At 62.9% G+C, this 57,671-nt stretch carries 51 protein-coding genes and 2 pseudogenes (2 of these 53 cut by a window edge); 27 read left to right on the plus strand and 26 right to left on the minus strand.

The window, feature by feature from the left end:
- From bamA to lpxB, 6 genes are all read left to right on the plus strand, one after another.
- Positions 1-398: the 3' portion of an outer membrane protein assembly factor BamA gene (bamA, locus tag CK226_RS21495; RefSeq protein ID WP_095774340.1), read on the plus strand. Its footprint begins 1,984 nt before the window's first position; the window shows 398 of its 2,382 coding nt (coding positions 1,985-2,382); the start codon falls outside the window, past its left edge; its stop codon occupies positions 396-398.
- A gap of 76 nt (positions 399-474) precedes the next feature.
- A complete protein-coding gene (gene lpxD / locus CK226_RS21500) occupies positions 475-1,530 on the plus strand; it encodes a UDP-3-O-(3-hydroxymyristoyl)glucosamine N-acyltransferase (protein WP_095774341.1) in 1,056 nt (351 codons plus the stop codon).
- A complete protein-coding gene (gene fabZ / locus CK226_RS21505) occupies positions 1,523-1,990 on the plus strand; it encodes a 3-hydroxyacyl-ACP dehydratase FabZ (RefSeq protein ID WP_020628878.1) in 468 nt (155 codons plus the stop codon). The genes lpxD and fabZ overlap by 8 nt, the downstream gene beginning before the upstream one ends.
- A 13-nt stretch (positions 1,991-2,003) precedes the next feature.
- Positions 2,004-2,837 carry an acyl-ACP--UDP-N-acetylglucosamine O-acyltransferase gene (lpxA, locus tag CK226_RS21510; protein ID WP_095793021.1) on the plus strand — a complete coding sequence of 278 codons (834 nt, stop codon included), beginning with the start codon at positions 2,004-2,006 and terminating at the stop codon, positions 2,835-2,837.
- Positions 2,809-3,723 carry an LpxI family protein gene (locus CK226_RS21515; protein ID WP_095793022.1) on the plus strand — a complete coding sequence of 305 codons (915 nt, stop codon included), beginning with the start codon at positions 2,809-2,811 and terminating at the stop codon, positions 3,721-3,723. Before lpxA ends, CK226_RS21515 begins: the two co-directional genes overlap by 29 nt.
- Complete coding sequence (lpxB, locus tag CK226_RS21520; RefSeq protein ID WP_095793023.1) at positions 3,716-4,888, plus strand: lipid-A-disaccharide synthase; 1,173 nt, start codon at positions 3,716-3,718, stop codon at positions 4,886-4,888. The genes CK226_RS21515 and lpxB overlap by 8 nt, the downstream gene beginning before the upstream one ends.
- A gap of 33 nt (positions 4,889-4,921) precedes the next feature.
- Here the strand turns inward: lpxB and gltA are convergent, their stop codons facing one another.
- Together gltA and gltX are read right to left on the minus strand one after the other, a co-directional pair.
- Positions 4,922-6,250, minus strand: coding sequence for a citrate synthase (gene gltA / locus CK226_RS21525; RefSeq protein WP_095774346.1), 1,329 nt, complete (start codon positions 6,248-6,250; stop codon positions 4,922-4,924).
- Positions 6,251-6,433: 183 nt separating this feature from the next.
- Entirely contained in the window at positions 6,434-7,858 is a 1,425-nt protein-coding gene (gene gltX / locus CK226_RS21530; protein WP_095774471.1) for a glutamate--tRNA ligase, read from the minus strand.
- Positions 7,859-7,960: 102 nt separating this feature from the next.
- On the opposite strand from gltX, the gene CK226_RS21535 reads away from it, so the two are divergent.
- On the plus strand, positions 7,961-10,417 hold the full coding sequence (locus CK226_RS21535; RefSeq protein ID WP_095788811.1) for a ComEC/Rec2 family competence protein: 2,457 nt from the start codon (positions 7,961-7,963) through the stop codon (positions 10,415-10,417).
- Here the strand turns inward: CK226_RS21535 and lexA are convergent.
- Positions 10,411-11,148, minus strand: coding sequence for a transcriptional repressor LexA (gene lexA / locus CK226_RS21540; protein WP_095774348.1), 738 nt, complete (start codon positions 11,146-11,148; stop codon positions 10,411-10,413). The two genes, CK226_RS21535 and lexA, sit on opposite strands and share 7 nt — an antisense overlap.
- A gap of 376 nt (positions 11,149-11,524) precedes the next feature.
- Entirely contained in the window at positions 11,525-12,298 is a 774-nt protein-coding gene (locus CK226_RS21545) for a GntR family transcriptional regulator (protein WP_095793024.1), read from the minus strand.
- Positions 12,299-12,449: 151 nt separating this feature from the next.
- Between CK226_RS21545 and CK226_RS21550 the strand changes: the two genes are divergently transcribed.
- From CK226_RS21550 to kynU, 4 genes are read left to right on the plus strand one after another with little or no spacing between them, the layout of a single operon-like run.
- Complete coding sequence (locus CK226_RS21550) at positions 12,450-13,436, plus strand: ABC transporter substrate-binding protein (protein ID WP_095793119.1); 987 nt, start codon at positions 12,450-12,452, stop codon at positions 13,434-13,436.
- A gap of 58 nt (positions 13,437-13,494) precedes the next feature.
- Positions 13,495-14,274, plus strand: a complete 780-nt coding sequence (locus CK226_RS21555) for an ABC transporter ATP-binding protein (protein ID WP_095793025.1) — start codon at positions 13,495-13,497, stop codon at positions 14,272-14,274.
- A 5-nt stretch (positions 14,275-14,279) separates the two neighbouring features.
- Complete coding sequence (locus CK226_RS21560; protein WP_095774351.1) at positions 14,280-15,203, plus strand: ABC transporter permease; 924 nt, start codon at positions 14,280-14,282, stop codon at positions 15,201-15,203.
- A 34-nt stretch (positions 15,204-15,237) separates the two neighbouring features.
- Positions 15,238-16,485, plus strand: coding sequence for a kynureninase (gene kynU, locus CK226_RS21565; protein ID WP_095793120.1), 1,248 nt, complete (start codon positions 15,238-15,240; stop codon positions 16,483-16,485).
- Positions 16,486-16,536: 51 nt separating this feature from the next.
- Here kynU and kynA read toward each other — a convergent pair whose 3' ends face one another.
- Positions 16,537-17,373, minus strand: a complete 837-nt coding sequence (gene kynA, locus CK226_RS21570) for a tryptophan 2,3-dioxygenase (RefSeq protein WP_095774352.1) — start codon at positions 17,371-17,373, stop codon at positions 16,537-16,539.
- Complete coding sequence (locus tag CK226_RS21575; RefSeq protein WP_095793026.1) at positions 17,370-18,995, minus strand: AMP-binding protein; 1,626 nt, start codon at positions 18,993-18,995, stop codon at positions 17,370-17,372. Before CK226_RS21575 ends, kynA begins: the two co-directional genes overlap by 4 nt.
- Positions 18,996-19,308: 313 nt before the next feature.
- Between CK226_RS21575 and CK226_RS21580 the strand changes: the two genes are divergently transcribed.
- A complete protein-coding gene (locus tag CK226_RS21580) occupies positions 19,309-20,139 on the plus strand; it encodes an alpha/beta hydrolase (RefSeq protein WP_095793027.1) in 831 nt (276 codons plus the stop codon).
- A gap of 46 nt (positions 20,140-20,185) precedes the next feature.
- Here the strand turns inward: CK226_RS21580 and glp are convergent, their stop codons facing one another.
- The 5 genes from glp to CK226_RS21605 are packed head-to-tail and all read right to left on the minus strand — an operon-like array spanning position 20,186 to position 25,591.
- Positions 20,186-21,391 carry a gephyrin-like molybdotransferase Glp gene (gene glp, locus CK226_RS21585; protein ID WP_095793028.1) on the minus strand — a complete coding sequence of 402 codons (1,206 nt, stop codon included), beginning with the start codon at positions 21,389-21,391 and terminating at the stop codon, positions 20,186-20,188.
- Positions 21,391-21,873, minus strand: a complete 483-nt coding sequence (moaC, locus tag CK226_RS21590; RefSeq protein ID WP_095774356.1) for a cyclic pyranopterin monophosphate synthase MoaC — start codon at positions 21,871-21,873, stop codon at positions 21,391-21,393. The genes glp and moaC overlap by 1 nt, the downstream gene beginning before the upstream one ends.
- Before the next feature lie 2 nt (positions 21,874-21,875).
- Complete coding sequence (gene trpC, locus CK226_RS21595) at positions 21,876-22,688, minus strand: indole-3-glycerol phosphate synthase TrpC (RefSeq protein ID WP_095793029.1); 813 nt, start codon at positions 22,686-22,688, stop codon at positions 21,876-21,878.
- Positions 22,689-22,691: 3 nt separating this feature from the next.
- Positions 22,692-23,702: an anthranilate phosphoribosyltransferase gene (gene trpD, locus CK226_RS21600; RefSeq protein ID WP_095774358.1), complete on the minus strand. Its 1,011-nt coding sequence runs from the start codon at positions 23,700-23,702 to the stop codon at positions 22,692-22,694.
- Positions 23,699-25,591, minus strand: a complete 1,893-nt coding sequence (locus tag CK226_RS21605; protein WP_095793030.1) for a SurA N-terminal domain-containing protein — start codon at positions 25,589-25,591, stop codon at positions 23,699-23,701. Before CK226_RS21605 ends, trpD begins: the two co-directional genes overlap by 4 nt.
- 143 nt (positions 25,592-25,734) lie before the next feature.
- Between CK226_RS21605 and tpiA the strand changes: the two genes are divergently transcribed.
- The 5 genes from tpiA (at position 25,735) to CK226_RS21630 (ending at position 30,889) form a co-directional block, all read left to right on the plus strand.
- Positions 25,735-26,505 carry a triose-phosphate isomerase gene (gene tpiA / locus CK226_RS21610; protein WP_095774360.1) on the plus strand — a complete coding sequence of 257 codons (771 nt, stop codon included), beginning with the start codon at positions 25,735-25,737 and terminating at the stop codon, positions 26,503-26,505.
- A 167-nt stretch (positions 26,506-26,672) separates the two neighbouring features.
- Complete coding sequence (secG, locus tag CK226_RS21615) at positions 26,673-27,134, plus strand: preprotein translocase subunit SecG (protein ID WP_095793031.1); 462 nt, start codon at positions 26,673-26,675, stop codon at positions 27,132-27,134.
- A 212-nt stretch (positions 27,135-27,346) separates the two neighbouring features.
- Positions 27,347-28,471, plus strand: coding sequence for a L,D-transpeptidase (locus tag CK226_RS21620; RefSeq protein ID WP_095793121.1), 1,125 nt, complete (start codon positions 27,347-27,349; stop codon positions 28,469-28,471).
- A 216-nt stretch (positions 28,472-28,687) separates the two neighbouring features.
- Positions 28,688-30,325 (plus strand): CTP synthase, encoded by a 1,638-nt coding sequence (locus CK226_RS21625; protein ID WP_095774362.1) that lies wholly within the window; start codon positions 28,688-28,690, stop codon positions 30,323-30,325.
- A 24-nt stretch (positions 30,326-30,349) separates the two neighbouring features.
- Positions 30,350-30,889 carry a DUF1697 domain-containing protein gene (locus CK226_RS21630; RefSeq protein ID WP_095774363.1) on the plus strand — a complete coding sequence of 180 codons (540 nt, stop codon included), beginning with the start codon at positions 30,350-30,352 and terminating at the stop codon, positions 30,887-30,889.
- Positions 30,890-30,937: 48 nt separating this feature from the next.
- On the opposite strand, the gene CK226_RS21635 is transcribed toward CK226_RS21630, so the two are convergent.
- Positions 30,938-32,395, minus strand: coding sequence for an NCS1 family nucleobase:cation symporter-1 (locus CK226_RS21635; protein ID WP_020628874.1), 1,458 nt, complete (start codon positions 32,393-32,395; stop codon positions 30,938-30,940).
- Positions 32,396-32,604: 209 nt separating this feature from the next.
- Complete coding sequence (locus CK226_RS21640; RefSeq protein ID WP_095774364.1) at positions 32,605-33,507, minus strand: LysR substrate-binding domain-containing protein; 903 nt, start codon at positions 33,505-33,507, stop codon at positions 32,605-32,607.
- Positions 33,508-33,757: 250 nt separating this feature from the next.
- Between CK226_RS21640 and CK226_RS21645 the strand changes: the two genes are divergently transcribed.
- From CK226_RS21645 to CK226_RS21680, 8 genes are all read left to right on the plus strand, one after another.
- On the plus strand, positions 33,758-35,266 hold the full coding sequence (locus tag CK226_RS21645; RefSeq protein ID WP_095793032.1) for a leucyl aminopeptidase: 1,509 nt from the start codon (positions 33,758-33,760) through the stop codon (positions 35,264-35,266).
- Positions 35,267-35,320: 54 nt separating this feature from the next.
- Positions 35,321-36,226 carry a proline iminopeptidase-family hydrolase gene (locus tag CK226_RS21650; RefSeq protein WP_095793033.1) on the plus strand — a complete coding sequence of 302 codons (906 nt, stop codon included), beginning with the start codon at positions 35,321-35,323 and terminating at the stop codon, positions 36,224-36,226.
- Between the two features lie 18 nt (positions 36,227-36,244).
- Positions 36,245-37,906 (plus strand): ABC transporter substrate-binding protein, encoded by a 1,662-nt coding sequence (locus tag CK226_RS21655; RefSeq protein WP_095793034.1) that lies wholly within the window; start codon positions 36,245-36,247, stop codon positions 37,904-37,906.
- A gap of 22 nt (positions 37,907-37,928) precedes the next feature.
- Positions 37,929-38,945 carry an ABC transporter permease gene (locus CK226_RS21660; protein WP_095788800.1) on the plus strand — a complete coding sequence of 339 codons (1,017 nt, stop codon included), beginning with the start codon at positions 37,929-37,931 and terminating at the stop codon, positions 38,943-38,945.
- Positions 38,945-39,916, plus strand: coding sequence for an ABC transporter permease (locus CK226_RS21665; RefSeq protein WP_095788799.1), 972 nt, complete (start codon positions 38,945-38,947; stop codon positions 39,914-39,916). Before CK226_RS21660 ends, CK226_RS21665 begins: the two co-directional genes overlap by 1 nt.
- Positions 39,913-40,872 (plus strand): ABC transporter ATP-binding protein, encoded by a 960-nt coding sequence (locus CK226_RS21670; RefSeq protein ID WP_095793035.1) that lies wholly within the window; start codon positions 39,913-39,915, stop codon positions 40,870-40,872. Before CK226_RS21665 ends, CK226_RS21670 begins: the two co-directional genes overlap by 4 nt.
- Entirely contained in the window at positions 40,869-41,861 is a 993-nt protein-coding gene (locus CK226_RS21675; RefSeq protein WP_280951480.1) for a dipeptide ABC transporter ATP-binding protein, read from the plus strand. The genes CK226_RS21670 and CK226_RS21675 overlap by 4 nt, the downstream gene beginning before the upstream one ends.
- A 119-nt stretch (positions 41,862-41,980) precedes the next feature.
- Positions 41,981-42,283, plus strand: coding sequence for a DUF982 domain-containing protein (locus tag CK226_RS21680; RefSeq protein ID WP_095774370.1), 303 nt, complete (start codon positions 41,981-41,983; stop codon positions 42,281-42,283).
- Positions 42,284-42,379: 96 nt separating this feature from the next.
- On the opposite strand, the gene CK226_RS21685 is transcribed toward CK226_RS21680, so the two are convergent.
- The 7 genes from CK226_RS21685 to CK226_RS21715 form a co-directional block, all read right to left on the minus strand.
- Positions 42,380-42,817, minus strand: a complete 438-nt coding sequence (locus CK226_RS21685) for a hypothetical protein (RefSeq protein ID WP_245437807.1) — start codon at positions 42,815-42,817, stop codon at positions 42,380-42,382.
- A gap of 73 nt (positions 42,818-42,890) precedes the next feature.
- The gene (locus tag CK226_RS21690; RefSeq protein ID WP_095788796.1) at positions 42,891-43,856 is read right to left on the minus strand and encodes a quinone oxidoreductase; all 966 of its coding nucleotides are present in this window, start codon (positions 43,854-43,856) and stop codon (positions 42,891-42,893) included.
- Positions 43,853-44,629, minus strand: a complete 777-nt coding sequence (locus CK226_RS21695; RefSeq protein WP_095774372.1) for an alpha/beta hydrolase — start codon at positions 44,627-44,629, stop codon at positions 43,853-43,855. The genes CK226_RS21690 and CK226_RS21695 overlap by 4 nt, the downstream gene beginning before the upstream one ends.
- Positions 44,630-44,745: 116 nt before the next feature.
- Positions 44,746-45,261: a cytochrome P460 family protein gene (locus tag CK226_RS21700; protein WP_095774373.1), complete on the minus strand. Its 516-nt coding sequence runs from the start codon at positions 45,259-45,261 to the stop codon at positions 44,746-44,748.
- A 19-nt stretch (positions 45,262-45,280) separates the two neighbouring features.
- The gene (locus CK226_RS21705) at positions 45,281-46,324 is read right to left on the minus strand and encodes an alpha/beta hydrolase (RefSeq protein WP_095774476.1); all 1,044 of its coding nucleotides are present in this window, start codon (positions 46,322-46,324) and stop codon (positions 45,281-45,283) included.
- 74 nt (positions 46,325-46,398) lie between these two features.
- Entirely contained in the window at positions 46,399-46,815 is a 417-nt protein-coding gene (locus CK226_RS21710) for an organic hydroperoxide resistance protein (RefSeq protein WP_095774477.1), read from the minus strand.
- Between the two features lie 34 nt (positions 46,816-46,849).
- A complete protein-coding gene (locus CK226_RS21715; protein ID WP_095793037.1) occupies positions 46,850-48,124 on the minus strand; it encodes an epoxide hydrolase in 1,275 nt (424 codons plus the stop codon).
- Positions 48,125-48,322: 198 nt separating this feature from the next.
- Between CK226_RS21715 and CK226_RS21720 the strand changes: the two genes are divergently transcribed.
- On the plus strand, positions 48,323-51,172 hold the full coding sequence (locus CK226_RS21720; protein ID WP_095793038.1) for a winged helix-turn-helix domain-containing protein: 2,850 nt from the start codon (positions 48,323-48,325) through the stop codon (positions 51,170-51,172).
- Positions 51,173-51,245: 73 nt separating this feature from the next.
- Here the strand turns inward: CK226_RS21720 and CK226_RS21725 are convergent.
- The 3 genes and pseudogenes from CK226_RS21725 to CK226_RS21735 form a co-directional block, all read right to left on the minus strand.
- A pseudogene (locus tag CK226_RS21725) lies at positions 51,246-51,392 on the minus strand (LysR family transcriptional regulator); the annotation flags it as partial.
- Between the two features lie 5 nt (positions 51,393-51,397).
- Positions 51,398-51,660: pseudogene (locus CK226_RS21730) on the minus strand (pyocin activator PrtN family protein).
- Between the two features lie 690 nt (positions 51,661-52,350).
- Positions 52,351-53,391 (minus strand): EscU/YscU/HrcU family type III secretion system export apparatus switch protein, encoded by a 1,041-nt coding sequence (locus CK226_RS21735; protein ID WP_095793039.1) that lies wholly within the window; start codon positions 53,389-53,391, stop codon positions 52,351-52,353.
- A gap of 85 nt (positions 53,392-53,476) precedes the next feature.
- On the opposite strand from CK226_RS21735, the gene CK226_RS21740 reads away from it, so the two are divergent.
- Entirely contained in the window at positions 53,477-54,280 is an 804-nt protein-coding gene (locus CK226_RS21740) for a tetratricopeptide repeat protein (RefSeq protein WP_095793040.1), read from the plus strand.
- 185 nt (positions 54,281-54,465) lie between these two features.
- Here the strand turns inward: CK226_RS21740 and CK226_RS21745 are convergent, their stop codons facing one another.
- From CK226_RS21745 to sctV, 3 genes are all read right to left on the minus strand, one after another.
- Positions 54,466-54,861, minus strand: coding sequence for a hypothetical protein (locus tag CK226_RS21745; protein WP_245318210.1), 396 nt, complete (start codon positions 54,859-54,861; stop codon positions 54,466-54,468).
- Positions 54,862-54,930: 69 nt separating this feature from the next.
- Positions 54,931-56,232, minus strand: coding sequence for a type II and III secretion system protein family protein (locus CK226_RS21750; protein WP_245437808.1), 1,302 nt, complete (start codon positions 56,230-56,232; stop codon positions 54,931-54,933).
- A gap of 102 nt (positions 56,233-56,334) precedes the next feature.
- On the minus strand, positions 56,335-57,671 hold the 3' portion of the coding sequence (gene sctV, locus CK226_RS21755) for a type III secretion system export apparatus subunit SctV (RefSeq protein ID WP_245437809.1). 1,099 nt of this gene lie beyond the right edge of the window; only the last 1,337 of its 2,436 coding nucleotides appear in the window; its start codon lies off the right edge, out of view; its stop codon occupies positions 56,335-56,337.

Raw genomic sequence — 57,671 nt, forward strand, 5'->3', positions numbered from 1 at the left:
TCTTCGATCAGTTCCAGAGTACCGACCGCATGATCCGCGGCTTTGCCTATGGCGGCATCGGTCCGGTCGACTCCTCCGGTGTTGGCGACCATCTGGGCGGCACGACCTATTTCAACGCCTCTGCCGAGGCCCAGTTCCCGCTGCCGGTCGTTCCCGAGAGCTTCGGCCTGCGTGGCGCGGTCTTCGCCGACGCTGCAACGCTCTACGGCAACAAGATTGCTGATCAGACACTGGTCGATCAGGACTCGACCGGCATGAAATTGCGCGCTTCGGTCGGCGTCGGCCTAATGTGGGCCTCGCCGTTCGGTCCGATCCGTATCGACTATGCGATCCCGGTCAAGAAGGAAGCGAGCGACGACGTGCAGGAATTCAACTTCGGCATATCGACCCGCTTCTGATCGGCGGCCAACGATGCTCCCGGATTTTTTTGGATCCGGGAGAAATGTTCCGACCTAGCTGGATATAGCTTCTGGAATGACCGATCCGGTGTTCTTCGCGCCATCACGCCGGTATACGGCGGCCGAAGTCGCGAATCTGACCGGCTCGGTGCTTGTCGATTCCGGCCAATCCGACGTTTCGATCGAGGCGCTGGCGCCGGCCCACGAAGGCGGCGCAAATGCGCTCGTCTTCGTCGACGGCAGGCGCAATTCCGCGCTGATGTCGTCATTGCGGGCGGCTGCGGTGCTGTGTCCGGCGGAATTCGCCAACAAGGCGCCGTCCGGCGTCGCCGTATTGATCCATCCGCGTCCGCAACAGGCATTCGCGCTGGTCGGCCGGCTGCTGTTTCCGACAGCCGCCACGCCGGGCCCAATGACCGGTGAAACCGGTGTTTCAGCGCATGCCCATATCGATCCGACCGCCCATGTCGAAGCTGGCGCCATAATCGAGGCCGGTGTGGTCATCGGGCCAGGCGTCTCGATCGGCAGCGGCACCGTCATCGCGCCAAACGCGGTCATTGGACAATCCTGCCAGATCGGCCGTGACGGCTATGTCGGCCCGGGCGCCAGCATCCAGTATGCGCTGATCGGCAATCGGGTCATCATCCATGGCGGCGCCAGGATCGGCCAGGACGGCTTCGGCTTTGTCGGCGGTGCCAAGGGCCCGGAACGCGTTCCCCAGATCGGACGGGTCGTCATCCAGGATGATGTCGAGATCGGCTCCAATTCCACCGTCGACCGCGGCGCCATGTCCGATACGATCATCGGTCAGGGCACCAAGATCGACAATCTCGTGCAGATCGCCCATAACGTCCGCATCGGCCGCAATTGCATAGTGGCGGGGCTTTCAGGTATTTCCGGTTCCGTGGTCGTGGGTGACAACGTTACGATGGGCGGTGGCGTCGGGCTCGCGGATCACTTGACCATCGGCTCAGGGGCCAAGCTTGCCGCCAGAAGTGGATTTATGAGCAATGTTCCCGCCGGCGAGATCTGGGGCGGTTATCCGGCACAGCCGATGGCGGAAGCCATGCGGGAGATAGCCATGTTGCGCACGATGGCCAGGGCACGCAAGCAGGGCAAGGACAATGGCTGATATGGTGGCGGCGACGACGCTGGAAGCGGTCGACATACTGGGGCTGATGAAGCTCCTGCCGCACCGCTATCCTTTCCTGATGATCGACCGCATCGTCGACATCGATGGCGACGATTCCGCCGTCGGCATCAAGAACGTCACCATCAACGAGCCGCATTTTCAGGGGCATTTCCCGGAGCAGCCGGTGATGCCGGGCGTGCTGATCGTCGAGGCCATGGCGCAGACGGCAGGCGCCATCTGCATCCGCAGCCTTGGGGCGTCGAAGCCGTCGCTGGTCTATTTCCTGACCATCGACAACGCCAAATTCCGCAAACCGGTCGTTCCCGGCGACCAGTTGAAGATTCACGTCAAGAAAATCAAGAAGCGCGGCAACCTGCTCAAATTCGCCTGCGAAGCCCTGGTCGATGGCACCAAGGCGGCCGAGGCCGAGATTTCAGCCATGATGGTCACCGGCGACTGACGATCGAGTGCTTATGAAAATCAAGACTTCAATCCATCCTTCCTCCGTCGTGGAAGAGGGCGCTCAAATCGGTCAGGGCGTGCGCATAGGGCCGTTCTGCCACATCAGCGCCGAGGCCGTGATCGGCGATGGTGTCGAACTGGTCAGCCATGTCTCCGTCATAGGCGCGACCACCATCGGCGCCTCGACCAAGGTCTATCCGATGGCGACATTGGGCGCACCGCCGCAGAACACCAAACACAAGGGCGGCCGCACGACGCTGGTCATCGGCGCCAACTGCACCATCCGCGAAGGCGTCACGATGCATGTCGGCACCGACACCAGCCGCGGCGAAACGACAGTGGGCGACAATGGCAATTTCCTTGCCTACGCCCACATCGCCCATGATTGCGTTGTCGGCAAGAACGCTACCTTCGCCAATGGCGCGACGCTGGGCGGCCACTGCGAGATTGGCGACAACGTCTACATAGGCGGCCTCAGTGCCGTTCATCAATTCGTGCGCGTCGGCGACAATGCCTTTCTTGGCGGGTGCTCGGCCTTCGTTGGTGACGTCATTCCCTATGCCATTGCCGTCGGCAACCGCGCCAGCTTGCGCGGTTTGAACATCATCGGCCTCAAGCGCGCCGGTCTACCGCGTTCCGAAATCCATCTGTTGCGCAAAGCCTACAAGACAATTTTCGACCGCTCCCGCACCGTCGGCGAGAACATCGAATCCGCCAAGGCCGAGTTCGCCTCTTCGCCGACCGCCATGAAGATCGTCGACTTCATCAGCAGTCGCGGCAAGCGGCACTATGCAGTGCCATCGCTAAAAGGCAGCGATGGCGACGATACCGACGATGAAGACTGAGGCCGCTTCCGCCGGTCTTGATCTCCCGCCAGATGCCAGGGTCGGCATCATCGCAGGCGGCGGCAGTCTTCCGGTCGAAGTCGCGGCGGGCTCGGCCGGGCAAGGGTATCCGCCCTTCATCGTCCTCATGGAGGGCGAAGCCGACCGTCTGCCGGAATTGTGCCGGTACGAGCATGAGACCCTTGCCCTGGAGGCGATAGGCTCGCTTATTCCTTTGCTCAAACGCCACCGGATTACCCATCTGGTGCTTGCCGGCGAGATCAAGCGCCGGCCAAGGCTGACGCATCTGCGCCCAAGCCTTAGCCTGCTGGCGGTGATACCAATTGTTGTCATGGCGCTGGCGCGTGGCGACGATGGCTTGCTGAAGGTGGTGGCGCGCGGTCTTGAGGCGCGAGGGATTAAGGTCATGGGCGCCCACGAGATCGTGCCGAGCCTGGTCGCCGCCGAAGGCGTCTTGACCAAAGCGGCGCCGCAGAAATCGGATTGGCGCGACATCGAGGCAGGCTTTGCGGCGGCGAAGGCCATCGGGGCGCTGGATATCGGCCAGGCGGCGATCGCGGTCGGCGGCCGGGCCATCGCGCTCGAGGGTATCGAGGGTACGGCCGGATTGCTCGACCGCGCCAAACCGCTGCGTGGCCACGGCCGTATCGCCGGCAAGACCCGCGGCGTCCTGGTCAAATGCGCCAAGCCTGGCCAGGAACTGCGCGCGGACCTTCCGTCCATCGGGCCGCAGACGGTCGAAGCGGCCCATGTGGCGGGGCTTGCCGGCATTGCCGTCGAAGCAGGGCGCTCGCTGATCCTCGAAGGCCCCGCGACACTGTCGCGCGCCAATGAACTTGGCCTGTTCATCGTCGGCTTGGCCGCAGCGGAGCCCGCGCATGGCTGACAAGGGGCTGAAGATCGCGATCGTCGCCGGCGAGGAATCGGGTGACCTGCTTGGCGCCGACATCGTGCGCTCGCTCCGCCAGATAACAGGTCGCGAGGTGCAGCTTGTTGGCCTCGGCGGCCGGCATCTCAGCGAATTGGGCCTGGTGTCCCCCTTTGATGCCGGTGAGATCGCGCTGATGGGTTTCAGTGCCGTCCTGCGCGATCTGCCGCGTCTCATCAGGCGGATCGGTCAACTGGCCAAAACCATCGCCGAGGAAAAGCCGGACTGCCTGGTCACCATCGACAGTCCGGACTTTTCCTTGCGCGTCGCCAGGAAGGTGCGGGCGGCCAATCCGTCGATACCGATCATCCACTATGTCTGCCCGAGCGTCTGGGCCTGGCGGCCGGGCAGGGCGGTGGCGATGAAGCCCTATGTCGACCACATCCTCTGCATCCTGCCGTTCGAGGTGAAGGAGCTCGACCGGCTGGGCGGCCCGCCGGGCACCTATGTCGGGCATCGCCTGACGCATGATGCGGGCGTTCTTGCCGCCCAGAAGGCGCAGGCCTTGCCGCGCGATCTTGCCCAGGACCGGATCAAGACATTGCTCGTCCTGCCGGGCTCGCGGCGCGGCGAGGTACGGCGGCTGATCGAACCATTCGGCGAGACCGTGTCGATGCTGCGCGCGCGCGGGAATCGGCTGCGACTGCTGCTACCGACGGTTCCGCATGTCGCCGATCTCGTCAAATCCTCGGTCAACCGTTGGGACGAAAAACCCGAAATCATCGTTGATCCGCAACGCAAATGGCAGGCTTTCGGCAGGGCCGACGCCGCGCTGATCGCATCGGGAACCGTATCGCTGGAACTGGCTTTGGCTGGTGTGCCGATGGTGTCGTCCTACAGGCTCGATCCGGTCGCCCGTGCAGTTGCGCCGTATCTTGTTTCGGTCTGGTCGGCGCTGCTGCCCAATCTCATCTCGGATCGCGCCCTTATCCCGGAGTTCTACAACGAGTACGTCAAGCCGAACAATCTGGCTCGCCAACTGGAAGCGTTGTTCGCCGACAGCGGCATGCGCGCCTGGCAGAAGGACGGCTTTGCCGAGATCGCGCGGCGCATGGCGACGGACAGGCCATCGGGTGAGATCGCGGCGGGCGTGGTGCTGCGCCATATAAAAAAGGCGCCCTGAGAGGCGCCTTTTTTATGATCTAGACAGCTTCGGTCAGCGCTTGGCGATCGGCACGTAGTCGCGCTCCGGCGCACCGGTGTAGAGCTGGCGCGGGCGGCCGATCTTCTGGCGCGGATCCTCGATCATCTCCTTCCACTGCGCGATCCAGCCGACGGTGCGGGCGACCGCGAACAGCACGGTGAACATCGTGGTGGGGAAGCCCAGGGCCTTCAGCGTGATGCCGGAATAGAAGTCGACATTCGGATAGAGCTTCTTCTCGATGAAATAGGGATCGGTCAGCGCGATCTTTTCCAGTTCCATGGCGATGTCGAGCAGCGGATCGTCCTTGATGCCGAGTTCGCCCAGCACCTCGTGCGCCGTCTTCTGCATGATTTTCGCTCGAGGATCGTAGTTCTTGTAGACGCGGTGGCCAAAGCCCATCAGCCGGAACGGGTCGTCCTTGTCCTTGGCGCGGGCGATGAACTCCGGGATGTGATCAACATGGCCGATCTCGCCCAGCATGTTCAGCGCCGCTTCATTGGCGCCACCATGGGCCGGGCCCCACAGGCATGCAATGCCGGCGGCGATGCAGGCGAACGGGTTGGCGCCCGAAGAGCCGGCGAGGCGAACCGTCGAGGTCGAGGCATTCTGCTCGTGATCGGCGTGCAGGATGAATATGCGCTCCATGGCGCGCGCCAGCACCGGGTTGATCTTGTACTCCTCGCACGGCACGGCAAAGCACATATGCAGGAAGTTTGCCGCGAAACCGAGATCGTTCTTCGGGTAAATGAAGGGCTGGCCGATGTGATACTTGTAGGCCATGGCCGCGATCGTCGGCATCTTGGCGATCAGACGCATCGACGCCACCATGCGCTGGTATGGGTCCGAGATGTCGGTGGAGTCGTGATAGAAGGCCGACAGCGCGCCGACCACGCCGCACATGACTGCCATCGGGTGAGCGTCGCGGCGGAAGCCGGTGAAGAAGCGCGACATCTGCTCGTGCACCATGGTGTGGCGCGTCACGCGGTAGTCGAAATCGTCCTTCTGCGCCTTTGTCGGCAGTTCACCGTAGAGCAGGAGGTAGCAGACTTCGAGGAAGTCACCGTGTTCGGCCAGCTGGTCGATCGGATAGCCGCGGTGCAGGAGAATACCGGCATCGCCGTCGATGAAGGTGATCTCGGACTCACAACTTGCCGTCGAAGTGAAGCCGGGGTCGTAGGTGAAGGCGCCGGTCGTGCTGTAGAGCGAGGCGATGTCGATGACGTCGGGTCCGACGGAGCCGCTTCGCACCTTGAATTCATGGGTCTTGCCGGCGAATTGAAGCGTTGCGATAGCCTCTTGGTTCGCGCCGCCCACATCCAGTTTTTTCGCAGCTTCGGTCATTGCAAACTCCTTGTTGTTTCCTCATGCCGGCAAAGGCAAATTCTGCAGAGCGACACGTCGAAATCACCGCAATGCGCGTATTCGCCACCGCATTTTAGGAGGTGCGTGCCAGATTGGGCCAAGGCCTAATGTTGCACTGCGAAACGCCCCTTTCAATGCCAATCTTCTTGGGCCAGTTCGCTCCTAATCGATTTGATCCGCTATGCGCGCCAGGCTTTCCTCGCGCCCAAGCACGGCAAGCACGTCGAACACGCCGGGCGAGGTGCTTTTGCCGGTCAGCGCGGCCCGCAACGGTTGGGCCACGGCGCCAAGCTTGTGGCCACCGGCCAGCGCATAGTCGCGGATCGCGGCTTCCGCCGCGGCCGCCGTCCAGTCGCTCGACAGCCCATTCAAAGCTTCGTGAGCGCCGCGCAGGATTTTGCGGGCACCGTCATTGAGCAGGAGGGCCGCCTTCTCGTCGACCGGCAGCGGGCGCGTAGCGAACAGATAGGCCGCGCCATCGACGAGTTCGACCAGCGTCTTGGCGCGCTCCTTCAGGCCCGGAAGCGCCGCCAGCAACTGCGCCTTGTTGTGTTCGTTGAGGCGCGCGGCCATCGCCGGGCCGCCCTCGAGATAGGGCAGGGTGGCGATGAAGATGTCCAACAGCTCCGCGTCGGCCATGCGCCGCATATGCGCGCCGTTGATGGCTTCCAGCTTGGCGAAATCGAAGCGGGCAGCGCCCTTGTTGACGTCGCCGATATCGAACCAGGAGATCATGTCCTTGATCGACATGATCTCGTCATCGCCATGACTCCAGCCCAGTCGCGCCAGATAGTTGAGCAGTGCCTCCGGCAGGTAGCCCATGGCCCGATAGGCTTCGACGCCGAGCGCGCCATGGCGCTTCGACAGCTTGGCGCCATCGGCGCCATGGATCAGCGGGATGTGCGACATAGACGGCACGTCCCAGCCCATGGCGTTGTAGATCACGGTCTGGCGGGCGGCATTGGTCAGGTGGTCGTCGCCGCGGATGATGTGCGTGACACCCATGTCATGATCGTCGACGACGACGGCATGCATATAGGTCGGGTTGCCGTCCGAACGCAGGATGATGAAGTCGTCGAGATCCTTGTTGGGGAAGCGCACCTCGCCCTGGACGCGGTCATGGACGATCGTCTCGCCTTCGGTCGGCGCCTTGATGCGGATGGCGCCCTTGACGCCCGCAGGCGCCTCCGAGGGGCTGCGGTCGCGCCACTGGCCGTTGTAGCGCGGCGGCAGGCCCTTGGCCCGTGCTGCCTCGCGCATGGCTTCGAGCTCGGCCGGCGTTTCGTAGCTGTAATAGGCCTTGCCCATGCGAACGAGTTCTTCGGCGACCTCGCGGTGGCGCGGCGCGCGCTCGAATTGCGAGACCGCGTCGCCGTCCCAGGTCAAGCCGAGCCAGGTGAGGCCGTCGAGGATGGCGGCCGTCGCGGCGGCGGTCGAACGCTCGCGATCGGTGTCCTCGATGCGCAGCAGCATCGTGCCGCCGGTGTGTTTGGCATAGAGCCAGTTGAACAGCGCCGTGCGCGCGCCGCCGATGTGCAGATAGCCGGTGGGCGAGGGGGCAAAACGGGTGACGACCTTGTCGGACATGAAACTCTCGGAAACCATCTGAAGCGGGGTGCGGCTGCGCGGACTTTCGCGCGTCGCGCGTTCATGTAGCATAGGGCGTCAGCGGTGCAAGGGGCAGACCCGATGGCTGGACGAGGCCGGGGCTCGGAACAGGGCGAGGACGCTGGTGTTGGCGTCAGCGAACGGTCCCTGTTTGCGATTCCGCCGCCAGTCTCGCAGCCGCTATCGCCTCTGGTGCCGGGCTCCGATCGTCAACCGCCGCAGGCGGATATGCCGGCGACACTTCCGCCGCCTGCTTCAGGCCGGATTGTGCGTGTCCGGCGGCGACTCGCCCGGGTTTCCTGGCCTCGCCTGCGCCATGGTGCGGCGACGGCAGCGGAGCTCGAGCTTGACCGGGGCATCGCCTTCCTGCTGGTGCCGGTTTGTCTGGCCGCTGGAGCGATCGGCTATTATTCGCTCGCGGCGGAGCCTGATTTTGCAAAGCCTGTCGCGGTCGTCGTGCTGATGGCGGTCTGTGCGCTTGTTTCGCGCTCCTGGCCGAAAACCCATCTGGGCTTCATGGCGGCATTGTTGTGCGCGCTTGGCCTGCTTGTCGCCAAGGTCGAGACATGGCGGGCGGGTACCCAGATGCTGGGTTCGGAAATCTCGACGCAAGTGACCGGCCGCGTCGTTTCGCTCGACCGGATGGAGACCGGCCGCATCCGGCTGACCATCGACGTGACGTCGACCGCACGGCCGAAACTGCGTTATGCGCCGGAAAGGGTCAGGCTTTCGGCGCGAGATATCCCGGCGGAAATGACCGCCGGCTCCATGGTCACCGGCTACGCTAAACTGTTGCCGCCGACCGGCCCGGTGCGGCCGGACAGCTACGATTTCTCCTTCGACAGCTATTTCGCCGGTATTGGCGGCAGCGGCTTCTTTCTCGGCAATCCAAAGCTTGTCTCAGCCACGGACGACGAGGTGCCGCTCACGGCCCGCCTTTTCTCGGGGATAGAAAATGCTCGTGAAGCCATTGCCGACCACATCAGGGCCAGGGTTGGCGGTGCCGAGGGTGAGATCGCGGCGGCGCTGATCGTCGGTGTGCGGGCCGGCATTCCCGATGAAATCAACGAGGCGATGCGGCGCACCGGCATCTATCACATCATCTCCATTTCCGGGCTGCATATGGCGCTGGTCGCCGGCACCATCATGGGGCTGCTGCGCGGTGCCTTCGCGCTGTTTCCGGACTTTTCCGCGCGTCGGCCGGTGAAGAAATATGCGGCCGCCGCCGCCCTGTTCTCGATCGCCGCCTATCTCGTCATTTCCGGTGTCGTCGTTGCCGCCGAACGCAGCTTCATCATGCTGGCGGTGATGCTTGTTGCCGTCCTGTTCGATCGCGCGGCACTGACCATGCGCAACCTCGCCATCTCGGCGATCGCCGTCATTGTGGTGTCGCCGCATGAGGTTGTCGGCCCAAGCTTCCAGATGTCGTTCGCCGCGACCGCCGCGCTGGTCGGCGCCTATGCCGGCTGGGCGGATCACCATGCGGGAAAGGCAAGACCGCCACCGCCAAAGCGAACTCTGCCGGGTTTTCTCACGCGAAAATTCCTGCTGGCGACGGGCGGGCTGGCGATGACCTCCATCATCGCCGGCTGCGCCACGGCGCTGTTTGCCATCTGGCATTTCCAGCGTGTGTCGCCGCTCAGCCTGTTCGCCAATCTGGCCGTCATGCCGATCGTGTCACTGATTGTCATGCCTTTCGCTGTTCTCAGTTCTCTTGCGATGCCCTTTGGTGCCGACGGCCCCTTCCTTTACGTGATGGGCAAGGGCCTGACCGCAATGATCGCCATATCGGCGTGGATATCGGAACGCTCCCCGGTCGATGCGGTCGGGCTGATTTCGCAGCGATCCGTGCTGCTGGTGACCATCGCCCTGGTCATCGCGACGATGGCGACGACCTGGCTGCGGCTCGCGGCAGTGCCATTCGCGCTTGCCGGCCTGCTGACAGTATCGGATACGCGCACCCCGGATGTGCTGATTTCCGAGGATGCGCGGTTGGTGGCGCTGCCGATCGGCGGTGGAGAACTCGCGGTCAGCCGGGCTCGCCCGAACGAGTTCACCGTCGACAATTGGAAACGCGCGCTGGTGTCCGAAACCATCGTCGTGCCGGAGATGTTCGACAGGGCGGACGGGCAATTCGACATTGCCGATGCCGTCAATCTGCCGCCGGGAGCACCGTTCTACTGCACGGATGGCGTCTGTCTTGCACGGCACCCGTCGGGTGCGATCATCGCGCATGTCGAAGACCGCAAGGATACCTGGAAAGCCTGCGGTTTCGCCGACCTGATCGTCGTCAATGACGCGACGGGCTATGATGCCTGCCACAATCCGCTGGTTCTTGTCGTCACCAAACGGCAACTTGCCCGCAAAGGCAGTGCCGCCGTGTTCTTCGACCGCCAATCGGCAACTGGCCCGCCAACCGTCAGCTTCGCGGTGGACGGGCCGTATCGGCCTTGGCACGAGCAGCGAAAATTTTCGCGTGAGGCGAGGGGGCTGGCGCCCTATCAAAAACCCGAAAAGACGGCCGCTCCTGCTCAGTAACGCCGGATCAGCCCGACAAGCTTGCCCTGCACCTTGACCCTGTCTGGCCCGAAAATGCGCGTCTCGTAGGCCGGGTTGGCGGCTTCAAGGGCGATCGAGGCGCCCTTGCGGCGGAACCGTTTCAGGGTTGCTTCCTCCTCGTCGACCAGCGCCACGACGATCTCGCCCGGGCTCGCCGTGTCGGCGTTGCGGATGATGACCGTGTCGCCGTCGAAGATGCCGGCGTCGATCATCGAGTCGCCCTTGACCTCCAGCGCATAGTGCTCGCCACCCATGATCATGTCCGGCGGCACCGAGATCGAATGCGTCTGGTGCTGGATGGCATCGATCGGCACACCGGCGGCGATGCGGCCCATCACTGGGATCGACACGGCGGAAACCGCATCGTCATCATTGCCGGCCGCAGGCAAACGCGACTGCGCCGGCTTGATCTGGCGGCCAAGACCGCCCTGGCCGAGGCTGCCCTGGATGACGCTTGGCGAGAATTTCTTTGCCGCGTTAAGGCCGGGCGCGATCGAATCCGGCAGCCGCAGCACTTCCAGTGCCCGCGCCCGGTTGGGCAGCCGGCGGATGAAGCCGCGTTCCTCCAGTGCCGTGATCAGGCGATGGATGCCCGACTTGGAGGCGAGATCGAGCGCTTCCTTCATTTCGTCGAAGGACGGCGGAATGCCGCTTTCCTTGAGCCGTTCATGAATGAACATCAGCAGTTCATGTTGCTTGCGTGTCAGCATGGCGGCCCCCCGAGGCGTTGAACGACGGATTTGAATCAGAATCGAAAAACAAACCCAGAACAAACACTATCTGTTCCAGTTGTGTTCCGCAACTGTTTAAAGTTTAATGAATTTGTTAACGCGTCTGAAATTTTTTGACCGGGGCAGAGGGTCGCGATCAATGATTTCCCTGCCGGTACGCGCATTGAAATCGTTTCGGTTAATGGCCTGTGGCCTAGCCCTGAATGCGGTTTGGCATCAGGTGTTTGGGAGGCGTCTGCGGGGCGGATTTGAGCGGCGTATCGATCCATTCCGGCAGAACGAAACGAAACCAAAACGCCAACGATCGTGAGTTCAGGGTCGGCACGGCCACGTGGATCCGGACGCGGCGGAAGCATCATCCGGAAACCGCTTTCAGGCTGCCGGCGCGCGCGGTGTAAGTGTTGGCGCCGTTGTCTTCGCTGTGGACATAGACATGCAGCGTGTAGCCGATATGCGCCGTCATCAGCGCCTTTGCCCGCTCTACATCCCGATCGAGCGCCGCTTCCATGATCGCGGTGTGATGCTCGATGGCGATCGCCTCGCGCAGCGCGTCCATTGCCTCGCCGTAGCCGTCCTTCAGGCCGGCCGCCGCCCGCAAAGTCGGCGCCAGGCCGAGAAACCGATGATGCCGACGCAGCTGATCGGCGATCGTCGAGCGGAAGCGCAACAGCCAGTTTGACGTCGCCGCGCTCAGCAGCGCCGCATGGAAGGCCTCGTGGCTCTCGTCCCATTTGTCGACGGCCGCATCGGAAGGGTCATCGACCGCGGTCTTGCAGCGGGAGAGCCGGTAATGAGCGGTGACGACCGCATCCTCCCATTCCCTGCCGCCGTTCGCGATCGATTCCAGGAACAGCGGCATTTCGACAACCATCCTTGCGCGCGCCAGGTCCTCGAGCTCGGCGCGCGACACGGGAGCGACGGCAAAGCCGCGATTGCTGATGGCAGTGACCAGGCGTTCGGCTTCAAGTCGAGACAAGGCTTCACGCAGCGGCGTCCAGCCGACGCCGTATGTGCCGCGCAGCGCGCTCAGCTTGAGCGGCGCCCCCGGCATGAGGCGGGTGGTCAGGATATCGCGCCGCAGCAGCTGATAGGCCGCCTCGGTCTTCGTGGAATTGTTCTGATCCTGCATCGCGGTCGGTCCATCATCAGCCTGAAAATTATATATGAAGGGGAAGTATGGCAAGAATTATATATAATGTTTGACACGCGGCGAGGGACTGACCATGATCGCCGCAGTTGCCGTCCTTGAGAGCGGCGCTGATCAAATCTGGGAGGAAATGATGTTGAAGTCGAAATCCGCTTGGCTGTCGGGATTGGCCCTGGCAGGCGCGTTGATGGTCAGCGCCGGCAGCGCCGCAGCCGATCAGATACGCATCGGCATCGCCAATTTCGGCGAGCATCCGCAGCTCAATGCCGCCATAGCGGGCTTCAAGAAGGCACTGACGGACAAAGGCTTTGTCGAGGGCAAGGACGTCGTCTACACCGAAAGCCACACCAATTTCGATGCATCTCTGGTGCCGCAGATGATCGCCAAGCTGCAGGCGGAGCAGCCCAAGCTGATCTATACCATCACCACGCCGGTCTCGCAGATCGCCAAGAAGGCGCTCGCCGGTTCCGGGATTCCGATCGTCTTTGCCGCGGTCACCGATCCGGTGGCGGCCAAGCTGGTGCCGTCGTGGGACGCCGGAGACGAAGGCATGACCGGCGCCAGCGATCTGCAGGATGTCGCCGCGGTAATGGCCTTCACCAAGAAGCTGCTGCCGAACGCCAAGCGCTTCGGCGTGCCCTACAATCCGGGCGAGGCCAATGACGTTGCCCTGATCGAAAAGATCAAGGCGGCGGCACCCGCCGCCGGCTTTGAAGTCGTCGAAGTCGGCATCGACAACGTCAATGACATCCAGCAACGCATCGCTTCGCTCGCAGGCAAGGCCGACGTGATCTACGGTCCGGCCTCGAACCTGATCCAGCCGGCGATCGCCGCCGTCTCTGCAGCCGCACGCCAGGCGGGAATCCCGGTCGTCAACTCCGATGACAGCGCGGTCCGCAACGGTACCGTGCCGGCAAGCTTCGCGGTCAATTACACGCAGGTCGGCATGAACGCCGGCAACATCGCGGCCGAGATCCTCAAGGGCAAGGATCCCAAGACGATCGCGCCGTCGCGCCCGGCCTATAAGGACCATATGGCAACGATTTCCCGCAAGGCGATGGCCGCGTTCGGCATCGAGATACCGGCCTCGATGGCCGATTGCGGCTGCATCGTCGACTGATATCGGGCTGGACGGGCGACGGCGCCGTCGCCGTCGCCCATCAGGCCAGGGAGGAACGATGCTCGATATCCGATCCGCGCGCAAAGTATTCTACAAGGGGCAGGCCGACGAGAAGGTCGCGCTGGACGGCCTCAGCCTGTCATTGGCCACCGGCGATTTCGGCATCGTCATCGGCTCCAACGGGGCCGGCAAGAGCAGCATGCTCAACGCCATTTCCGGAGCTCTTGTCCTGGATTCCGGCAAGATCCTGATCAACGGCGCGGACGTGACGGCCATGCCGGTGCACAAGCGCGCCACGCGATTGGCGCGCGTCTTCCAGGATCCGATGCGCGGCACCGCCGCCAGCATGACCGTGGCGGAGAACATGCTGCTGGCCGATCTGCGCAGCCGAAAACGCACGCTGCGACAAGGGCTGAACGCCGCGAGGCTCGCGTCCTACAAGGAGCGCCTGTCGATATTGGGCCTCGGCCTTGAAAATCGTCTCGACACCCGTGTCGACCTACTCTCGGGCGGGCAGCGTCAGTCGCTGTCGCTGATCATGGCTGTCGGCGGATCGCCGGCCCTGCTGCTGCTCGACGAGCATACCGCGGCACTCGACCCGCGCACTGCCGAGATCGTCATGCAGGCGACGGTGCGCGCCGTCAACGCGCTGAAACTGACCACGCTGATGGTTACCCACAACATGCAGCACGCCGTCGACTATGGCAGCCGGGTGATCATGCTCGATGCGGGCCGGGTCCTGCTGGAGGTCACTGGCGAGGAGAAGGCCAGGGTCACGGTTATCGATCTGATCGGCCATTTTTCCATCAAGACCGACCGCATGTTGCTGGCGAGCTGATCACCATGGGCTTTATTCAGGACGTTCTCACCAGCTTTGTCGCGATCATGCCGGTGACCCTGGCGCAGAGCCTGATCCTGGCCTTTGTCGTGCTCGGCATCATGATCCCGTTCCGCATGCTGAATTTTCCCGATCTGACCAGCGAAGGCGCCTTTCCGCTGGGCGGCTGCGTCTGCGGCGTGCTTCTTGCCGCCGGCGTATCGCCGCTGACCTGCATCGTCGTCGCATTCGCGGCGGGCTTCGCGGCGGGCTGCTGCACCGCCTTCATCCATCTGCGCTTCCGCATCCACACGCTGCTGGCGGGCATCCTGATGATGACGATGCTTTACAGCATCAACCTGCGCATCATGGGCAAGTCCAACCTCTCGGTTTTCGGCTCGCCGACCGTGTTCGACTGGGTGCCGTTCGCACGGCCGGGTTTTCCGGCCAGCAAGATCGTTGTCGCCGGCCTTCTCGCGCTCATCGTCTTCGCGGCGCTCTACATGTTCTTCAGGACCGAGAAGGGGACTGCCGTGCGCGCCGTCGGCGCCAATCCCGACATGGCCGAGGCGCAAGGCATCAATGTCTGGGCGGCGACCATCGGCGGTGTCGGGCTGGCGAGCGCGTTTTCGGCGTCGAGCGGCGCACTGATGGTGCAGTCGCAGGGATTTGCCGACGTCAATATGGGGCTGGGTATCCTCATCAACGGCCTGGCCGCGCTGATGATCGGCGAGGCGGTCGTCGGCAAGCAGACGGTCTGGCGCCAGCTGCTGGCGCCCTTTGCCGGCGCGATCATCTATTACCAGCTGGTGTCGTTCTGCCTCGCCGCCGGCATGCCGCCTCCCGACCTGAAGCTTGCCACGGGCCTGTTCGTGCTCGCCATGCTTGCCCTGCCGAGCCTCAAGCGCGGCCGGGGATCCGCGCCGGCCCGCGAAGCCATCCGTGAATAATCAGGACCTAAACAACCAGGGAATGTCACAAATCATGCGTGCACCGCTCGATCTCGCAGCAGTCGAAGCCATGGATGCGGCCGATCCGCTGCGCGCCATGCGCGACCGCTTCATTTTGCCGGAAGGCGTGATCTACCTCGACGGCAACTCGCTGGGTGCGGCGGCGCCCGCCGTCTTCAACGAGCTGCAGAAGGCGGCGACGCAGGAATGGGCGCAAGACCTCATCCGCGCCTGGAACACCGCCGGCTGGTTCGACATGCCGGTCGCGCTCGGCGACCAGCTCGGACGGCTGATCGGCGCCGCTTCCGGCCAGACGGTGGTTTGCGACACGACCTCGATCAACATCTACAAGGTGCTGCATGCGGCACTCGGCATGCGGCCGAATCGCTCGGTCATCGTCGCCGAGGGCGACAGTTTTCCAACCGACCTCTACATGGCCGAAGGCGTGGCCTCGACGCGGCCGGGCACGGTGCTGCGGCTCGAAGGCGTCGATGCGCCCACCATCGAGGAACTGATCGACGAGCGCGTCGCCGTCATCCTGGTCAACCACGTCAACTACAAAACCGGACAATTGCGCGACATGGCCGCCCTGACATGCCAGGCCCATCAGGTCGGCGCGCTGATCGTCTGGGATCTCTGCCACACGGCCGGCGCCTTGCCTGTCGAGCTCGATGCCGCGAACGCCGATTTCGCCATCGGCTGCACCTACAAATATCTCAATGGCGGTCCGGGTGCGCCCGCCTTCATCTATGCCGCGAAACGTCATCACGAAGATGTCCACCAGCCGCTGAGCGGCTGGTGGGGCCATGCGCGACCCTTCGCTTTTGAACAAAGCTACACGGCCGGCAGCGGTATCCGCCGGTTCCTGTGCGGCACGCAGCCGGTGCTGTCGATGCGGGCGCTGAAAGGGGCACTCGATATCTGGGATGATGTCGACATGGCGGCGGTGCGCAAGAAGAGCATCGCGCTCACCGACCTGTTCATCCAGCTCGTCGAAGCCAGATGCGGCGCCTACGGCCTCGAACTCGAAGGCCCGCGCAACGGCAATGCGCGCGGCAGCCAGGTGTCGTTCCTCCACCCGCACGGCTACCAGGTGATGCGGGCCTTGATCGAGCGCGGCGTGATCGGCGATTTCCGTGCGCCGTCGACCATCCGCTTCGGCTTCACGCCGCTCTATGTCGGCTACAAGGACGTCTGGCAGGCGGTCGAGGTGCTTGAGGACATCCTGCGCACCGGCGCATGGCAGGAAGCGCGTTTCGCGGTCAAGACAGCGGTGACCTGAGAGGTCAGCGCATTCCAGGAAAAGTGTTGGCGGTTTTCCCACAGGAAAAAGTCAAAGTCGGGTGCGAACCGTCCACAGTTCGGGAAACAGCACAACCTCGAGCATCTTCTTCAGGTAGGAAGCGCCCGAGGTGCCGCCGGTGCCGCGCTTCAGGCCGATGATGCGCTCGACCGTGGTGACATGGTTGAAGCGCCAGCGGCGGAAATAGTCCTCGAAATCGACCAGTTTCTCGGCCAGTTCATAGAACATCCAGTAGCGCTGCGGATCGCGGTAAACGGTCTGCCAGGCGACCAGGACTTCTTCGTTTTCGCTGCGCGTCTCGCGCCAGTCCGTGCGTCTGGCGTCGGCGCCGATGTCGAACCCATTGCGCGCCAGAAGCAGCAATGCTTCATCATAGAGCGACGGCTCGGCCAGGATTGCCTCCAGCTTGCCGGTGAGGTCCGGCCGGTGCTTGTGGGGTCCGAGCATTGCGAGGTTGCGGTTGCCCGCCATGAACTCGATGGCGCGGTACTGCCAGGACTGAAAGCCCGAGGACTGGCCGAGCGCATCGCGGAATTCGGTGTATTCGCTGGGCGTCATCGTGCGCAGCACGTCCCAGGCATTGTTCAACTGCTCGAAAATCCGGGCGACGCGCGACAGCATCTTGAAGCTCGGCTCGAGCCGGTCGGCGCGAATGGAGCGGATGGCGGCGCCGATCTCATGCAGAGCGAGCTTCATCCAGAGTTCCGAGGTCTGGTGCTGGATGATGAACAGCATCTCGTCATGCGCCGACGACAGCGGCGTCTGTGCGTCCAGCACTTTCTCCAGATGCAGATAGTCGCTGTAGGACATGCGTTCCTTGAACGACATCTGTGCGCCTTCGGACGCCGGATCGTAGGGCTCGCTCAATTGATTTTCTCCGTGCGCAGCCGGAAGCGCTGGATCTTGCCGGTCTGGGTCTTGGGCAGGGCGGCGATGAATTTGACCGAGCGCGGATATTTGTAGGGCGCAATCGTTGCCTTGACGTGGTCCTGCAGGCGCTTGACGGTTAGCGCGTCCGCCGCCACGCCTTGCACCAGCACGACATGCGCCTCGACGATCTGGCCGCGTTCGCCATCCTCGGCGCCTATCACGGCGCATTCGGCGACATCGGGATGCGACAGAAGTGCCGCCTCGACCTCGGGCCCGGCAATGTTGTAGCCGGCGCTGACGATCATGTCGTCGGAACGCGCGGCGAAATGGAAGAAACCGTCCTCGTCCTGGGTAAAAGTGTCGCCGGTGAGGTTCCAGCCGTCGCGCACATAATCCTTCTGCCTGTCGTCGGCCATGTAGCGGCAGCCGGTCGGGCCGCGCACCGCCAGCCGCCCGGTCTCGCCGCGCGGCACCTCGCGCATCGTGTCGTCGACGATGCGCGCCTCATAGCCGCCCACCGGCTTGCCGGTCGATGCAGGCTTCATGTCGCCAAAACGGTTGGAGATGAAGATGTGCAGCATTTCGGTGGCGCCGATGCCGTCGAGGATCGGCTTGCCGGTCTTCTCGGTCCATTCTTCGAAGACCGGAGCCGGCAAGGTCTCGCCGGCCGATACGGCGACGCGCAGCGACGACAAATCGGCGCCTTCATCCATGGCTTTCAGCATGGCGCGGTACGCGGTCGGCGCCGTGAAGGAAATGGTCGCTTTGTAGTTCTCGATGATGTGGACCATGTTGGGTGGCGTCGCCTGTTCCAGCAACGTCGCCGCGGCACCGAAGCGCAAGGGGAAAATGGCGAGGCCACCAAGGCCGAAGGTGAAGGCGAGCGGCGGCGAGCCGACGAAGATGTCGTCCGGCGTGACCTGGAGAATCTCGCGGGCATAGGCATCGGCGATGATCAGGAGATCGCGGTGGAAATGCATCGTCGCCTTCGGCACGCCCGTCGTGCCCGAGGTGAAGCCGAGCAGCGCGACATCGTCCCGGCCGGTGTTGACGGCGGTGAAGGTGACCGGCTTGTCGAGGGCGGCGCGGTCGAGTTCGGCATCATGGTTGGCGGTGCCGTCGAAGCCGATCACCTGCTTCAGGAAGGCGCTGTCCTTGGCGCAGGCGGTCATCTCGTCCATCAGCCTGGTGTCGCAGAGCGCGGTCGTGATCTCCGCCTTGTCGACGATCTTGGTGAGTTCGCCGGCGCGCAGCATCGGCATGGTGTTGACGACGACGGCGCCGACCTTGGTGGCGGCCAGCCAGCAGGCGACCATTGCGGGATTGTTGGCGGAGCGGATCAGGACCCGGTTGCCCGGCTTGATGCCGTAATTCTCGACCAGCGCGTGCGCCAGCCTGTTGGTCCAGTCCGACAGTTCCTTGTAGGTGCGGCGGCGGCCATTGCCGATCAAGGCGGTGTGGTCGCCGAGGCCCTTCTCGACCAACCTGTCGGTCAATTCGACGCCGGCGTTGAGATGCTCAGGGTAATCGAAGCCGTCGAGCAGGAAATCCGGCCATTGATCCGGCGGTGGCAGATGATCGCGCGTGAACGTGTCGATATGCGCTGAAGGCCCAAGCATGTCGCCGCCATCCCATTTGCTTGCCTGGCCAGTGCGCGAAGCATCCGGCCGAGGTGGTGGATATGAAGTTCCCGTCGTTCGCGAGAGGCTTCGTGCAGCCAGCTACACCTTGTTTGTCGACGCCACCGGACGGGTGGCATCCGCAGGTTTGGGCAGCACGGCAGACTTCCCATTGTCGGCTGTTCTTCGGACAGGATCGCACCAGTCGAAATTTGTTTCAAGCCTAAAATGTTTTTGCCCTGGAGCATTGACGCATGGCACGGTGGCGGCCATTGCTAGCGCCAAACGGATGCGCTTTTGCGGGAGGGTACGGATGCTCGAACATCGCATTGCCGATTGGAATAACGCCTACGCCAATGGCGCGAATATCGCCGGCAGCGACCGCTGGCCGGCTGCCTGGGCGGAGCCGGCGCAGGCGTTTCGCGATGCGCTTTCGGCGGCGGGCCGGGCACGACTGGACATCGCCTATGGCGAGCGACCGCGCAATCGCTTCGATCTTTTCCTTCCCGACGCCGCGCCCAAGGGGCTCGTGGTGTTCATCCATGGCGGTTACTGGCTGGAGTCCGACAAGAGCGACTGGTCGCATCTGGCCAAGGGCGCTGTCGGCAGCGGCTTTGCCGCGGCGATGCCGTCCTACACGCAGTGCCCGGACATACGCATCGCCGGCATCGTCCGTGAAATCGGCGCGGCGATCGAAAAAGTGGCGGCGATGGTCGACGGACCGCTGATTTTGACCGGACATTCGGCCGGCGGCCATCTCGCCAGCCGCATGGTGACCACATCAACGCCGCTGCCCACCGATGTGGCAAAGCGAATACGTCATGTCGTTTCGATCTCGGGCCTGCACGACCTGCGCCCGCTGATGCGCACCGCTATGAACGCCGCTTTGGCAATCGACGAGGCCGAAGCCCAGGCCGAGAGCCCCGCGCTGCTGCTGCCCCTGGATGGCACGCGCATCACCTGCTGGGCCGGCGGCGGCGAGCGTTCGGAGTTCCTGCGGCAGAATGCGCTGCTGGCCAATATCTGGACCGGACTTGGCGCCGCCACCAGCTGCGTGGTCGAGCCCGACCGGCACCATTACGACATTGTCGATGGCCTCGCCGATCCGGCGCATGCACTGACGCGAACCTTGATCTCGGAATAGGTGAGATCGTTTTTATCCTGTTATCAGTCAGTTATGGGATAATTCTTCAGCGCAGCATTAGAACGCTGCACGAATCCCCGGCGGCGGATGCGGGGGCAAATGGCGCCCGTACGATCAGTCCGTTGGCGTCGGCCAGCATCCTCAGCATGGACGAATCCTGGATACTGAACGGCGTCGCCACCAGTTCGCCGTCGTCTTCCCTGACCACCGCGCGCACATAGTCCTGGCGCAGATCATTGGCCGGCATTGCGGCGCCCAGCCGCGCCGGACGGATGTCCTGACGATGATTGCGGCCGCCGAGCCTCGCCAGAAGCGGCTTCAGGAACAATTGCGAGCAGACCAGGCTGGCCACCGGGTTGCCGGGCAGGCCGATACATCTGATAGCGCCGAGGCGTCCGAACATCAGCGGCTTGCCGGGGCGCATGGCGATCTTCCAGAAGCCGAGCGTCATGCCTTCGCCGGTCAGCACGTCATGGATCAGGTCATGGTCACCGACCGAGGCGCCGCCAAGCGTGACGATGACATCCGCACCGGCCGCGACCGCCTTTTTGACCAGCGCTGCGATGGCTTCCTTGCGGTCGGCGGCAATGCCAAGATCGAGCGCGCGGGCGCCGACCGATTGCGCGGCAGCGACGACGCCATAGGCGTTGGACGAGATGATCTGGTCCGGTCCGAGTTCGCTGCCGGGCGGCAGCAGCTCGTCGCCCGTAGCAATGATGGCGACCAGCGGCCGTTTGACCACGTTCACTCTGGGATGGTTGGCCGATGCCGTCAGCGAGAGCGCCGCCGCATCGAGTAGCCGACCTCTTTCAAGCAGGACATCGCCTTTCGAAAAATCGAGGCCGATGCGGCGGATGTTGCGCCACTCCGCCGTCGGTTCGATCACTTCGATGCGACCGCCGCCGAGGTCGCGGACGTTTTCCTGGATGACGATGGTGTCGGCGCCCTCGGGCAGTGGCGCGCCGGTGAAGATGCGCACCGCCTGGCGCTCGCCGACGGAACCGTCAAAGCCACGCCCGGCCGGCGCCATGCCGATCACCGAGAGTTTCGACGGCACGGACGCCACATTGGCGGCGCGGACTGCGTAACCATCCATGGCCGAAGCGTTGAAAGGCGGTTGAGTGCGAAGTGCCGCGACCGGTTCCGCCAGCACCCGATCGACTGCCTCGAACAGAGGCACGCTTTCGCCGGCCAGCGGTGCTGCACCATCCAGCAGGCGCTCAAGCGCCTCGGTCACCGGAACCAGCGCCATCAGGCGCCAACCTTGTAGTCGCCGGACTTGCCGCCGGTCTTTTCCACCAGGCGGACACCGGAGATGATCATGGCGCGGTCCACGGCCTTGGCCATGTCGTAAATGGTCAGGCAGGCAACGGAGGCAGCCGTCAGCGCTTCCATCTCGACGCCGGTCTTGCCGGTGACGCGCGCCAGCGCGGTGACTTTCAGGCCGGGCAACGCGTGGTCGGGCTCGATGTCGACGGAAACCTTGGTCAAGAGCAGGGGATGGCAGAGCGGGATCAGCTCATGCGTCTTCTTCGCCGCCATGATGCCGGCGATGCGGGCAGTGCCGAGTACATCGCCCTTCTTGGCGTTTCCGGCGAGGATGGTCTTCAGCGTCTCGGGCTGCATCGAGACGAACCCTTCGGCGATCGCCGTGCGCGTCGTCTCTTGCTTGTCGCCGACATCGACCATATTGGCCTCGCCCTGCGCGCCGAGATGGGTGAGGGCGGCCTTCATCGTCAGACGGCCTCGGCCAGAGCCTTGCCGGTCAACAGAATGCGGGTCGCCGCGGTGACATCGTGTTGCCGCATCAGGCTCTCGCCGACAAGGAAGGTGCCGATGTCCTTCTTCTGCAGCCTGAGGCAATCATCATGTGTGAAGATGCCGCTCTCACTGACCAGCAGGCGGTCGGCCGGCACCATCGTTGCCAGCCGCTCGGAGGTTTCGAGGCTGGTCTCGAACGTTCTCAGATTGCGGTTGTTTATGCCGATCAGCCGCGACGACAGTTTTAGCGCTCGTTGCGTCTCGGCCTCATCATGCACCTCGATCAGCGCATCCATGCCGAGTTCGAATGCGGTCGCTTCCAATTCGCTCGCCAAGGCATCGTCGACGCTGGCCATGATGATCAGGACGGCATCCGCGCCCCAGGCGCGCGCCTCGTAGACCTGGTAGGGGTCGAACAGGAAATCCTTGCGCAACGCGGGCAGGGCGACGGCTGGGCGTGCCCTGGTGAGGAATTCCGGCGCGCCCTGGAAGGACGGCGCATCGGTCAATACCGAAAGACAGGCGGCGTCGCCCTTCTCATAGGCCTGCGCCAGTGCCGGCGGATCGAAATCGGCACGGATCAGCCCCTTGGAAGGACTTGCCTTCTTGATTTCGGCGATGAGGGCAAAGCGACCCGATCTGCGCTTCGCCTCAAGGGCTGCAAGAAAGCCGCGTGGCGCGTCGGCGTCCTTCGCCCGCGCCTTGATCTCGGCCAGCGGCACGCGTGCCTTGGCGGCGGCAATCTCGTCGCGCTTGTAGGCCTCGATCTTGCGCAAAATGTCAGACACGGTTCACCCGTTCGAAATTTCGACCAGCCGGTCGAGCACCTGCAGCGCCCGGCCGCTGTCTATGGCTTGCGCTGCGAGCGCGATGCCATCGCCGAGCGTCGTCGCCTTGCCCGCGATCACCAGCCCGGCGCCGGCATTCATCAGCACGGTGTCGCGATAGGCGCCGGCAGCACCACCCAGCATGTCGCGCAAGGCCTTGGCATTGTAGGCGGCGTCACCGCCGCGCAGCTCGTCCTTGGTGTGGCGCTTCAATCCAACCTCTTCCGGGGTCAGTGTGAAGCTGCGGATCTCACCGCCGATCAGTTCCGCCACCTGCGTCTCGCCGGTGGTGGTGATTTCGTCATAGCCGTCGCCATGAACGACCCAGGCATGCTCGGTGCCCAGCGCCTTCAATGTCTCGGCCACCGGCATGATCCATTCCGGCAGAAACACACCGACCATCTGCCTGACGACGCCAGCCGGATTGGAGAGAGGCCCGAGAAGATTGAAGATGGTGCGGGTTCCGAGCTCAACGCGGGTCGGGCCGACATGTTTCATGGCCGGATGGTGCGCCGGCGCGAACATGAAGCCGACGCCGGCTTCATGGATGCAACGGCCGATCGTCTCCGGCGGAATGTCTATCTTGACCCCAAGCGCGATCAGGACATCGGCAGCGCCGGTCAACGAGGACAGGCCGCGATTGCCGTGCTTGGCGACCGGCACGCCGGCGGCGGCGATGACGAAGGCCGAGCCCGTCGAAATGTTGACGCTGTGGGAATTGTCGCCGCCCGTGCCGACGATATCGATGGCACCCGCGGGCGCCTCGACGCGCAGCATCTTGGCCCGCATCGTGGCGACAGCGCCCGAAATCTCGCTGACCGTCTCACCGCGTACGCGCAGCGCCATCAGGAAGCCGCCGATCTGCCCGGGGGTCGCGTCGCCCGACATGATGATGTCGAAGGCCTCGCGCGCTTCCTCGAAGGAAAGCGCGGTGCCGGCCGCCACCTTGGCGATATGGGTTTTCAGCGCGCTCATCTTGTCGAGGCTTGGGCAACGGCGGCCTGGTCGATGCGGACGTCATACTGCGTCTGCAACTGCGCCACCAATTGGTCGAGCAGATCGTCCGACATGCCGGAAGTGAAGGATTTTTGCGCATCCTCCGGCACCGAGCTGGCATCGGCTCCGGCGGGCTCGAACACTTCGGCGACCTTGAACAGGATCTGTCCGTCGCCGGTGGGCGAGGGGATCAAGCCGGTGCCGCCTTCGCCGACGCCGAACATCACGGCAGCGCCTTCCTTGCCGAAATCGGCGTCGTCGGCTTCGCGCTTCAGGCCGCGCTTGGTCTGCTTCTCCAGCTTGAGATCGCCGGCAATGACGTCGAGCGTTGCGCCGGCCTTGAGCCGCTTGTCGAGCTCGCTCGCCTTGGCGGCAAGCCGCTTGGTGGTCTCGGCCGCCGTCCAGTCGGCGACGACTTTCTGCCGGACCTCGTCAAGTGTGCGGTCGCGAGCCGGCGTGATCGAAGCGACCTCGTAGAAGATGAAGCCGTTGTCGGCCGTGGTCAGCGCTTCGTTTTCGGTCTTGGGTTCGGCGTCAAAGACCGCCTTGATCAGCGCCGGCGATTCCGGCAGGTCCTTGACGATGGAGCCATCCGGCCTGAGGCCGCTGCGATCGATGGCGTCGATGGTGACGTCCTTCAGCTTCAGCTTGGCGGCCGCCTCGGCCAGCGAACTGCCGGAGGCGCGGGTGTCTTCGTAATTGTCGTGCACATCCAAAAGGATACGGCTTGCCTCGCCCAGCGCCAGGTCCTTGCGGATCTGGTCGGACACTTCGGCGAGCGGCTTCACCACCTCGGGCTTGATCTCGGTAACGCGCAGCAGCACCGGACCGAAGGCACCCTGAACGACCTGGCTGACTTCATTGGCGTTAAGCGCAAAGGCGGCATCGGCAACCGCCTTGTCGGCGATCTTGTCCTTGGCCAACGTGCCAAGCAGCGTGTCGGCCGGGGTCTTGCCTTCGGCTGTCACCAGCTTTTCGAAAGTGGCGCCGGCCTTGAGCGAATCGAGCGCGGCCTTGGCCGCATCCGGTGTCTTGAACACAAGCTGCTCGATCGTGCGCATTTCGGGCGTCGTGTAGCGCGCCTTGTTCTTGTTGTAATCGTCATTGACCTGTTGATCGGTGACGGCAGTCGGATCCATGATGTCCACCGGCTCGAGGCGGACATAGGAGAATTTGCGGTACTCGGGTGCGGCGTAGCTCTTCTTGTTGGCCTCGAAATAGGCCTTAAGCACGCTGTCGCCCGGTGCCTCGATCGGCTCGACGAGCTTCTTCGGCAACACCAGATAGTCAACGGTGCGGTCCTCGCCGCGATAGAGCGCGACCGCCTTGAAGAAAGCGTCCGGCGCCTTGAGGCCGTCCGAGACCGCCTCGACGATCTGCTGGCGCACCGCCACCTGGGCGCGGTTCTTCAGGTAATCCTCGGGCCGCATGCCGACCTGGCGCAGCATGTACTCGAATGTTCTCCTGTCGAACTCGCCGCCTGGGCCCTTGAACGCCGGGTCCTCTCGCGTCAATTCGGCCAACCGGTCCTTGGACAGGCCGAGGCCAAGCTTGCGGGCCTGTTCGTCGAGAACGGCGCCGGAGACAAGCTGAGCCAGGACCTGGTTATCGATGCCGAGCGCCTTTGCCTGTTCGTGGGTGAGGCGCTGACCGAACTGCTGCGACATGACGGCGAGCTGGCGATCGTAGGCGAGGCGGTATTCGTTGATCGACACCTTGGTGCCACCCGCTGTTATCACCGAATCGTGGCCGGCAAAGCCGCCCATCAGCCGCCCGGAGATGCCCCAGGCGGCGAAACTGACCACCAGCAGCGAAAGCAATGTCTTCGCGACCCATGTACCCGCCGCGCTTCTCAATATACCAAGCATCGTTACTTCCGATTTATGCGCATTTTCGCATGCGCCGAGTCTGAAACAAGCGCAATAGCGCCCTTCCGGCCCACTGTCGATTGCTTTGTGGCCTGATTTTGGTAGTGAGGGCCAGAGCCTGATATTGCCCGGAGAAGCAGACCATGACGCCAGGAATTCGCCCGCTTGTCGCCGGCAACTGGAAAATGAACGGCACCAGCGCTTCGCTGAACGAACTCAGGATGATCGGCAACGGGTTCATGAGCGGGCTCGACGCGGAGACCGAGGCCCTGGTCTGCGTTCCCGCGACGCTGCTCTCTCATGCAGCGGAGATTTTGTCGCGCACGCCGGTCCATGCCGGCGGCGAGGATTGCCACACCAAGGAAAGCGGCGCCTACACCGGCTGCATCTCGGCGGAGATGCTGAAGGATGCCGGCGCGAGCCATGTCATTGTCGGCCATTCCGAATGCCGCGAACAACGCGGCGAGGACGATGCGACGGTCCAGGCCAAGGCCGCCGCGGCATGGCGTGCCGGGCTCGTGGCCATCATTTGCATCGGCGAGACACAGCAACAGCGTGAAGCGGGCGCCACGCTCGACGTGCTGTCGCGCCAGGTCGCCGGCTCGGTGCCGCCGAGTGCCACGCCATCCAACACCGTCATCGCCTATGAGCCGGTATGGGCGATCGGCACCGGCCTGACGCCGACCGCGGCCGATGTGACCGAAGCGCATGCGCATATCCGCGAAAAGCTCTCCGAGAAACTTGGTGCCGCTGCCGCCAGGATGCGTATTCTCTACGGCGGCTCGGTCAAGCCGTCCAACGCGGTGGAACTGCTGGGCGTCAGGAATGTCGATGGCGCCCTGGTCGGCGGCGCCAGCCTGAAAGCAGCCGATTTCCTCGGTATCGCCGAGGCCTATCGCAGCATTTCAGGCTAAGTTTCACGACGAAGGACGGGGCTCGTCCCGTTCAAATTCGTTGCAAAGGGCGCGTTGCTTCCCATATTCCGGCCACGGGCTTGGAAATGCCGTGAAAGCATTGTATTGAGCCGCCTCCAATTCACCGGTCGTGTCCGCGACCGGGCAAGGCCTTGCCAGGATAAACTATGCAAACCGTACTGATCGTCATCCATCTCATGGTCGTGCTCGCCCTCGTCGGCGTGGTGCTGCTGCAACGCTCCGAAGGCGGCGGCCTTGGCATTGGTGGCGGATCGGGCTTCATGACGGCGCGCGGCGCCGCCAACGCGTTGACCCGGGCAACGGCGATCCTGGCGGCGGCCTTCTTCGTCACGTCGCTGACCTTGTCGATCATTGCCCGCTACGGCGAAAAGCCGATCGATATTCTCGATCGCGTCCCCGCCGGGAAGGGCGTGCTCAACCAGTTGCCTGGCACGACGACTCCGGCACCGGCCGGCAGCACCACCCCGACCCCGCCGTCGGGCAATGGCGCGGCGAGGACGCCTGCGCCGGCAGCTCCGGCCACCGCGCCCGCCTCTGGTGCGACGCCGCCGGCAAAGAACGGCACCAACAACACGGCGCCCGCGGCACCGCAGGTCCCGAACCAGTAACCTCCATCTGGTCCAAACCGCGACCTGTGATCGTTTGAACACAGTCGCGGCAAATGCTGCGCGATCACGAAGATTCAACGGGCAGCAGCGTGGTCTCGTGCTTGAGGCATCCGCGCTTATTCGACTATAGATTGCGCGCGGCATTTTCGGTGTCCTTGGGGGACGCCGGGCGACGCCGTGGGCAACAAGCATTGAACGATCGGATCTTCGCCATGCAGCTTCGCAGCTTCATTTTCCTGGGACTTTGCGCCGTACTCGGCTTGAGTTCCCCGGCTTTCGCCGGCGTACCGGCCAATTTGGCCGCCAATCAGTCGGTCGACAAAACCGACGCAATCAACGTCGCAGTCAAGAGCGATGCGGCGCAGTTGAAGGCTCTCAAGAAGAAGAAAAGCCCGACACCGGACGATCTCGCCCAGATCAAGAAAATCGAGGCCAAGATCGCCGCCGACAAAGAAGACGCCAAGGCCAAGGCGCTCGAAGCCAGGAAGCTGGCGATGCGCGAGGCTGCCAAGGCCAAGGCCGACGCCGAACGGCAGGCCTTCCTTGCTAAGAGGGGGAAGAGCGCTTTTGCAACCGCCGAAGTGACTGACGCCAAGCCGGCCAAGAAGACCACAAAGGTCATCGAGCCGATCGAACCGATCACACCGATCCAGTCAGCCGAGCCGCTTCCGGCAGAGGCGATGAATGTCGCTCTGAGCGGCAACAATGGTGAGCTTCGAAGCGAGGTCATCGGCCAGAAGCAGCCGAGTCGCGGCCTGTTCGCCGGCCTGTTCGGCGGCACCTCGTCCGGCTCGTCGATCAGCTATCTGCCCGAGACGCGGGCTCTCGACCAGGCTCTCGCCCAGAAGGACGCCAAGAAGCCGTTCAAGGTGAAGCCGGAATTCGTGCCGCAGGATGTGGAATTCACCGGCTATGAGCCGGGCACCATCGTCATCGACACCAGCGCGCGCCGGCTCTATCTCGTCGAATCGTTTTCGACCGCGCGTCGCTACGCGATCGCGGTCGGCCGTGAAGGCCTGCAGTTCAAGGGCACGGTCGCGGTCGGCGACAAGCAGGAATGGCCGCGCTGGATCCCGACGCTCGACATGCAGAAGCGCGAACCCAAGCATTACGGGCAGTACAAGGACGGCATGCCCGGCGGCGGCCAGAACCCGCTCGGCGCCCGCGCCATCTACCTCTATGACGGTAAGAAGGACACGCATCTGCGCATCCACGGCACCATCGCGCCGCAGTCGATCGGAACCAGCGCTTCCAATGGCTGCTTCCGCATGATCAACGAGCACGTCATGGATCTCTACAGCCGCGTCCGGGTCGGCACCAAAGTCGTCATCATCTGACGGTTCCATCATCCTGCCGAAAGGGCCGGCTCAGCCGGCCCTTTTGTTTTGCCTCGTTCACGACCAAGCCTGTCCGGTCGTGATCCCTGGACAAACGGAAACCGTTTGTCCGAGAAACCGGGTTCCACTCTTCGGGATCATGGTCCGACGCCTTCTTGGGAAAAAACCTTCGCGGTGGTTTTTTCTCTGGCGGAATCAATCCAGCCGCGTTAAGCGATGACTCCCATGGCGCGATATGTATTCATCACAGGCGGCGTGGTTTCCTCACTTGGAAAAGGCATAGCCGCAGCGGCCCTTGGGGCTCTCCTGCAGGCGCGAGGCTATCGCGCACGCATCAAAAAACTTGACCCCTACCTCAATGTCGATCCCGGCACGATGTCGCCGTACCAGCATGGCGAGGTGTTCGTCACCGATGACGGTGCGGAGACCGATCTTGACCTTGGCCACTACGAGCGCTTCACCGGCCGCTCGGCCAATCAGCAGGACAACATCACCACCGGCCGCATCTACAAGAACATCATCGAGCGCGAGCGGCGCGGCGACTATCTCGGTGCCACTGTGCAGGTCATTCCGCACGTCACCGACGAGATCAAGAATTTCGTCCTCAACGGCAATGACGACTATGATTTCGTGCTGTGCGAGATCGGCGGCACGGTCGGCGACATCGAGGCGATGCCGTTCCTCGAGGCGATCCGGCAACTCGGCAACGACCTGCCGCGCAACAATGCCGTCTACGTGCATCTGACCTTGATGCCCTACATCCCGACGGCGGGTGAGCTGAAGACCAAGCCGACCCAGCATTCGGTCAAGGAACTGCGCGGCATCGGCATAGCGCCCGACATCCTGCTGGTCCGCGCCGACCGCGCCATTCCCAAGGAAGAGCGCAGAAAGCTGTCGCTGTTCTGCAATGTCCGGGAAAGTGCCGTCATCCAGGCGCTCGACGTGCCGCACATCTACGACGTGCCGATGGCCTACCACAAGGAAGGGCTCGATTCGGAAGTCCTGGCCGCCTTTGGCATCGACCCGGCGCCGAAGCCGCGCATGGAGCCCTGGCAGAAGGTGTCGGACCGCATCCACAGCCCCGAAGGCGAGGTGACCATCGCCATCGTCGGCAAATACACCGGCCTCAAGGATGCCTACAAATCGCTGATCGAAGCGCTTTCGCATGGCGGCCTGGCCAACCACGTCAAGGTCAAATTCGACTGGATCGAATCGGAGATCTTCGAAAAGGAGGATCCAGCGCCGTGGCTGGAAAAGGTGCATGGCATATTGGTTCCCGGCGGCTTTGGCGAACGCGGCTCCGAAGGCAAGATCCTTGCGGCGAAATTCGCGCGTGAGCGCAAGGTGCCGTATTTCGGCATCTGCTTCGGTATGCAGATGGCTTGCATCGAGGCGGCGCGGTCGCTGGCGGGTGTCGAGCATGCCTCCTCGACCGAGTTCGGTCCGACCAACGAGCCCGTCGTCGGCCTGATGACCGAATGGCTGAAGGGCAACATGCTGGAGAAGCGGCGGGAAACCGGCGATCTCGGTGGCACAATGCGTCTGGGCGCCTATCAGGCCGACCTCGCCAAGGGCTCCAAGATCGCAGAGATCTATGGCGACACGCAGATTTCCGAACGCCACCGCCACCGCTACGAGGTCAATATCGACTACAAGGAGCGGCTGGAGGATTGCGGCCTGGTGTTTGCCGGCATGTCACCAGACGGCGTGCTGCCAGAGACGGTCGAATATCCCGACCATCCCTGGTTCATCGGCGTGCAGTATCACCCCGAGCTTAAGAGCCGGCCGCTCGATCCGCATCCGCTGTTCGCCAGCTTCATCGAGGCTGCTGTGGAACAGTCTCGCCTGGTGTAGGCGCCCGCCAGGGCGGAGCCTGTCATGCAGACCTATGTCGCGCTCCTCTACAGCATCATCCTGGGCGAGGGGCGCCGGGTCGTCATGGCAGACCTCAAGGCGATGGCGGAAGGCCTCGGCTTGAGGAATGTTCGCACGCTGGTGGCGACGGGCAACCTGGTCTTCGAGGCTGAGAGGACCGCGACTGCTACGCTTGAGAAGCGGCTGGAGGCCGCCTTCGAAACGGCCTTTGGCCGCCACGTCGACATCATTGTCCGTGGCGCTGGAGATTGGCGAAAACTCGCTTCGCGCAATCCGTTCCCAACCGAATCGGAGGAAGCCGGCGATCAGGTCGCGGTGCGTGTGATGCGCAAGCCTGTGGCCGAAGATGTCCTGTCGGGGCTTCAGGCCTATGCCGCCGAGGACGAGAAGGTGCTCCTGATCGGCGGCGACATATGGCTTGTGTTTTCGCGCGAACGGCCAAGCTCGCGGCTGCTTGCGGCCGCCAATCACAAGCGCCTTGGCAAAGGCACGTCGCGCAACTGGAACACGGTGCGCAAATTGGCTGAGATGGTAGGGCAGTAGGGCAGTATTTCCCTACTCACCTACTGCCCTATTGCCTTATTCCCTTGTTTAGGCCTTCGCTATCTTGGCGCCCGCACCCACGGCGGCGGTGCGCAGCACGTAGTAGATGATGCCGGCAATCGCGACGCCGAAGAACCAGCCATAGACGCCCCACCAGGACGGCAGCCAGTTGGTGAAGTTCGGCAATATCGACGAGAAGACAGCACCGATGCCGGCGGCGATGAAGGCATTGACGTGCCAGCCGCCCTGGAAGCGGAACTCGCCGTCCTCGCGATACAGCGCCTCGACGTCGACCTCGCCTTTGCGGATCAGGTAATAGTCGACCATCATGACACCGAAGATCGGCCCCATCGTCGCTCCGATGATGCCGACGAAATGCGCGGCACTGCCTTCCCACGGCGCGAAGGGATAGAGCACAAGTGCGATAAGTGCCGCAATGTAGCCGCCCTTCTTGAAGTCGATCTGACGCGGGAAGACGTTGGAGAAGTCGAAAGCTGGCGAGACGAAGTTGGCGACGACGTTGATGCCGAGCGTGGCAACCGCGAAGGTCAGGGCGGCGAGCGCCGCCAGGAACCAGCTGTCGAATTTGGCCGAGATCTGGTCGGGATGCAGCAGCACTTCGTGGTAGACGTCGTAGGCGGCAATGGTGGTGACGCCGGCGACCAGTGAGAACAGGATCAGATTGACCGGCAGCCCCCAGATGTTGCCTTTGCGCAGTGCGGCCTTGTCCGGCGCGTAGCGGGCGAAGTCGCAGAAATTGAGATAGAGCGCCGAGAAATAGGTCACCCAGATCGCCGCGACCCCGAAGAGCGCCGTCCACGATCCGGGATCGCCCGGAATGCCGGCATCGGCGGTCTTTTCGCGCAGCACGTCCATCGGAATATCGCTGGTAAAGGCGAAGCTCCCCGATTTGACGCAGAGATAGATGGCCAGGAGCAGCATCATCACCCAGACGGCAGGCCCCGCCCAATCCTGGAAGCGGCGCACTGTCTCCATGCCCTTCTGGATGATCAGCAGCTGCAGCGCCCAGATGATGACGAAGCAGATCACCTCCAGGGTGGAATGGCCGAGAAGATGCGAGGTCTTGTTGAATTCGTCGAACCATTGCAGGCGGGTCAACAATGCGACGATGGCGCCGGAGGCGGCGGCCGTTTGCGCGCCGTACCAGAAGCAGGCGACGATGGCGCGCACCAATGCCGGGATGTTGGCGCCCCAGATGCCGAAGGACGCGCGAGCAAGCACGGGGTAGGGCACGCCGGTCTTGACGCCGGCATAACCGACCATGTTCATCAGCGCGTAGATGATCAGCGAGCCGATGCCGATGGCGATGATGAAATTGACGAAGCCGCCGCAGAACAGGAACAGGCTGGCGGCGAGATAGTAGCCCCACAGGCTGTGGACGTCCGATGTCCAGACGTTGAAGATCGAGAATGGTCCCCAGTTTCGAACTTTGGCCGGAGCGAGATCCTCGTTGTACAGGTCAGGCGATGCGCCTTGTATGGTCACTGCAATGTCCTCCCCTTGATTGGCCACGCGCCTCCACGCGATAGCCGTGCAGGTTAAGCCTGACGTTGGGGAACCGGCAACCGATCCATTTGCCGGCTTTGGCCTTAAAGATATTCAATGCGAACCGCGATTATCGAGGGGGCGCAATGGTGGGCCGCAGTTGAATACCAACAGTTCTGGTGATTCGAATTCGGGTGCCGCTTCTCCGCCTAGGCGATGGCCATGACCCGCTTGTGGTCCTCGACTTCGGACAACAACCAGTCCTGAAACAGGCCGGTGCCGGGCTTGTTGCCGATGCTGCGGCGCTGATGCAGGTAGATGCCGGCCGGATAGGTATGGCGGGCCTGAAACGGCGCAACAAGTTTGCCTTGCTGCAGAAGATCCTGTGCCATCATCGTATCGGCGAGCGCTATTCCGGCACCATTGATCGCCTCGCGCATGATCAGCGTGCAGTCATCCAGCGTCGTGCTGGACTTCGGCGTCGTGTCCAAAACGCCTTCCTGCTCCAGCCAACGCTTCCATCTCATGCTCTCGCATTCGTGGATAAGATGATGGTTGACCAGATCGGCGGGCGATCGCAGCCGCACAGGCCCATCCAGCAATGAGGGTGCACAGACCGGCGTCAGAACCAGCGGGATCAAAAGCGTCAAGGCCGGGCCGGCCTTGTAGACGAACTCGTCGACAATGGCCAAATCGAAGTTGGCGCGCTTGCCTGACGTCGAGATCTCCAACTCCACGGTCGGATGCAGCTTGCGAAAGTTCGGCAACCGGTCCGCCAGCCAAAGGTTCAGGACCGCCGGGACGCACAAGACCCGGACGCGCTGGGTCCTGCCGTGGCTTGGGCCATCGGCGAGGCTGACGTCGTCGGTGGCGCGCCAGATGGCCTCGAACGCTTCGGAGAGGCCGCGTGCATAGTAGGAGCCCCTGATGGTCGGCGTTATCTGGCGGAAGCCGCGTTCGAACAGATCCTGGCCGAGATTTCTTTCGAGCGCACGGATATGGCGGCTGATGGCCGAGGGTGTCAGGTGCAACTCTTCCGCTGCATCCTTGATGCTGCCGAGACGTGCGGCGGCTTCGAAAGCGCGCATGCCATTGAGTGAAGGTAGGGCCATTGGCCGATCATGAATTGTCAGTTGAGTTTTTGTCAATCGACTTGGGCAAAATTGGCGTTTGATCGCCTGGCCTGTTCGGCGCTACCCAAAAGGCAAGAGCGGCTAAGTCGCCATCGGAAAACGATTTTTTGGGGCCTCCGGCACCATTCACCAACGGCAGAGACTGGCAACAGGTTTTCGCCATTGGCGGGCGAAGCGATGCACGCTGAGCCGAGGCCGGAGTCGTCAGCGAATGGGAGAATGCCAGCCTATGCCTCAATCGCCAGTGCCGGTCTTTGAAACGGCGGACGGGATTTCCGCGGAAACCGCAGTCGTCGTGATCTTGCGAACTGCCCAGGCAGGCTTTGGCCCGCGGGCAGCGGCACTGGACGCCGAGATGAGCGGGATCCTGTCGCGTGCCTGCTCCGATCCGGCCACCCTGGCCGAATCCGGCGCCTGTATCGATCTCATCGCCCCCCAGGGCCTATCGGCCCGGCGGGTGATCGTCCTGGCCCTTGGCAAGGCCGAGGCCGTAACCGCCCTGTCACTGGCGCGCGCCGGCGGTTTGCTTGCCGCGCATCTGGAAGGCAAGTGCGAGTGCGCCGCGACGCTTGTCCTCGACCCCATTGATGGCATCGACCTGCCCGCAGCCGAGATCCTGGCTCGCGTCGCGCTGGGCATGCGGCTGCGGCGCTATCGTTTCGACATGCGCAACCGGCGCCAGGGGGCGGGAGCGGACCGGACCTTGCGGGTACAGCTGGTCGGACCAAGCAGCGCGGAGCTGACCCCGGCACTGGCGCGGATCAATGCCATAGCGGACGGTGTCGAATATGCGCGCACGCTGGTCAACCTGCCGCCGAACCATCTCCATCCCGACAATTTCCACGATCATCTGGAGCCGCTGCGCGAAGCCGGCATCGATGTCGAGATACTCGATCCGGCGCGGCTGAAGGAACTCGGCATGAACGCGATCCTGGCCGTAGGCTCAGGGTCGGTGCGGCCGCCGCGCGTCGCGGTGCTGCGCTATCGCGGCAAGGGGGCTCCTTCCCAACCGATGGCTTTCGTCGGCAAGGGCGTGTGCTTTGACTCCGGCGGCCTCTGCATCAAGCGCGGCGAGCAGATGTTCGACATGAAGGCCGATATGGGCGGCGCGGCTGCCGTGGTCGGCCTGCTGATCGCGCTTGCCCGGCAAGGCAGCCCTGTGCATGCCGTCGGTGTTCTCGGCATTGCCGAGAACATGCCGTCCGGCACCGCGCTCAAGCCGCGCGACATCATCACCACGGCGTCAGGACAAACGGTAGAGGTGTTCGACACGGACGCGGAAGGGCGCCTGATCCTGGCCGATTGCCTCTATTATGCCGCCTCGCGCTTCAACCCGTCGGTGATCGTCGATCTGGCGACGCTGACCTATTCGGTGATGCGCGGCCTGGGATCGGTCTTTGCCGGTCTTTTCAGCACCGACGATGCCATGGCGTCGCAGATGATCGCTGCCGGAGAAACGGTTGGCGAGCGGTTCTGGCAACTGCCGCTCGACAAGGCCTATGACGAGGGCCTGCAATCGCCCTTCGCTGACATCCGGCACCACGCCAAGGACATGGAAGACGGTGACGCGCCTTACGCGGCGGCGTTCCTGCGCCATTTCACCGAGGATCGTCCCTGGGTGCATCTCGACATCGCCGGCAAGGAAATGGCCGACGCGGATCGTCCGCTCGGCCGCGAAGGCGCGACGGCGTTCGGCGTCCAGATGCTGGAAGAATGGGTGCAGACCAGGCTGAACTAAGCGCCTGCTGTCGGGGACAGAAACGAAATGCGTTCAAACGTGATGGGAACCGGGATGTCGTCAGAGGTCGCTAGCAAAGAGGGACGAGCCGCGTTCGGCAGTTACGAGACCTGGTATCGTATTTCTGGCGATCTCGATGCCGACAAGGCCCCGGTGGTGATCCTGCATGGCGGGCCGGGCGCCGCCCACAACTACGTCGATGCCTACAAGCATCTCGCCCGACGGGACCGCGCCGTCGTCCACTACGACCAGTTGGGCTGCGGCAATTCCACCTTGCTGCCGGAGAAAGGCGCCGATTTCTGGACGCCACGGCTTTTCATCGACGAGCTTGAAAACCTGATCGATCATCTCGGCATCCGCGCGGGTTTCCATGTGCTGGGTCAGAGCTGGGGCGGCATGCTGGGCGCCGAGTATGGGGTAACGCGGCCGAAAGGCCTGAAGTCGCTGACCATCGCCAACTCGCCGGCTTCCATGAAGCTTTGGGTCGAAGAGGCCAACCGGTTGCGCGCCGACCTGCCTGGGGACGTGCAGGAGACACTGACCCGGCACGAGCAGGCCGGCACGACGGAAGATCCGGCCTACCAGGCTGCGACGATGGTGTTCTACGAGCGGCATGTCTGCCGGGTCGTGCCCTTCCCACCGGAGGTGACGGAGACCTTCGACCAGGTCGTGCGCAACCCGACGGTCTATCATCTGATGAACGGGCCGAACGAGTTCCATGTCATCGGAACGCTGAAGAACTGGAGCATCGTCGATCGCCTGCAGGCTGTCGATGTTCCCACGCTGATCATCTCCGGACGCTACGACGAGGCCACGCCCGCGACCGTGCAGCCCTTCAAGGACGGCATCAAGGGATCGCGCTGGGAGATATTCGAGCATTCCAGCCACATGCCGCATGTCGAAGAGCAGGACGCGTGCATGCGGGTGGTGGGCGACTTCCTGGACGACAACGACAACTGAGAAAAGGGGAACCAAGACATGAAGAAACTGCTTTTGGCCGCATCAGCCGCGGCACTGCTGGCCGGCACGTGGCTCGCTCCGGCACAGGCTGAATATCTCAAGGAGCACCGAGGTGGCACCATCCGCCTTCTGGCCCGCTCAGCGGCGGGAACGCTCGATCCGCACATCAACTATACCGACCAGGGCTGGCAGATGTACCAGCCGATCTATGACGGCCTGGTGGCCTTCCGCAAGGCCGAGGGCATGGACGGCTTCACCATCGTCCCCGATCTGGCCGAGGCGCTGCCGCAGGTCAGCGATGACGGCAAGACCTTCACCTTCAAGCTGCGCAAGGGCATCAAGTTCTCCAACGGCCAGGATATGGGCGTCAAGGACGTCGTCGCCTCCTTCCAGCGCATCTTCAAGGTTTCCGGGCCGACTTCCGGCACCTTCTATGCCGGCATTGTCGGCGCCGACAAATGCCTGGCCGATACCAAAAGCTGCACGCTGGACGGCGGCGTCGTCGGTGATGAAGCGGCCGGAACCATCACCCTCAATCTCACCAAGCCGGACGCAGAGATCCTCTACAAGCTTGCCTTGCCGCATGCCGTGGTGCTGCCGGCGGATACGCCCGCCGAAGACATGGGCTCCAAGCCCATTCCCAGCACCGGTGCCTACATGATCTCCGCCTTCGACCCCAACAAGGGCATGACGGTGTCGCGCAACCCGAACTTCAAGCAGTGGAGCGAGGAAGCGCAACCGGACGGCTACCCGGATGTCGTCCAGTATGATTTCGGCCTCTCCGAGGAAGCGGCCGTGACGGCGATCCAGAACGGCGAAGCGGACTGGATGTTCGACGCGCTGCCGAGCGACCGCCTGGGCGAACTTGGCAGCAAGTCCATGGACCAGCTGCACATCTCGCCGCTTTCGGCGTGGTGGTATGCACCCCTCAACAACCGTCTCGCGCCATTCGACAACGAAAAGGCGCGCCAGGCCGTTGCCTATGCGATCGACCGCAACACGCTGGTCAAGCTGTTCGGCGGCAAGGTGCTGGCCTCGCCGGTCTGTCAGGTCCTGCCGCCGGACTTCCCCGGCCATGAGGACTATTGCCCCTTCACCAAGACCCCCGGTGCCAAATGGTCGGCGCCAGATATCGACAAGGCAAAGCAACTCGTCGAGGAATCGGGCACCAAGGGCCAGAAGGTGACCATTATCGTCGAGGACACCGCCATTTCGCGGTCGATCGGCGTCTACCTGCAGAGCGTGCTGACCACCATCGGCTATGTCGCCGACGTCAAGCCGATCTCGTCCAACATCCAGTTCACCTACATCCAGAACACCAACAACAAGGTGCAGATGTCGGTCACCCAATGGTACAAGGACTATCCTGCGGCTTCCGACTTCCTGAACATCCTGTTCAGCTGCGCCTCCTTCCGTGAGGGTTCGGATGCCTCGATCAACATCGCCGGCTTCTGCGACAAGGACATCGACGCCAAGATGCAAAGGGCGCTGGACCTCGGCGTGACCGACCAGAAGGCCGCGGACAAAATGTGGGCCGAAATCGACAAGCAGGTCACCGACAAGGCACCGGCAGTCGGCCTCTTCACGCCGAAGCGGCTTGACTTCGTCAGCAAACGGGTTGGCAATTTCAAGTTCAACCGGCAGTTCAACTGGATGATCACCCAGTCCTGGGTGCAGTAACGAACTGCGGAGGGGCACGTCCGTGTCGAACCAAGCCGTCGCCATGCCACGCAAGACGCGAGGGCCCTGGGCCGTCGCGTTTGCGAAGCTGGCAAGGGACAGGGCTGCCATGGCATCCCTGACCGTGTTCCTCCTCATCGTGCTGGCCTGCCTCAGCGCGCCTCTCTATGCGAAGTGGGCCGGCGTGGACCCCTTCGCCTCGACGCTCGACGCCGTCATCCAGATCGACGGCGCCGACGTTCCGGTGATGGAACAATCGACCGAGGGGCTGGGGCTCGGCTACACGCCGCTCGGTCCGACCTGGCGGCTCGGCAATTATTTCCTCGGCGCCGACAGCCAGGGGCGCGACGTCATGGCCCGAATGCTCTATGGCGGGCTGAGCTCCCTGCTGATCTCCGGGGCGGCCACCATCTTCACCCTGATTATCGGCACGGCGGCGGGATTGATCGCAGGCTATTTCGGCGGCATCACCGATACGGTGCTGTCGCGCCTGCTGGATGTCCTGTGGGCGTTCCCGATCTATCTGCTGGCGATTTCGCTTTCCATCGTCACCATCGCGCAAGGCATCAGGATCGGGCCGATCGATATCGAGTCCGGCAGCCTATGGTTGCCGGTCATCATCATCGGAATCGTCTATGTGCCTTATGTGGCGCGCCCGATACGCGGGCAGGTGCTGTCGCTGCGCCACAGCGAATTCGTGCTGGCCGCGATCAATCTCGGCGTGCCGGGATGGCGCATCCTGTGGCGCGATATCCTGCCCAACATCACCACCACGCTCATCGTCTTCGTACCGTTGATGATGGCGCTGAACATGCTGACGGAATCCGCACTTTCCTTCCTGTCGATCGGCGTGCAGCCGCCCGCCGCCAGCTGGGGCACCATCATCCAGGACGGGCAGGCGCTGCTCTACACCAGGCCGCTGGTGGCGCTGGTGCCGGGCCTGGCCATCGCGGTGTCCGTCATGGCGCTCAATGTCTTCGGCGACGGCCTGCGCGACGCGCTCGACCCGCGCTCCAAGGTTCGGTTGGGGCGCGACTGATGATCTACGCCATCCTGCGCCGTTTCGGTCAGATGCTGTTCGTGATGTTCGGTATCTCGGTCATCGTCTTCCTGATCTTCTTCGCGACGCCGGGCGCCGACCCGGCGGCGCGCATCGCCGGGCGCAATGCAACGCCCGAAGTGCTGGACGCGGTGCGCCACAATTTCGGCTTCGACCGGCCACTCTACGTGCAATATGTGAAGATGATGGAGAAGATCTTCGTCACCGGCGACCTGACCTCCTTCGTCAATCGCGGCTGGAAGGTGGTGCCGGCGGTCATGGATTCGATCCCGGTCACGCTCTCACTGGTGTTCGGGGCGGCGATCCTTTGGGTGGTTGTCTCCATCATCATCGGCATCGTTGCCGCCGCCACCCGCGACAGCTGGCTGGACAAGCTGCTGATGGCTTTGGGCCTGCTCGGCATCTCCATGCCGGTCTACTGGCTGGGCGAGGTGATGAACCTGATCACCCAGAGCCGCTACCACGACAGCTGGGCATTCTCATGGGTCCCGCCGCTTGGCTACAAGAATTTCTCCGACGATCCCAAAGGCTGGTTCCTGACGCTGATCATACCGTGGATTACGTTGGCCATTCTCTACATCGGCATTTACGGGCGCGTGCTGCGCGCCGCCATCATCGAATCCCTGCAGGAGGACTTTATCCGCACGGCCCGGGCCAAGGGCCTGTCGGAGACGCGCATCCTGCTCCGCCACGCCTTGCGCACATCGCTCATCGCGTTCGTCACCTTGTTCGGCCTGGACTTCGGCGCGCTGGTGGGCGGCTCGGCCCTTTTGACCGAGGTGGTGTTCGGGCTGCACGGCATCGGCAAGCTCACCTATGACGCGCTGCAGAATCTCGACCTGCCGATGATCATGGCAACGGTGATGTATGCGTCCATGTTCGTGGTCATCGCCAATGCGGTCGTCGATTTCGTCTACATCCTTCTCGATCCGCGCCTGAGGACATCATGATACTGTCGGTGCGCGACCTCAAAGTATCCTTCCGCACCAATGACGGTCTGGTCCGGGCCATCGATGGTGTTTCGTTCGACCTCGATGAAAGCGAGATTCTCGGCGTCGTCGGCGAATCCGGGTCCGGCAAGACGGTGTCGCTGCTGGCGGTGATGGGCCTCATCACCGATCCCAACGCCAGCATCGAAGGCTCGATCCGCTACAAGGGCCGCGAGCTCGTCGGACTGCCCGCGCGGGAGCTTCGTCGTTTACGCGGCAACGAAATCGCGATGATCTTCCAGGATCCGATGACGGCGCTGACGCCGGTCTACACGATCGGCTGGCAGATCGCCGAACAGATCCGCGCGCACCAGAATATCAGCAAGGCCAAGGCGATCGTGCGCGTAGAAGAACTGCTGGCCGAGGTGAATTTTCCCAATCCGCACGAGGCGATGTCGCGCTACCCGCATCAGCTTTCGGGCGGCATGCGGCAGCGCGCGGTGATTGCGATGGCATTGTCCTGCAATCCGGCGCTGCTGGTGGCGGACGAGCCGACCACCGCGCTCGACGTCACGGTGCAGGCCGGCATACTCGACCTCGTGAGAAAACTGCGCGCGACGCACAAGTCGGCGGTCGTGTTCATCACGCACGATATGGGCGTGGTCTCCGAACTCGCCGACCGGGTGATGGTCATGTATGCCGGCCGCGTGGTGGAACGTGGCAGCCGCACGGATCTGTTTTCCGACCCGCGGCATCCCTATACGCGGGCGCTGCTGGGTTCGATCCCGCCGCTGACCGGCGAAAAGCCGCGCCGCCTGCCGGCCATTCCCGGTTCGCCGCCATCGCTGCTGCGATTGCCGCAGGGCTGCGCCTTCGGCCCGCGATGCCCGGTGCACTACGAGCACTGCGTGACCGACAAGCCAGAGCTTGGCATCGGCACCCATGCCGCGGCGTGCTTCCGGGTGGCGCGGGCATGAGCGGACCTATGATCGACAGCCCTATCCTCGAAACGCGTTCACTCGGCAAGCGCTTCTCGATCGGCACCCGTTTCTCCGCCGACGGCAAGCGAACCGTCCATGCGGTCGACAATGTTTCGCTGACCGTGCGGCGCGGCGAGACGATCGGCCTGGTCGGCGAATCCGGCTGCGGCAAGTCGACGCTGGCGCGCTGCCTGGTGAGGCTCTACGACATATCCGACGGAGAGCTGCTGTTCGAAGGCGAGGACATCACCTCGAAATCGCTGTCCGAGTTGAGGCCGCTGCGCCGCCGCCTGCAAATGGTCTTCCAGGACCCGTCGGCCTCGCTCAACCCGCGCCGGCGCGTCGGTGATCTGGTGGCCGAGCCGCTGCGCATCCATGGCAAGCTTTCGTCGCGCGAGATCACCGCACGCGTCGCGGAATTGTTTGAGCTCGTCGGCCTGCTGCCGGACCATGCCATCCGCTATCCGCACGAATTCTCCGGCGGCCAGCGCCAGCGGGTCGGCATCGCGCGGGCCATCGCGCTCAATCCCGATCTGGTCGTGCTGGATGAACCGGTCTCCGCGCTCGACGTCTCGGTGCAGGCGCAGATCGTCAACCTGCTGGCCGACCTGCAGGAGAAGCTGAACCTCACCTACATCTTCATCGCGCATGACCTGTCCGTGGTACGCCAGGTGTCGACCCGCATCGCCGTCATGTATCTCGGCTCGATCATCGAGGAAGGGCCGGCGGAGGACGTGTTCGCGACATCAGCCCATCCCTACAGCCAGGCGCTGATCTCGGCGGTTCCAGTCGTCGAGACCATGCCCAGCGGGACGCGCAAGCGCATCATCCTCACCGGCGACGTGCCGAGCCCGCTCAAGCCGCCATCAGGCTGCCGTTTCCACCCAAGATGCCCGATCGCGGTCGAGCGATGCCGCACCGAGCGGCCGGAGCTGAGGGAGTATCGACCCGGCCGCAAAGTGGCCTGCCACTTCCCCACGGTTTAGCTGGCGACCATCGACCAAAAGATTTTTTAAAGGTTCCGCTTTCTGTATGGAACCAACCGCAAGACTGTGCGTTTCATAAGGTTCGATCGGGCGGCATCGCGATCGACCGGGAGGAAACGATGGACTACCTGCATTTCTTTGCGCCCGTGCGGATATCGCGCGGGCAGGGGTACCCTGTAGAAGAAGTGGATAGTGTCGCCGAGGCGATGGTTTTCTTGCGTAAATGGCCGACGGGACGACGTGGGCCAGTGTATCAGTGCGCGCTGAATTGCTGCGCGGCAGCTTTGGCGGGGCAGATGTCGGCGGAGGAGGCCAGGAAGGCATTCACCGGCTTTGCCCGGATCACGCGACTCCTGGACGACGACACGGCGCTGCCCGTCCCCGGCGAACCCATGGCGGGCGTGTACGCGCTGCGGCGCTAGCCGCACCCGGATTGCCGAACGCAAGGACTGCGGCCATGACGGCCGCAGTGTGTTGACGTGCCCGGGGCGACGTGGCCGGCCGGTTTCCCGGAAGGCCTAATCCCAAGCGACCGAATAGCGATCGATCACCCAAAGCCAGGAGCCGTCGGCCTGCCGCCGGGCAACCTCGCTGGTGACGTCGCCGTCGGCAAGTCGGGTCGAGGTGAGGGCAAGGTCGCCGCAAATAAGCGCCGGCCGCTGTCCTCCGACCGCAAACTTTCGTCCAGACGCAACGATCTCCGCATAGTAGTCACGAATGGCTTCATGACTGCGCAGAGAACGTCCGTCGCCGCAGTCGATCACGGCATCCGCCTCGGAAAGCGCGACCATGCCATCGATGTCGCCCGCATGCTGTCTCGCTACCAGCATGGGCTCTAGCTGCTGCGGGTCGTAGGCGGGCTCTCCCGCGCTCGGATCATTCATGGCGCGGCCTATGACGCGCTGATCGCTGGTCAGCCACGACGAGACGTTTCCTTGCGAATGTCGGCGCGCCAACCGGCGGAGTGATCCCGGAAACTTTGCCTATTGACGCCTCGCGAATATCGTATCGTGAGGAAGACCGGATGGCTCAGGGGATGAGCAGAAGCTTTCCCGTCGTGCCACGGCTTTCCAAATCGGCATGTGCGCATGCTGCTTCGGCGAGCGGGTAAACGCCGCCGATCCGGATCTTCAGGTCGCCGCTGGCGATCCAGTCGAATAGTTGTCCGGTGCGGGCGCGAAGCAGTGCCGGCGTGTGGATATGATCGAAGAACCTTGCGTAGCCGATCTTGATGCTTTTCGGCAGGCTCATGATGTCGAGCGGTCCGGGACCGCCCAGCACCGGGCCGTACCAGCAGAAGGTGCCGGAGCGGCGCAAGGAGTCGAGCGAAGCCTGAAAGGTCTTCGGACCGGAACCGTCGTAGACGACGTGCACGCCTTCACCGGACAGGCGAACGACTTCCTCGGCGAATCGCCCCTCGGTGTCCACGATCACATGGTCTGCTCCGGCCTCTCTTGCCACGGCGGTTTTGTTTGCGGACGAGACGCGGCCGATCACGTGCCCGCCCCTCAGCTTTATGATCTGGGTGAGCAGCAATCCGACGCCGCCCGCCGCCGCATGGACCAGCGCCACGTCGCCGGGTTGAACGGGATAGAAGTCGGTGGCGAAGTGGCTGGCCGTCAGCCCCTGCATCATCACGGACGCCGCCGTACGATCATCGATCCCGTCCGGAATCGGCACGAGCGCGTCCGCCGGTACCATCGCTCGATCTGTGTAGCTTCCAGGCGCGTACACCCAGGCAACCCGTTGTCCGGGCCGGAAATGCTCGACTCCATCGCCCACGGCGAGTACCCGCCCGGCACCCTCTACGCCCAGAACCTTGGGATTGGGCGTTTCCGTCCAGGCCATGCCCTGGCGGACGCCGATGTCCATGAAGTTCACGCCCGCCGCGGCGACCTCGACCAGAACTTGTGCGCTCGCGGGAGCAGTTTCGGGGCGCTCGACGATTTCGAGCGCATCAGGTCCCCCGGTGCGGTTCATGACGACGGCTTTCATCGCGATATCTCCCTGGCGGCATTCTCGATCAGCCGCGCTACAGGCCCAGGATTCGACACCATCACCACATGCGAAGCACCCTTAATCGCGATCGTTTCGCGGGCGTGAGCCCGTTCAGCCATGTAGGCAGATGCTCGCGGCGGGATGTTCTTGTCCGCGTCGCCGTAGATGAACCAGCTTGGAATGCTCTTCCAAGCAGCCTTGGCCTGAGCTTCGTTGAGGGCGGCTTCCGCGATCGGCCGCTGCGTTGCGGCCATCAGTCTGGCTTGCGCTTCGGGAGCGTCGGCGGCAAACTGATCGTGGAACTTGTCCTGCTGAATGTAGAGATCCTTTCCACCGCCTGACAGCGCGACAGGAGGAGCGAGTGTCGGACCCAGCGTGCTGCCTGGAAACTTTCCTGCAAGTTGCGCAGCGGTTTCACCCGCCTCCGGCGCAAATGCGGCGACATAGACCAGCGCCTTCACATTGGCATGACCATCGGCAGCGTCGCTGATCACCGACCCTCCATAGGAATGGCCGACGAGAACGACCGGGCTTTTTATCGAGGAAAGCACGCTGGCGACATAGTTTCCGTCGCTTCTGACGCCCCGTAGCGGATTGGCTGCCGCCACGACGGAAAAGCCGTCCTTTTCAAGAATCTCAACGACACCGTTCCAACTCGAAGAGTCGGCGAAGGCGCCGTGAACCAGGACGATGGTAGGTTTGTCGGGCTGCGCTTGTGCGTTACCGAACGTGGCCGCGATAATTACGAGGCCTGCGAGCAAGATTTTCATTGGAACATCCTTTCGTTGTGGGGTGCGGTCTTCACCGCGTCGAGCGCAGGTGAGGGGCGGGGATGCCGCAAACTCGCCCTCGTGTTCGCTCTGCGTTTCTCTGCGTGGGAACCGAGTTACGGCGCGTCGCGGGTAAAGACGTAGTCGTGTCCCTGGACGCGCGCCTCGTGGCAGGCGAAGCATGTCTCGTGCTGCGCTTCGTCGACGGGCTTGCCATTAATGAACCGCCCAAAACCCCAGCCGCCGCTCGACGCGTATTTCTTCGAATCCTTGACCATGACCTGCACCGTTGTGGCGGCGCCAGGAACCGAAGCGGGTTCGAACTCGGCCGACTGCATGCGCTTCCAAGCGAGCTTGACCAGCACGGTACCGTCCGGGAACGGCAGCGTGCTATTTCGATAGGCATCCATTGCGACTGTATTTCCCACGACAGCGCGAAGCTCGTTCAGCGGGTCGCCTTCCAGGGCTGGCGCGATGAGCTCCCACCTGCGGTAACCGTCCGGGATCGTCACGCCATAGATCGGCGAGGCTTCCGTGTTGTTCTGAGCTCGAACGATGTCGATCTCCACGCAGCCGATAGCGAGAGCGATCGACACGGTGATGACGGCTGCAATTACAAGATTGCGTCTCATGCGCTCGTTCCGTCCGCACTCAGAACTTGTCGACGTCGATGACGGCCTTTGCGAACGCCTCGGGCGCTTCCTGCGGCAGGTCGTGCCCGATGCCGCCAGTGATCAGCCGATGCTCGTATTTGCCAGAGAATTTCTTCGCATAGGCCGTGGGAACGGGATGTGGGGCGCCGTTCGCGTCGCCCTCGAGCGTGACCGTTGGCACATTGATCACCGGGCCCTTGGCGAGCTTTTCCTCTAGCTCGTCATAGCGGCGCTCGCCTTCTGCAAGGCCGAGCCGCCAACGGTAGTTGTGGATAACGATATCGACGTGGTCGGGATTCCGGAACGCGGCGGCGCTTCTGGCGAAAGTCGCGTCGTCGAAGTTCCAGTGCGGCGAGGCGAGTTTCCAGATCAGCCTGGCGAAGTCATCCGTGTATTTCGCATAGCCGGCGCGGCCGCGGTCTGTCGAGAAGTAGAATTGATACCACCATTGCAGTTCGGCCTGCGGCGGCAACGGCGCCTTGTTGGCCGCCTGGCTGCCGATCAGATAGCCGCTGACTGACACCATGGCCTTGCAGCGCTCGGGCCAGAGCGCGGCAAGGATATTTGCCGTCCGTGCGCCCCAGTCGTAGCCGGCGACGATCGCCTTTTCGACGCCCAGGGCATCCATCAGGTCGATGATATCGACCGCCAGCGCGGCCTGCTGCCCGTTGCGAAGCGTGGCATCCGACAGGAACCGCGTCGTGCCGTGGCCGCGCAGATAAGGGATGATTACCCGATAGCCGGCTCCCGCAAGCAGTGGCGCGACATCGACATAACTGTGGATGTCGTATGGCCAGCCATGCAGCAGTATGACGGGAGGCCCATCCGCTGGGCCATCCTCGGCATATCCAACGTTCAGCAGACCAGCATCGATCTGCTTTAGCGCCGCGAACGCGGTGCGCGATCCTGTTGCGCTGACCACAGCGGTCTGCTCTCCGTCCTGAGCATTCGAGCTTCGGACCGCCCCTAGCTGAGCTAGGGCGACGGTAGCCGCAGCGATGCCGAACAGGCGCCGGCGGTGATGGTCTATGACTTCCGGAATCTTGATTGCGTTCATGGGAGTATTGCCTTTGCTTACGGGGCAGTCGCGGCAGCGCGATTGCCAAGACCGAGGGACTAGATCAGGTTGATTTCGACTTCGATGTTGCCACGCGTGGCCTTTGAATAGGGACATGACTGATGCGCTGCATCGACGACCGCCCTGGCGTCATTGGGATCCATCCCTGGCAGGCTCACATTGAGCCGGGCGCTGAGAAAGAAGGCGCCGTCGTTGCTGTTGAGATCGACCTCCGCATCGATCGCAAGATCCGCAGGCAACACGATGTTCATCTTGCGCGCGGCGATCGCCATCGCGCCTTCGAAGCATGCCGACCAACCTGCAGCAAAAAGCTGCTCGGGATTGGTGCCGCTGCCCGCACCGCCAGGCGTCGAGAGCCTGATGTCCAAGCGGCCGTCGGAGCTGCGTGAAGCACCGTCCCGACCTCCTGTGGTACGCACTTTCCCCGTGTAGAGTCGTTTCGCTTGAGTCGTCATGGTATGCATTCCCGTTATGAAATCGGATGTTCGATCAGCGCAATGATCTGAAGGCCGCGCGGACTTCCTCCGTGAAGAGCAGGGGCTGCTCCCATGCCGCAAAGTGGCCTCCATTGTCGGCTTCGTGGAAGTAGATAAGGTTGTGGTAGCAGCGCTCGGCCCAGCTTCGCGGCGCGCAGTAGATTTCGCCTGGAAACACCGTCACGGCGACCGGGAGATCGGCAATGTCCACGGCATTGAAATTGTTGGAGTGGTCTTCCCAGTAGATCTGCGCCGCCGACGCTCCGGATTCAGTGAGCCAGTAGAGCGAGATGTCATCGAGCATCTCGTCCTTGCTCAGAACCCGCTCGGGCTCCCCGCCGCTGTAGGTCCACTGCGCGAGCTTCTCGTAGATCCATGCGGCCAGGCCGACAGGCGAATCCACTAGGGAGTAGCCGATGGTCTGCGGCCGTGTGACCATCATGGCAGCATAGCCGGAACTGTCCTTGTAGAAGGTGTCGAGCGCATCGAACGCCGCGCTTTCCTTCTCGGTCAGATCACTTGGCGCTGGTTCGCCGGCAGTGAGGATCGCCGCGATCTCTTTCGGAACGGTACCTGGCATGTTGACGTGTATGCCAATGAGCCCAGGCACCTTCTGCAGCGCCATGCGATGAGAGATGACCGAACCGCAGTCGCCGCCCTGTGAGACATAGCGGTCGTAACCCAGCCGCCCCATCAGCACGCCCCAGGCACGGCCGATATGGTCTGAGCCCCAGCCGGTCTCCGTCGGCTTCCCGGAAAAGCCGAAGCCGGGGATTGACGGTACCACGAGATGGAAGGCGTCCCCGGCAGCACCGCCATGAGCGGTCGGATCTGTCAGGGGACCGATGACCTTCATGAATTCCAGGATCGAACCGGGCCAACCATGCGTCATGATCATCGGCATAGCATTCTCATGGCGGGACCGGACGTGGATGAAGTGGATAGCAACGCCATCGATTTCGGTGACGAACATAGGCAGAGCGTTGAGCTTCGCTTCGACCTTCCGCCAGTTGTAATCGGTCATCCAATAGCGAAGGAGATTCTGGAGCTTTGCGAGTTGCACGCCCTGCGACTGATCCGTGACGGTTTCCCGCAGGGGCCAGCGCGACGTTGCCAGACGTCGACGAAGATCGACGATTGCCTCTTCCGGAATGTCGGCGCGAAAGGGATGGACGGCTTCGATGTCGGCACTCGCGCGCGCCCTCGCGGGAAGCAGGCTCAAGGCGCCTGCCACCGCTGATGCGGCAAGCAGGCTTCGCCGCGTGAGCGATGACGATGATGCGGGCATGGTCGTTCTCCTTGGATCCGTCGGCAGAGAGGTTCTGCTGTTTTCGACACATAGAAGGAGATCGCCCGAAGCGCCCGTTATGCATTATGATGCAACGTTAGCGCTCGTCGGCGAATGCAGGCTTGCAGCGAAGCCCCCACTTTTGTTCTTCTCATAGGTGAGTGGTCGCCTGCATGAGCAGGCCGCCAAGGGAGTGTCATGATAGGACCTGCAAGCGACACGATATCATTTGGTCCCTTTACGCTTGCCGTCCGCGAACGGCTGCTCTTGCGGCAAGGCACCACCGTCGATCTGGGCGGGCGGGCGTTCGATATCCTGGCTACTTTGGCTGCCCGCTCCAACGAGGTGATCAGCAAGAAGGATTTATTGGCGAACGTCTGGCCCGACGTGACCGTCGAGGAGGGTAGTCTGCGGTTTCACATGGCTAATCTCAGAAAGGCGTTGGGCGATGGCAAGGACGGCGCGCGCTACATCGCTACCTTGAAGGGCCGGGGCTATTGCTTCGTGGCACCGATCTCGCGATCGGGTGGTCGCGACGATGCGCGAAGCGAGGCCGCCGCCAGCTACCCGCAGGCCAACCTCCCGAGCCGACTGGCCCGCATGGTTGGGCGAACCGAAGACACGGCCGCGCTTTCCGCGGAGCTGGCGGCCGCGCGCTTCGTCACGATCGTCGGCACGGGTGGGGTCGGCAAGACCACCGTTGCGGTGGCGACCGGGCATCACGTGGTCGATGCATTCGCGGGCGCCGTGCATTTCGTCGATCTTGGGGCGCTGAATGATCCCAACCTGGTTGCGCCGACTGTAGCCTCGATGCTGGGGCTGTCGCTTCAGTCTGACGACGCCGCGTCCGCTCTCATCACATACCTGGCTGACAAGAGAATCCTCCTGATCCTGGACACCTGCGAGCATGTCATAGTCGCGGCGGCGGACCTGGCCGCCCGTATCTTCGCTTCCGCGCCGCAGGCCCATATCCTGGCGACGAGCCGGGAGGCTCTCCAGGTCGAAGGCGAGCATGTCTATAAGCTCGCGCCGCTTGCTTACCCGCCAGACGATCTGGAATCCACCGCGGCAGTCGCGCAAGCGTTCCCTGCGACCGAGCTGTTCTTGGAGCGCGCAGCAGCGAGCGGTGCTCGTCTTGACCTCGACGATTCGGAAGCAGGGGTCGTGGCGCACATCTGCCGGAAGCTTGATGGCGTACCGCTTGCCATCGAACTGGCAGCAGGACGGGTTGCGAGCTATGGCCTGCAGAAGACCGCGATGCTTCTCGACGAACGCCTGGCCCTCGTGTGGCCGGGGCAGCGCAGCGCACCGCCGCGCCAGAAGACACTTCAGGCCACTTTGGACTGGAGCTTCGGGCTTCTGTCCGAATTCGAGCGCCTGGTGCTTCGCCGGCTTGCCGTTTTCGTCGGTCATTTTTCGATCGATGCCGCGCTGACAATAGTAACAAGCCCGACCGTGGACGATGCGCTCGTATTCAGCGCCATCGATAGCCTCGTGGCGAAGTCGATGGTCGCGGCGAGGCCAGCCGGTGCAACGATGCGCTACCGGCTGCTCGATACGACGCGGGCTTATGCCCTTCAGTTCGAGGTCCAGGATGCGGAACTCACGGAACTGGTCGCCCGGCACGCGACCTACTGTCTGCGATGGCTGGAGGATACGGGGAATGACTGGCCTACGTTGTCGAGCGCGTCGCAACGATCACAGCACCTCGCCGGCCTTGCCAATGTGCGTGGTGCTCTGGATCGGTGTTTCGGATCCAACGGGGATGCCAGGCTCGGCATTCGTCTTGCCGCCGCCGCTGCTCCGCTTTTCCTATCGATGTCCTTGCTCACCGAGTGCCATCGCTGGACCTCCCTCGCAATTTTCGCTCTCCACGACTCCATGCGCAGCGGACGCGAGGAGATGCACCTTCAGGCGGCCCTCGGGGTCTCCCTGATGTTCACGCACGGGGGAAGGGATGCAGCACGCGTGGCGCTGAACAGAAGCTTCTCCATTGCCGAGCAGCGCGGCGATGCGCTGGATCAGATTCAGGTTCTCGGGCCGCTGCAGATGTTCCATTTGCGTACGGGAGATTTCAAGACCGCGCTCCGCTACGCGGAGCGTTGCGCCGTCATTGCCGGCGCGCTGGAGGACTCCGTCTCCACGACATTGGCGCATTCGTTGATGGGAATATCGCTTCACCTCAAAGGAGAACTAGGCCGCGCACAGACCTCGCTTGCGGCAGCATTGCGATACGGGCCGAATTCCGGCCGGACCACGACCAACTATCTCGGTTTCGACGGAAGAATCCTCGCCGGCGCGATCCTGGCAAGAACGCTTTGGCTGCAAGGCCATCCGGATCGGGCGGTGGAACGTGCGCTGCTGACGATCAAGGACGCCGAGATCCTGAACCATCCGCTGACGCTTTCGATCGCTCTTGTTTGGGCCGTTTCCGTGTTCATTTGGGTCGGCGATCTCGACCGCGCGGACGAGCATATAGACCGTCTCTTCTTGCGTGCGGAACCCCACTCGCTCGGACCGTATCTGGCGCTAGGACGAGGCTTCAAGGGAGAACTGGCCATTCGTCGAGGCGATGCGGAGAAGGGAATCGAGAGTCTGCAACGCAGTCTCGCGGAGCTCCACGCAGCGCCCTACGAACTGCTCACCACTCCGCTCAACGTCGCCCTGGTTCAAGGCCTTGCCGCCACGGGCCGGCTCGCGGAGGCCCTCCCACTGCTCGACGACACGATTCTGTCGGTCGAGGCAAACGGAGATCTCTGCTATATGCCGGAGTTGCTGCGCGTGAAGGGCTGCCTTGTTTTGGCGTCAGTGCAGTCTGGCACCGACGAGGCTGAAACCTGCTTCACGCGGTCACTCGAAATGAGCCAGGGTTGGGGCGCATGGGGATGGGAGCTGCGCGCCGCGATCGACCTGGCTACCCTTCTGATCGATCGCAGACAACACGAAACCGCCCGGGCGCATCTCCAGCCGCGGTTCGAGCGCTTCGTTGAGGGTTTGGATACTGCTGATCTGAAGTCAGCTGCACGTCTGCTCGCGACGCAGAGTTAATCTGGCTCCGCTACAATCGGAGCGAGAGCGCTCCGGAGGTCACATAGCCATACGTGATGCAATCGGCGAGTCAAGCGATGCCGAGTCCTGCCGCCGCGGCAGCGGCAAGCGCCGTAGCGTTATCGGCCTTGAACCTGCCCTGCGGCTGAATCACAACGATCTTGTCGCCATCATGAACTGCCAGGCTTCCGCCCTGCATGAGTACCTGATAGGTGACGAGTGCACTCAGTTCCAACCGCTCATCTCCCTCTGGGCCGCCTGTCTGCGCTTATCAAGGTAGTCTGCCAAATCCTGCAAATGGACACCCTTGGCAAATTTCTGACTTGTTTCTATTCGCATGAGCGGCAGGGCGATGTCGCCTGAACTGAGCTTGCGGAGAAATTTCGGGAGCGTCAGGTGGCAAAGAAATCGCGCCGAACCTCATCGAGCGGAATTATAGCCTTACCGTTGTATTGCGCCATGAACAGAAAAGCGGTGCTGAGTGACATTGATGGTTACGCTTTGAAAAATAGAATGAAACGAGCCACATATCATAGAGGCCGGCAATGTCAGTCTGCCCAACCTAAATGCAGTTTAAATAATGCGGATAAATGATTGACAAGTATATGAAATTTGCCATTGCGCCTATGATGGACTGGACATATAGATAAATGGAATCAGATGTTTACGGGGCAGTGTGTGCAAAAATCGCACACGAAAGTTCTGCTTCTCTTCTTTTTTCGTTCCCACGACGGAGCCGCCGGTAGCCCTTTTCTGACGTTCTTCTGCCGACGATATTGATCGCTCCAACGCGAATGTTCGCCGGGATATCCGTGAACATCATTGTCCGCCCCGGCGTTCACTTGGCCTGGGGTTCCTGGAAGCTTTTCGAACTTTCTGGGTCGCGCCTCAGCACGAATTGCGGGTACTCATGGACAAAGCGGGACACTAAATTCGGTTTTTTGGGGCGAGTTTGGCCGGCATCGACTTCCTGGCGCGTTTGCCCTCCTGATAACGCCGTCAACAGGAATCCAAATGTGAGTGGCAGCTTTGCGCCTCAGGCACGAATCCGTTTCGCGGGAGTGCCGCCTAATATCGATGAGGTCGATGATCGAGTCGATAAAGGCCGTGTGGATCGAGCGCTGCCGGTAGTCAGGTCAAGACTGAGTCGACGTTGAGTTTTGCAGGCGAACCCCGCCTCAAGTGAGGCCATGCCGAACGAGATGGCGAACAACCGGCGGAAACATCTGCTGGCCGATATATGATCCCATGTTCGTGTTCTCGAAGAGTGCTTCGGCAAGGGCGTTATCCTCGACCGCCGGAATTCCGGCCTGGCGCGCTTGAGCTGTTATCTCGTTAGCAACGCGCCCCTGACCCTTGGCGACAACCGTCGGCACCGGCGTTTCGCCCCTGATGTAACGCAACGCCACGGCCCGGTCGCCGGATACGAAGACGATAACCGCATTTTTCACGCCCAGCTTCGCCGGCCGTATCACCGCTTCGCGCCGCTGCCGCTGCTGTTCATGGCGTATCAAGGGGTCGCCTTCGAGATCCTTGTGTTCACGCTTATACTCGGTTGTTGTCATGCGCATGTCGCGAAGAAACAGCCAGCGTTGAATAGGGACGTCGATCACGCCGATGACGACGAAAGCCAGGCCGGCGGCGATTCCCAGCGGCGTCAGGACTGCTTGGATCACCGGCCCCAGGCATGACGGACCGCAACCCGGCGCATCGAATAGCGGCTGCAGCCATATGATCAGCACAAAGACGAAGAGGCATGCCAGTAGCACCAGTTTGATCAGGCCCTTGGCAAACTCGATGACGTTGCGGAGCGACAGGATCTTCTGCAGGCCCTTGGCTGGATTTATGTGGTCGAACTGCGGTTTGAGCGGCTCGAACGATAGGACTGGCCCGAACGTCCCCAGCATGCCGAAGACCGCGGTGAGAACGACAACGATGCCGACCAACGGCAGAGTGGCAAGTACCAGCAGCGAGAAGAATTGATGGATGGCGCGCAGGCTGACATCCCCGAACGAACCGCCGGTCACGGTCACGGTCTGCACCAGTTCCGAAAGGTGCCTGAAGAGCATCGGCCAGGAAAAATAGAGATATGCGAGCGCTGCGAAGAAAGTGAAGCCGGAGATAAGGTCGCGGCTCTGCGGAACCTGGCCTTTGCGGCGCGCGTCGCGCAGCTTCTTGTCGGATGCCGGTAGTTTCTTTTCCTCAGCTTCTTCGGCCATGTTGCAATCTTACCGCACTGTTGTGGTTCCAGTCCGCCCATGCGCTGTGTAAGGTGGCGCCGGGCTTGAATACGGAGAGGTGGATATGCGGTTGCATGTCGTATTCTTGCCTGTGGCCCTGGCCCTGGCGCTGTCCGCTTGCCAGACGGCCAAAACAGGCTCGATCGACGCGAAGGCCCAAGGTCCGTCCTCGCAGTCGGATCGGTTGATCAAGCTTGCCGACGATATCGATGCGCGCGGGGAAAGTGATACCGCGATAGCGCTCTATCAGCGTGCGGCAACGATACCGGACGCCAACGCGGGCGCGTTCGTCAAAACGGGCGACGCCTATATGCGGGCCGGATATCCGGCCGATGCGGCCAAGGCCTATCAGGCCGCGCTCGCAAAAGCTCCCAACGACGGGAAGGCGATGCTCGGCCTTGGCTCGGCGATGATAGAGGCTGGCGACATCGATGCCGGCATGCGCGCGCTCGCGCAGGCAGCGCCTCTGGTCAACACCAGCGCTGCCTATAACCGTCTGGGCGTGGCGCAGACATTCGCCGGCCAGACCGCCGAAGCGCAGACGACTTTCGCCCAGGCGTTGAAACTCGCTCCCGGCGATCTCGACGTGGAGACCAACATGGTATTGGCGGCAGCCCTTGAAGACAATTCCGCGGCGGCACTGCCGCTGGTGCAGAAGATTGCTGCCGCACCCAATGCGCAATTGCACCAGAAGCGCAATGTCGTGATGGTCTATGGACTTCTTGGCCAAGCCGATCAGGTCAAGGGGTCGCCGCCTATCGGTCTGACGACCAAGGAGGTGGCCATCTTGCTCGCGCGTGCCAGGACCATCCGTTCGAAGGGCAGCACGCAGGCCAAGGCCAAAGCGCTCGGCTCCATCCTGGGCTGAAGCAGTTCCATGAAAAGTGCGGAGCGGTTTTCGGTCCGGAATTGCGTTGAAACAACGAGATGAAGTGGCTCGCCGTTTCCGTGAAACTGTGACCTGTTCCAACGCGTCGGAGCGTAAGACCTGGGCCGATCTCGCACCAAGCTTGACGCCTGGAGCGGTGCTGCGGGCGAGGAGTTGGCAGAGGCTCACTCGACGGACTGCGTCGTCTGCGGCGTCGCCGGCGCAGTTGTGTTGGCTCCGCCTGTCGGAGCCTCCTCGCCATCGAGGTAACGACGGGCCGCGCGCGCCGTCGGCGCCGCAGGCGCGGCTCCCATGCGCCGGCCTTCGACCAGGTCGCGTTGGCTTTCGGCCATGCGCTGCAGATTATAGGCATTAGCGCAGCCGGACGGCAGGTGGAAGCCGACGCCGGAGACGATCGTCAGATTGGTTCTGGCGGCCGAATTGTCATCATCGGCCGGTTCGGCCAGGCATGCGTTGGGAGCCAGAACGGAGCCGCTGACGCCTTTCTCGGAGTCGTCGGTATCGGTCGAAACATAGCTGTAGCCGGGCGAGTAATCCTGCCGCTGTTGCGGACTGCTCATGCAGCCGGCCAGAAACAACGGCGGAAAAACGGAGCTGAAAGCGATGCGCAATATCATGGTCGTTTCTCGCTACTTGATGATCAGACCGGTCGATGACGCGTCGTTGGCGTGCTTGCGACTGAGACGCTTGGCAGCCGGGCGGTCGAGCGGCGTGGCGAGGCTGTCACGCACCGGTGCCACCAGATAGGGCGTGATCAAGATGACAAGTTCGGTTTCTTCGTGCTGGAACCGCTGCGACTGAAAAAGGGGCCCAAGCACGGGCACATCGCCGAGAACCGGAAATTTCTCCAGGTTGCGCGAGGTTCGCTGCTGGAAAAGGCCGGCGATCGCAAAGGTCTGACCGCTTGCCACCTCCACCGTGGTGTCGGCTCGTCGCACCACGAAGCTCGGCATGGCAAAGCCGTTGGCGCTTACGGAGCCGGAATCCGATAAAGAGCTGACCTCCGGCTGGACGTGCAGCGCGATGCGATTGCGGCCGATGAGCGTTGGGGTGAAACCGAGGGACACGCCGAAAGGCTTGTATTGAATGGTGGTGACGTCGGATCCCTGCGCGATAGGCACGGGAATCTCGCCACCAGCCAGAAAGTTCGCCGCCTGTCCGGTCACCGCGGTCAGGTTCGGCTCGGCCAGTATCTTGACGACGCCATTGCGTTGCAGGGCTTCGATGAGGACATCGAAATTGAGGCCGTGCGCCTGGTTGAGGCTCAGACCAAAATTCCCATCGCTGCCCGAAGGCACGCCATTGTCCTGGAACATGTTGAATTCGAAGCCGCCGCTCTTGTAGCCGACGGACCAGTCGACGCCGTATGACTGCAACTCCGTGCGCGAGACTTCGGCAAAGCGGACCCGGATGTTGACCTGCTGCGAGCCCTGCACGGTCATGTTGTTCAGCGGCGGCTGTTCTGGCGGCGAGAACGTTCTTGCGACATTGTCCAGATCCTTTGCCTCGTCGACGCCTCGTGCTTCGCCTGTGATGGCGATGCGGGTTCCGAAAATGTGCAGATTTGTCGCCGACTTCGGCTGCATTGCGTGCTTGGCCTCATTGGCGGGCGTGATGTCGGGCGTGACGCGGAATTGAGCGGTTGCCTCGATCCGCTCATCGGCCGTGACCGCAATGAGATTGGTGAGGCCGGGTTTGAGGCCAAAGACATAGACCAAACTTGGCGATACGACCTGCAGGTCCGCGATCGTTGTGTCCGCGACCAGCACGGATTCGACCGGCTCATTGAACCGCAGCAAGCGTCCTTGCCCGACCGGCAGATCGAGACTTGGCTTGCTCGGCAGCGGCGACGCTTTCTGCGCCGCCGCGCCTGCGATCGTGAACAACAAGGCCAGCAAAACGCCAGCCGTCGCGATCGCGAGCCAGCGCATATCCGTCCGCCCAGCTGCGGATCGGACGCTTGCCGCTGTATCGTGGATCGTCATGCCGTTCCTCTCCTGATTCCCCAGATGTCCTCATTCGTCCGGCCGCCGTCATGAGACTGTCTCCTGCGAGGCTTTCGCCTGAGCCGACGGCAGCGCGTGGGCGCGCCCGCCGGCTCTTCCGCTGCGGCCGGTGATCGTGGCCAGCGGCTGGACGTTGAATTCCTGCGCAAGTTCCTGGAAGGACAGGACCGGAAGCTCGATCGCATTGTGGGCGAGCAGGCTGCGCATGTGACGGCGCACGTCCATGGCTGCAAGGACGACCGGCGAGGCGTCGGTGGAATTGTGCGACAGGGCTCGCTCGACTTCGCTTACCAAGGCCTGCGCATCGTCGTCCGCGAGGTTCAGGAACGTGCCTGACGATGTGCTTTGCACCGCGTTTCGCAGAATATCCTCGGCGGAGCGTTGCAGCACATAGGCTGCGATGATGTTGTTGCGGCCGGCGGAACGGAAGCTGATCTGGCGCTTCAGGGACGTGCGGACATACTCCGTCAACAGGACAACGTCCTGTTCGCGTTGACCCCATTCGATCAGCGCTTCGAGGATGAGGCGCAGATTGCGGATCGGCACGTTTTCGCCGACAAGCCGGCGAAGCACTTCCGCGATTTTCTGCAGCGGCACGATCTCCTGCGCCTGTCGGACAAGATCCGCATAGTCCGGCTCCATGTCCGACAGAAGCCTGCGCGTCTCCTGGATCCCGACGAAATGTCCCGCATAGAGCCGGAGTGCATTTGCGGTCCATCTGGCCGCGGTTTCGGCGGGTGTGGCGAAAGCGAAGCCCGCTTCTTTCAGTATCGATATTTGGCTGTCATCGACCCACGCGAACCTGCGCTGGCCGGCGATTGAAGCAGCTTTTTCGTAAGTCAACTCGAGCAGATCGAGATGCGTTGGGTCGGCTTCGACGAGAACACGTCCGGCAGGGATTTCGGCGTCCAGGATGGGCGCGCCTTCCAGATCGATGCGGATGCTTCGCGGGGAGAGCATCTCGTCGGCCTGCATGCCGATGACCGGCACGTCGACACCGAGATCGCCGAAGAGTTCGCGGCGAACGCCGTCGGCAAGCGCAGCAAATTCGGGCTCTGGAACCGCCGCCGCGAGTTCGGCTCCGAAGCGCACGACGACGCGGTAGGAAGCAGTCAGCGTTCCGGTGGAGATAGCTGAAAGCGAAGCCGACTCACCGCGTTGTTCCTGCGCCGCGATCTGGCCGATGTCCTGGGGTTCGGAAACACCGGCGTCGCGGCGATTGATTGCATAGGCGCCCGCGCCGAAGCAGGCGCCAAGGGCCAGGAACACGATAAAGGGGAAACCTGGCACCATGGCAAGGCCAACCATGATCACCGCCGCGAGGGCCAGTGCTCGCGAGTCCCTGAGGAGCTGGCTGGTTATCT

It is taken from the genome of Mesorhizobium sp. WSM4311 (genome assembly GCF_002295115.1).
Lineage (GTDB): Bacteria > Pseudomonadota > Alphaproteobacteria > Rhizobiales > Rhizobiaceae > Mesorhizobium.

Bases quoted from the DNA above. Each gene is read 5' to 3' on its own strand.
- lpxD (WP_095774341.1), top strand. From the start codon at position 475: ATGACCGATCCGGTGTTCTTCGCGCCATCACGCCGGTATACGGCGGCC.
- fabZ (WP_020628878.1), top strand. From the start codon at position 1,523: ATGGCTGATATGGTGGCGGCGACGACGCTGGAAGCGGTCGACATACTG.
- lpxA (WP_095793021.1), top strand. From the start codon at position 2,004: ATGAAAATCAAGACTTCAATCCATCCTTCCTCCGTCGTGGAAGAGGGC.
- CK226_RS21515 (WP_095793022.1), top strand. From the start codon at position 2,809: ATGGCGACGATACCGACGATGAAGACTGAGGCCGCTTCCGCCGGTCTT.
- lpxB (WP_095793023.1), top strand. From the start codon at position 3,716: ATGGCTGACAAGGGGCTGAAGATCGCGATCGTCGCCGGCGAGGAATCG.
- gltA (WP_095774346.1), bottom strand. From the start codon at position 6,250: ATGACCGAAGCTGCGAAAAAACTGGATGTGGGCGGCGCGAACCAAGAG.
- gltX (WP_095774471.1), bottom strand. From the start codon at position 7,858: ATGTCCGACAAGGTCGTCACCCGTTTTGCCCCCTCGCCCACCGGCTAT.
- CK226_RS21535 (WP_095788811.1), top strand. From the start codon at position 7,961: ATGGCTGGACGAGGCCGGGGCTCGGAACAGGGCGAGGACGCTGGTGTT.
- lexA (WP_095774348.1), bottom strand. From the start codon at position 11,148: ATGCTGACACGCAAGCAACATGAACTGCTGATGTTCATTCATGAACGG.
- CK226_RS21545 (WP_095793024.1), bottom strand. From the start codon at position 12,298: ATGCAGGATCAGAACAATTCCACGAAGACCGAGGCGGCCTATCAGCTG.
- CK226_RS21550 (WP_095793119.1), top strand. From the start codon at position 12,450: ATGTTGAAGTCGAAATCCGCTTGGCTGTCGGGATTGGCCCTGGCAGGC.
- CK226_RS21555 (WP_095793025.1), top strand. From the start codon at position 13,495: ATGCTCGATATCCGATCCGCGCGCAAAGTATTCTACAAGGGGCAGGCC.
- CK226_RS21560 (WP_095774351.1), top strand. From the start codon at position 14,280: ATGGGCTTTATTCAGGACGTTCTCACCAGCTTTGTCGCGATCATGCCG.
- kynU (WP_095793120.1), top strand. From the start codon at position 15,238: ATGCGTGCACCGCTCGATCTCGCAGCAGTCGAAGCCATGGATGCGGCC.
- CK226_RS21575 (WP_095793026.1), bottom strand. From the start codon at position 18,995: ATGCTTGGGCCTTCAGCGCATATCGACACGTTCACGCGCGATCATCTG.
- CK226_RS21580 (WP_095793027.1), top strand. From the start codon at position 19,309: ATGCTCGAACATCGCATTGCCGATTGGAATAACGCCTACGCCAATGGC.
- glp (WP_095793028.1), bottom strand. From the start codon at position 21,391: ATGGCGCTGGTTCCGGTGACCGAGGCGCTTGAGCGCCTGCTGGATGGT.
- moaC (WP_095774356.1), bottom strand. From the start codon at position 21,873: ATGAAGGCCGCCCTCACCCATCTCGGCGCGCAGGGCGAGGCCAATATG.
- trpD (WP_095774358.1), bottom strand. From the start codon at position 23,702: ATGAGCGCGCTGAAAACCCATATCGCCAAGGTGGCGGCCGGCACCGCG.
- CK226_RS21605 (WP_095793030.1), bottom strand. From the start codon at position 25,591: ATGCTTGGTATATTGAGAAGCGCGGCGGGTACATGGGTCGCGAAGACA.
- tpiA (WP_095774360.1), top strand. From the start codon at position 25,735: ATGACGCCAGGAATTCGCCCGCTTGTCGCCGGCAACTGGAAAATGAAC.
- secG (WP_095793031.1), top strand. From the start codon at position 26,673: ATGCAAACCGTACTGATCGTCATCCATCTCATGGTCGTGCTCGCCCTC.
- CK226_RS21620 (WP_095793121.1), top strand. From the start codon at position 27,347: ATGCAGCTTCGCAGCTTCATTTTCCTGGGACTTTGCGCCGTACTCGGC.
- CK226_RS21625 (WP_095774362.1), top strand. From the start codon at position 28,688: ATGACTCCCATGGCGCGATATGTATTCATCACAGGCGGCGTGGTTTCC.
- CK226_RS21630 (WP_095774363.1), top strand. From the start codon at position 30,350: ATGCAGACCTATGTCGCGCTCCTCTACAGCATCATCCTGGGCGAGGGG.
- CK226_RS21640 (WP_095774364.1), bottom strand. From the start codon at position 33,507: ATGGCCCTACCTTCACTCAATGGCATGCGCGCTTTCGAAGCCGCCGCA.
- CK226_RS21645 (WP_095793032.1), top strand. From the start codon at position 33,758: ATGCCTCAATCGCCAGTGCCGGTCTTTGAAACGGCGGACGGGATTTCC.
- CK226_RS21650 (WP_095793033.1), top strand. From the start codon at position 35,321: ATGTCGTCAGAGGTCGCTAGCAAAGAGGGACGAGCCGCGTTCGGCAGT.
- CK226_RS21655 (WP_095793034.1), top strand. From the start codon at position 36,245: ATGAAGAAACTGCTTTTGGCCGCATCAGCCGCGGCACTGCTGGCCGGC.
- CK226_RS21665 (WP_095788799.1), top strand. From the start codon at position 38,945: ATGATCTACGCCATCCTGCGCCGTTTCGGTCAGATGCTGTTCGTGATG.
- CK226_RS21670 (WP_095793035.1), top strand. From the start codon at position 39,913: ATGATACTGTCGGTGCGCGACCTCAAAGTATCCTTCCGCACCAATGAC.
- CK226_RS21675 (WP_280951480.1), top strand. From the start codon at position 40,869: ATGAGCGGACCTATGATCGACAGCCCTATCCTCGAAACGCGTTCACTC.
- CK226_RS21680 (WP_095774370.1), top strand. From the start codon at position 41,981: ATGGACTACCTGCATTTCTTTGCGCCCGTGCGGATATCGCGCGGGCAG.
- CK226_RS21690 (WP_095788796.1), bottom strand. From the start codon at position 43,856: ATGAAAGCCGTCGTCATGAACCGCACCGGGGGACCTGATGCGCTCGAA.
- CK226_RS21695 (WP_095774372.1), bottom strand. From the start codon at position 44,629: ATGAAAATCTTGCTCGCAGGCCTCGTAATTATCGCGGCCACGTTCGGT.
- CK226_RS21700 (WP_095774373.1), bottom strand. From the start codon at position 45,261: ATGAGACGCAATCTTGTAATTGCAGCCGTCATCACCGTGTCGATCGCT.
- CK226_RS21710 (WP_095774477.1), bottom strand. From the start codon at position 46,815: ATGACGACTCAAGCGAAACGACTCTACACGGGGAAAGTGCGTACCACA.
- CK226_RS21715 (WP_095793037.1), bottom strand. From the start codon at position 48,124: ATGCCCGCATCATCGTCATCGCTCACGCGGCGAAGCCTGCTTGCCGCA.
- CK226_RS21720 (WP_095793038.1), top strand. From the start codon at position 48,323: ATGATAGGACCTGCAAGCGACACGATATCATTTGGTCCCTTTACGCTT.
- CK226_RS21735 (WP_095793039.1), bottom strand. From the start codon at position 53,391: ATGGCCGAAGAAGCTGAGGAAAAGAAACTACCGGCATCCGACAAGAAG.
- CK226_RS21740 (WP_095793040.1), top strand. From the start codon at position 53,477: ATGCGGTTGCATGTCGTATTCTTGCCTGTGGCCCTGGCCCTGGCGCTG.
- CK226_RS21745 (WP_245318210.1), bottom strand. From the start codon at position 54,861: ATGAGCAGTCCGCAACAGCGGCAGGATTACTCGCCCGGCTACAGCTAT.
- CK226_RS21750 (WP_245437808.1), bottom strand. From the start codon at position 56,232: ATGCGCTGGCTCGCGATCGCGACGGCTGGCGTTTTGCTGGCCTTGTTG.